Annotated in this window: 53 protein-coding genes (2 of these 53 cut by a window edge); 31 read left to right on the top strand and 22 right to left on the bottom strand. The window is 55.9% G+C overall.

Annotation, left to right across the window (positions count from 1 at the left end; genetic code table 11):
- Both moaE and FHW74_RS13085 read left to right on the top strand, forming a co-directional pair.
- Window positions 1–270 carry the 3' portion of a molybdopterin synthase catalytic subunit MoaE gene (gene moaE / locus FHW74_RS13090; protein ID WP_183170860.1) on the top strand. 183 nt of this gene lie to the left of the window's left edge, so only the last 270 of its 453 coding nucleotides appear in the window; the start codon falls outside the window, past its left edge; it ends in the stop codon at window positions 268–270.
- Window positions 271–338: 68 nt separating this feature from the next.
- Window positions 339–1,049 carry a Bax inhibitor-1/YccA family protein gene (locus FHW74_RS13085; RefSeq protein WP_183170859.1) on the top strand — a complete coding sequence of 237 codons (711 nt, stop codon included), beginning with the start codon at window positions 339–341 and terminating at the stop codon, window positions 1,047–1,049.
- Window positions 1,050–1,108: 59 nt separating this feature from the next.
- Here FHW74_RS13085 and FHW74_RS13080 read toward each other — a convergent pair whose 3' ends face one another.
- From FHW74_RS13080 to FHW74_RS13070, 3 genes are read right to left on the bottom strand one after another with little or no spacing between them, the layout of a single operon-like run.
- Window positions 1,109–2,074, bottom strand: a complete 966-nt coding sequence (locus FHW74_RS13080; protein WP_183170858.1) for a YbhN family protein — start codon at window positions 2,072–2,074, stop codon at window positions 1,109–1,111.
- A gap of 9 nt (window positions 2,075–2,083) precedes the next feature.
- Window positions 2,084–3,316 carry a cardiolipin synthase ClsB gene (clsB, locus tag FHW74_RS13075; protein ID WP_183170857.1) on the bottom strand — a complete coding sequence of 411 codons (1,233 nt, stop codon included), beginning with the start codon at window positions 3,314–3,316 and terminating at the stop codon, window positions 2,084–2,086.
- Window positions 3,313–4,074 (bottom strand): endonuclease/exonuclease/phosphatase family protein, encoded by a 762-nt coding sequence (locus FHW74_RS13070; RefSeq protein ID WP_183170856.1) that lies wholly within the window; start codon window positions 4,072–4,074, stop codon window positions 3,313–3,315. Before FHW74_RS13070 ends, clsB begins: the two co-directional genes overlap by 4 nt.
- Before the next feature lie 130 nt (window positions 4,075–4,204).
- Between FHW74_RS13070 and FHW74_RS13065 the strand changes: the two genes are divergently transcribed.
- Window positions 4,205–4,621, top strand: coding sequence for a YbhQ family protein (locus FHW74_RS13065; RefSeq protein WP_183170855.1), 417 nt, complete (start codon window positions 4,205–4,207; stop codon window positions 4,619–4,621).
- Here the strand turns inward: FHW74_RS13065 and FHW74_RS13060 are convergent.
- From FHW74_RS13060 to cecR, 5 genes are read right to left on the bottom strand one after another with little or no spacing between them, the layout of a single operon-like run.
- Window positions 4,583–5,689, bottom strand: a complete 1,107-nt coding sequence (locus FHW74_RS13060) for an ABC transporter permease (protein ID WP_183170854.1) — start codon at window positions 5,687–5,689, stop codon at window positions 4,583–4,585. The genes FHW74_RS13065 and FHW74_RS13060 overlap by 39 nt on opposite strands.
- 9 nt (window positions 5,690–5,698) lie before the next feature.
- Window positions 5,699–6,829, bottom strand: coding sequence for an ABC transporter permease (locus FHW74_RS13055; RefSeq protein WP_221192338.1), 1,131 nt, complete (start codon window positions 6,827–6,829; stop codon window positions 5,699–5,701).
- Window positions 6,826–8,565 carry an ATP-binding cassette domain-containing protein gene (locus FHW74_RS13050; RefSeq protein ID WP_183170853.1) on the bottom strand — a complete coding sequence of 580 codons (1,740 nt, stop codon included), beginning with the start codon at window positions 8,563–8,565 and terminating at the stop codon, window positions 6,826–6,828. The genes FHW74_RS13055 and FHW74_RS13050 overlap by 4 nt, the downstream gene beginning before the upstream one ends.
- On the bottom strand, window positions 8,555–9,559 hold the full coding sequence (hlyD, locus tag FHW74_RS13045; protein ID WP_183170852.1) for a secretion protein HlyD: 1,005 nt from the start codon (window positions 9,557–9,559) through the stop codon (window positions 8,555–8,557). The genes FHW74_RS13050 and hlyD overlap by 11 nt, the downstream gene beginning before the upstream one ends.
- Window positions 9,559–10,239, bottom strand: coding sequence for a transcriptional regulator CecR (gene cecR / locus FHW74_RS13040; RefSeq protein WP_221192337.1), 681 nt, complete (start codon window positions 10,237–10,239; stop codon window positions 9,559–9,561). Before cecR ends, hlyD begins: the two co-directional genes overlap by 1 nt.
- Before the next feature lie 229 nt (window positions 10,240–10,468).
- On the opposite strand from cecR, the gene rhlE reads away from it, so the two are divergent.
- The 3 genes from rhlE (at window position 10,469) to ybiB (ending at window position 15,248) form a co-directional block, all read left to right on the top strand.
- Complete coding sequence (gene rhlE / locus FHW74_RS13035) at window positions 10,469–11,878, top strand: ATP-dependent RNA helicase RhlE (RefSeq protein WP_183170851.1); 1,410 nt, start codon at window positions 10,469–10,471, stop codon at window positions 11,876–11,878.
- A gap of 133 nt (window positions 11,879–12,011) precedes the next feature.
- Complete coding sequence (dinG, locus tag FHW74_RS13030) at window positions 12,012–14,192, top strand: ATP-dependent DNA helicase DinG (protein ID WP_183170850.1); 2,181 nt, start codon at window positions 12,012–12,014, stop codon at window positions 14,190–14,192.
- Between the two features lie 87 nt (window positions 14,193–14,279).
- A complete protein-coding gene (gene ybiB / locus FHW74_RS13025; protein ID WP_183170849.1) occupies window positions 14,280–15,248 on the top strand; it encodes a DNA-binding protein YbiB in 969 nt (322 codons plus the stop codon).
- 32 nt (window positions 15,249–15,280) lie between these two features.
- Here ybiB and adeD read toward each other — a convergent pair whose 3' ends face one another.
- The 4 genes from adeD to mcbA all read right to left on the bottom strand — a co-directional run bounded on the left by adeD (window position 15,281) and on the right by mcbA (window position 18,234).
- A complete protein-coding gene (gene adeD, locus FHW74_RS13020; RefSeq protein WP_183170848.1) occupies window positions 15,281–17,047 on the bottom strand; it encodes an adenine deaminase in 1,767 nt (588 codons plus the stop codon).
- Window positions 17,048–17,346: 299 nt separating this feature from the next.
- Window positions 17,347–17,607, bottom strand: coding sequence for a DUF1471 family protein YbiJ (gene ybiJ / locus FHW74_RS13015; protein ID WP_183170847.1), 261 nt, complete (start codon window positions 17,605–17,607; stop codon window positions 17,347–17,349).
- 155 nt (window positions 17,608–17,762) lie between these two features.
- A complete protein-coding gene (locus FHW74_RS13010) occupies window positions 17,763–17,903 on the bottom strand; it encodes a hypothetical protein (protein WP_183170846.1) in 141 nt (46 codons plus the stop codon).
- Window positions 17,904–17,973: 70 nt separating this feature from the next.
- Window positions 17,974–18,234: a DUF1471 family periplasmic protein McbA gene (mcbA, locus tag FHW74_RS13005; RefSeq protein ID WP_183170845.1), complete on the bottom strand. Its 261-nt coding sequence runs from the start codon at window positions 18,232–18,234 to the stop codon at window positions 17,974–17,976.
- Between the two features lie 378 nt (window positions 18,235–18,612).
- Between mcbA and rlmF the strand changes: the two genes are divergently transcribed.
- Window positions 18,613–19,542 (top strand): 23S rRNA (adenine(1618)-N(6))-methyltransferase RlmF, encoded by a 930-nt coding sequence (rlmF, locus tag FHW74_RS13000; RefSeq protein WP_183170844.1) that lies wholly within the window; start codon window positions 18,613–18,615, stop codon window positions 19,540–19,542.
- On the opposite strand, the gene ybiO is transcribed toward rlmF, so the two are convergent.
- The 6 genes from ybiO to rhtA form a co-directional block, all read right to left on the bottom strand.
- A complete protein-coding gene (ybiO, locus tag FHW74_RS12995; RefSeq protein ID WP_183170843.1) occupies window positions 19,543–21,801 on the bottom strand; it encodes a mechanosensitive channel protein in 2,259 nt (752 codons plus the stop codon).
- Between the two features lie 121 nt (window positions 21,802–21,922).
- Window positions 21,923–22,645, bottom strand: a complete 723-nt coding sequence (glnQ, locus tag FHW74_RS12990) for a glutamine ABC transporter ATP-binding protein GlnQ (RefSeq protein WP_183170842.1) — start codon at window positions 22,643–22,645, stop codon at window positions 21,923–21,925.
- Entirely contained in the window at window positions 22,642–23,301 is a 660-nt protein-coding gene (glnP, locus tag FHW74_RS12985) for a glutamine ABC transporter permease GlnP (RefSeq protein ID WP_125292436.1), read from the bottom strand. Before glnP ends, glnQ begins: the two co-directional genes overlap by 4 nt.
- Window positions 23,302–23,401: 100 nt before the next feature.
- Entirely contained in the window at window positions 23,402–24,148 is a 747-nt protein-coding gene (gene glnH, locus FHW74_RS12980) for a glutamine ABC transporter substrate-binding protein GlnH (protein ID WP_183170841.1), read from the bottom strand.
- A 363-nt stretch (window positions 24,149–24,511) separates the two neighbouring features.
- Window positions 24,512–25,015 (bottom strand): DNA starvation/stationary phase protection protein Dps, encoded by a 504-nt coding sequence (dps, locus tag FHW74_RS12975; RefSeq protein ID WP_125292434.1) that lies wholly within the window; start codon window positions 25,013–25,015, stop codon window positions 24,512–24,514.
- A 301-nt stretch (window positions 25,016–25,316) separates the two neighbouring features.
- On the bottom strand, window positions 25,317–26,204 hold the full coding sequence (gene rhtA, locus FHW74_RS12970) for a threonine/homoserine exporter RhtA (RefSeq protein WP_183170840.1): 888 nt from the start codon (window positions 26,202–26,204) through the stop codon (window positions 25,317–25,319).
- 352 nt (window positions 26,205–26,556) lie between these two features.
- On the opposite strand from rhtA, the gene ompX reads away from it, so the two are divergent.
- Window positions 26,557–27,066, top strand: a complete 510-nt coding sequence (gene ompX / locus FHW74_RS12965; protein WP_183170839.1) for an outer membrane protein OmpX — start codon at window positions 26,557–26,559, stop codon at window positions 27,064–27,066.
- Window positions 27,067–27,128: 62 nt separating this feature from the next.
- On the opposite strand, the gene FHW74_RS12960 is transcribed toward ompX, so the two are convergent.
- Window positions 27,129–28,715 carry a phosphoethanolamine transferase gene (locus tag FHW74_RS12960; RefSeq protein WP_183170838.1) on the bottom strand — a complete coding sequence of 529 codons (1,587 nt, stop codon included), beginning with the start codon at window positions 28,713–28,715 and terminating at the stop codon, window positions 27,129–27,131.
- A gap of 316 nt (window positions 28,716–29,031) precedes the next feature.
- Entirely contained in the window at window positions 29,032–29,154 is a 123-nt protein-coding gene (mntS, locus tag FHW74_RS12955; RefSeq protein WP_183170837.1) for a manganase accumulation protein MntS, read from the bottom strand.
- Window positions 29,155–29,336: 182 nt separating this feature from the next.
- Between mntS and mntR the strand changes: the two genes are divergently transcribed.
- Together mntR and FHW74_RS12945 are read left to right on the top strand one after the other, a co-directional pair.
- Window positions 29,337–29,807 carry a manganese-binding transcriptional regulator MntR gene (mntR, locus tag FHW74_RS12950; protein WP_125292429.1) on the top strand — a complete coding sequence of 157 codons (471 nt, stop codon included), beginning with the start codon at window positions 29,337–29,339 and terminating at the stop codon, window positions 29,805–29,807.
- A complete protein-coding gene (locus FHW74_RS12945; protein WP_183170836.1) occupies window positions 29,808–30,920 on the top strand; it encodes an SLC13 family permease in 1,113 nt (370 codons plus the stop codon).
- 53 nt (window positions 30,921–30,973) lie between these two features.
- On the opposite strand, the gene ldtB is transcribed toward FHW74_RS12945, so the two are convergent.
- A complete protein-coding gene (gene ldtB / locus FHW74_RS12940) occupies window positions 30,974–31,894 on the bottom strand; it encodes a L,D-transpeptidase (protein WP_183170835.1) in 921 nt (306 codons plus the stop codon).
- A gap of 211 nt (window positions 31,895–32,105) precedes the next feature.
- Here ldtB and FHW74_RS12935 point away from each other — a divergent pair, with 211 nt between their 5' ends.
- Window positions 32,106–33,701, top strand: a complete 1,596-nt coding sequence (locus FHW74_RS12935) for an ABC-F family ATPase (protein WP_183170834.1) — start codon at window positions 32,106–32,108, stop codon at window positions 33,699–33,701.
- Between the two features lie 40 nt (window positions 33,702–33,741).
- On the opposite strand, the gene FHW74_RS12930 is transcribed toward FHW74_RS12935, so the two are convergent.
- Window positions 33,742–35,304 carry a TerC family protein gene (locus FHW74_RS12930; protein WP_183170833.1) on the bottom strand — a complete coding sequence of 521 codons (1,563 nt, stop codon included), beginning with the start codon at window positions 35,302–35,304 and terminating at the stop codon, window positions 33,742–33,744.
- A 744-nt stretch (window positions 35,305–36,048) separates the two neighbouring features.
- Between FHW74_RS12930 and FHW74_RS12925 the strand changes: the two genes are divergently transcribed.
- The 20 genes from FHW74_RS12925 to wcaM form a co-directional block, all read left to right on the top strand.
- Complete coding sequence (locus tag FHW74_RS12925) at window positions 36,049–37,188, top strand: polysaccharide export protein (RefSeq protein WP_183170832.1); 1,140 nt, start codon at window positions 36,049–36,051, stop codon at window positions 37,186–37,188.
- Between the two features lie 5 nt (window positions 37,189–37,193).
- Window positions 37,194–37,637, top strand: coding sequence for a low molecular weight protein-tyrosine-phosphatase Wzb (gene wzb / locus FHW74_RS12920; protein ID WP_183170831.1), 444 nt, complete (start codon window positions 37,194–37,196; stop codon window positions 37,635–37,637).
- Between the two features lie 2 nt (window positions 37,638–37,639).
- Window positions 37,640–39,799 carry a tyrosine-protein kinase Wzc gene (wzc, locus tag FHW74_RS12915; RefSeq protein WP_183170830.1) on the top strand — a complete coding sequence of 720 codons (2,160 nt, stop codon included), beginning with the start codon at window positions 37,640–37,642 and terminating at the stop codon, window positions 39,797–39,799.
- A 66-nt stretch (window positions 39,800–39,865) separates the two neighbouring features.
- Window positions 39,866–40,711 (top strand): colanic acid biosynthesis glycosyltransferase WcaA, encoded by an 846-nt coding sequence (wcaA, locus tag FHW74_RS12910; protein ID WP_183170829.1) that lies wholly within the window; start codon window positions 39,866–39,868, stop codon window positions 40,709–40,711.
- 2 nt (window positions 40,712–40,713) lie between these two features.
- Window positions 40,714–41,202 (top strand): colanic acid biosynthesis acetyltransferase WcaB, encoded by a 489-nt coding sequence (wcaB, locus tag FHW74_RS12905; RefSeq protein WP_183171015.1) that lies wholly within the window; start codon window positions 40,714–40,716, stop codon window positions 41,200–41,202.
- Window positions 41,199–42,416, top strand: coding sequence for a colanic acid biosynthesis glycosyltransferase WcaC (gene wcaC / locus FHW74_RS12900; protein ID WP_183170828.1), 1,218 nt, complete (start codon window positions 41,199–41,201; stop codon window positions 42,414–42,416). Before wcaB ends, wcaC begins: the two co-directional genes overlap by 4 nt.
- Window positions 42,391–43,620: a colanic acid polymerase WcaD gene (gene wcaD, locus FHW74_RS12895; RefSeq protein ID WP_183170827.1), complete on the top strand. Its 1,230-nt coding sequence runs from the start codon at window positions 42,391–42,393 to the stop codon at window positions 43,618–43,620. The genes wcaC and wcaD overlap by 26 nt, the downstream gene beginning before the upstream one ends.
- Window positions 43,621–43,622: 2 nt before the next feature.
- Entirely contained in the window at window positions 43,623–44,375 is a 753-nt protein-coding gene (gene wcaE / locus FHW74_RS12890) for a colanic acid biosynthesis glycosyltransferase WcaE (RefSeq protein ID WP_183170826.1), read from the top strand.
- A gap of 110 nt (window positions 44,376–44,485) precedes the next feature.
- Entirely contained in the window at window positions 44,486–45,073 is a 588-nt protein-coding gene (wcaF, locus tag FHW74_RS12885) for a colanic acid biosynthesis acetyltransferase WcaF (RefSeq protein WP_183170825.1), read from the top strand.
- Between the two features lie 12 nt (window positions 45,074–45,085).
- Window positions 45,086–46,207 carry a GDP-mannose 4,6-dehydratase gene (gene gmd, locus FHW74_RS12880; protein WP_183170823.1) on the top strand — a complete coding sequence of 374 codons (1,122 nt, stop codon included), beginning with the start codon at window positions 45,086–45,088 and terminating at the stop codon, window positions 46,205–46,207.
- A 2-nt stretch (window positions 46,208–46,209) separates the two neighbouring features.
- A complete protein-coding gene (locus FHW74_RS12875) occupies window positions 46,210–47,175 on the top strand; it encodes a GDP-L-fucose synthase (RefSeq protein ID WP_183171014.1) in 966 nt (321 codons plus the stop codon).
- A 2-nt stretch (window positions 47,176–47,177) separates the two neighbouring features.
- A complete protein-coding gene (locus FHW74_RS12870) occupies window positions 47,178–47,657 on the top strand; it encodes a GDP-mannose mannosyl hydrolase (RefSeq protein ID WP_183170821.1) in 480 nt (159 codons plus the stop codon).
- The gene (gene wcaI, locus FHW74_RS12865) at window positions 47,654–48,880 is read left to right on the top strand and encodes a colanic acid biosynthesis fucosyltransferase WcaI (protein ID WP_183170819.1); all 1,227 of its coding nucleotides are present in this window, start codon (window positions 47,654–47,656) and stop codon (window positions 48,878–48,880) included. Before FHW74_RS12870 ends, wcaI begins: the two co-directional genes overlap by 4 nt.
- Window positions 48,877–50,319 (top strand): mannose-1-phosphate guanyltransferase, encoded by a 1,443-nt coding sequence (gene cpsB / locus FHW74_RS12860; protein WP_183170818.1) that lies wholly within the window; start codon window positions 48,877–48,879, stop codon window positions 50,317–50,319. The genes wcaI and cpsB overlap by 4 nt, the downstream gene beginning before the upstream one ends.
- 73 nt (window positions 50,320–50,392) lie before the next feature.
- Window positions 50,393–51,769, top strand: coding sequence for a phosphomannomutase CpsG (gene cpsG, locus FHW74_RS12855; RefSeq protein ID WP_183170817.1), 1,377 nt, complete (start codon window positions 50,393–50,395; stop codon window positions 51,767–51,769).
- A 69-nt stretch (window positions 51,770–51,838) separates the two neighbouring features.
- Window positions 51,839–53,233, top strand: coding sequence for an undecaprenyl-phosphate glucose phosphotransferase (wcaJ, locus tag FHW74_RS12850; protein ID WP_183170816.1), 1,395 nt, complete (start codon window positions 51,839–51,841; stop codon window positions 53,231–53,233).
- 9 nt (window positions 53,234–53,242) lie between these two features.
- On the top strand, window positions 53,243–54,721 hold the full coding sequence (locus FHW74_RS12845; protein WP_183170815.1) for an MOP flippase family protein: 1,479 nt from the start codon (window positions 53,243–53,245) through the stop codon (window positions 54,719–54,721).
- Window positions 54,722–54,757: 36 nt separating this feature from the next.
- Entirely contained in the window at window positions 54,758–56,038 is a 1,281-nt protein-coding gene (gene wcaK, locus FHW74_RS12840) for a colanic acid biosynthesis pyruvyl transferase WcaK (protein WP_183170813.1), read from the top strand.
- Window positions 56,035–57,252, top strand: a complete 1,218-nt coding sequence (gene wcaL, locus FHW74_RS12835; RefSeq protein WP_183170812.1) for a colanic acid biosynthesis glycosyltransferase WcaL — start codon at window positions 56,035–56,037, stop codon at window positions 57,250–57,252. The genes wcaK and wcaL overlap by 4 nt, the downstream gene beginning before the upstream one ends.
- 15 nt (window positions 57,253–57,267) lie before the next feature.
- Window positions 57,268–57,671, top strand: the 5' portion of a protein-coding gene (gene wcaM / locus FHW74_RS12830) for a colanic acid biosynthesis protein WcaM (protein ID WP_183170810.1). Its footprint extends 1,003 nt past the window's final position; only the first 404 of its 1,407 coding nucleotides appear in the window; the start codon lies at window positions 57,268–57,270; its stop codon lies beyond the right edge, outside the window.

The following is a 57,671-nucleotide window of genomic DNA, read 5'->3' as shown; positions in this document are numbered from 1 at the left end:
GCGCTGGCGGAAATCGTCGCAGAAGCCCGTGAACGCTGGCCGCTACAGCGCGTGTCGGTTGTCCATCGCATCGGCGAACTGTGGCCCGGCGATGAAATTGTTTTTGTCGGCGTCACGGGCGCGCATCGCAGCCAGGCCTTTGAGGCGGCGCAATTTATTATGGATTATCTGAAAACGCGCGCGCCGTTCTGGAAGCGCGAAGCCACGCCGGAAGGCGACCGCTGGGTGGAATCCCGCGACAGCGACCATCAGGCGGCGCAGCGCTGGTAAGACGTTATTTCCAGGATCTGTTACCCTTTATCTAAGGTAATTTTTGTCCTTAGCGTAAAGGAGGCATCATGGATAGATTTGAACGTCCCGAACAAACCATCGTTCAACAGACTCGTAGCGGTCTACAAGCCTATATGGCGCAGGTATATGGCTGGATGACCTGCGGTCTGTTACTCACCGCGTTTATCGCCTGGTACGCCGCCAACACCCCGGCGGTGATGATGTTTGTGTTTCAAAGCCAAATCACCTTTTTTGGCTTGATCATCGCCCAGCTCGCGCTGGTATTTATCCTGTCGGGGTTAGTGCATAAAATGAGCGGCGCGCTGGCGACCACGCTATTTATGCTCTATTCGGCGCTCACCGGCCTGACCATGGCGAGTATTTTCCTGGTTTACACCTCCAGCTCCATTGCCAGCACTTTCGTGGTGGCAGGCGGGATGTTCGGCGTGATGAGCCTGTACGGTTACACCACCAAACGCGACCTCAGCGGCTTCGGCAACATGCTGTTTATGGCGCTAATCGGGATTATTATCGCCTCGCTGGTTAACTTCTGGCTGAAGAGTGAAGCGCTGATGTGGGTGGTCACGTACATCGGTGTGATCGTGTTTGTCGGGCTGACGGCGTATGACACCCAGAAGCTGAAAAACATTGGCCAGCAGATCGATGTATCGAACAGGGATAATCTGCGTAAGTACTCGATCCTTGGCGCACTGACGCTGTATCTGGACTTTATTAACCTGTTCCTGATGCTGTTGCGTATCTTCGGCAACCGCCGTTAACTCAATAAAAAACCGCATCGGCGCTCGCCTGATGCGGTTTTTTTTATTCGCTTATTGTGTCAACTGGTCCCCATTTTCCGCTCATTTTTGGCACGTAATTTCTTGGCCCGGCTTTCCAGCAGCACATAGCAAATTAGCGCCAGCAGCAGCGGGATAAAGAAATAGAGCACGCGATAGGCCAGCAGGGCAGCGATGATTTTCCCCTGGCTGGTGTGTTCGCCCGCCAGCAGCGCGATAAATACCGCTTCCAGCACGCCAATTCCCGCCGGGATATGGACGATTGCCCCGGCGATACTGCTTACCAGCAGCACGCCCAGCACGAAGAAGTAATTCACGTCCTGGCCGAGCAGGATCCAGATAATCGCGCCCATCGCCATCCAGTTCAGGCTGGAGACACCCATTTGCATCAACGCGAAACGCCAGCCGGGCAGCACCAGTTTCTGGCCTTTAATGGTGATATGACGGCGTTTAGCGAAAGCGCAGGCCCACAGGTACACCGCGCTCAGCACCAGTAATACCGCGCCAATAATGCGCAGGGTGCCGTCTTCGATATACCAGTGCGACGGCAGTTCCACCACGCCGATGCTGAAAATCACCCCGCCCAGCAGCACATAGCCCAGCCAGTTGGTGGTAATGCTCAGGGAAAAGATGCGCGTGATGGTGGCGCTGGGCAGCCCCAGCCGGGAGTAGAGCCGGTAACGCATCCCGATGCCGCCCACCCAGGTACTGAGCGTCAGGTTAAAGGCGTAGCAGATAAACGACACCAGCATCACCTGGCGCTTCGCCAGCTTATGGCCGCAGTAGAAGCGCCCGAGCAGATCGTAGCAGCCGTAAACCAGATAGCTGACAACCACCAACCCCAGCGCGGCGAGCAGCGCCGTATGGTTATAGTTGCGGATAACTTTCCAGACTTCCTCCCAGTCAACATTCCGCGCGTAAATGACCAGCAGTACCGCCACCGCAATAAAGAAGACCCAGGTGAGGATTTTTTTGGCTTTACGCCACTTCGGATGAGATTTCGCCATGTCGTTTCCTCACGCCTTATCCGTGGTTTCAACCCGATCCTGGGTTTCAATTTCGGGCTGCACGGGCGGCTTTACCTGGGAAAGCCTTGGAGTATGCGCGGGCAACCAGCCCACCAGCGCAGGGAAGTGACGCAGGAAGTGGAACGCCAGTACGCTTTTGGTCAGGTTCCACCAGGTGCGTTTCGGCACCATGGTTTCATCCACCTGGCGGCACTCTTCGGTGATCAGCCGGGTGAGGTTTTCATACAGTTTCTGGTTGAAGTTGCGGTCATGGATCAGCACATTGGCTTCCAGATTCAGCGACAGACTGAGCGGGTCGAGGTTACTGGAGCCCACCGTCGCCCAGTGATCGTCCATCACCGCCACTTTGCCGTGCAGCGGGCGCGTCAGGTATTCATACACCTCCACGCCGCCTTTCAGCAGATAGTTGTACAGGAGCCGCGCGCCAACGCGCACAATAGGCATATCCGGCTCGCCCTGCACAATCAAACGCACTTTAACGCCGCGCCGCGCCGCATTGCGCATCGCATGCAGCAGCCGGTAGCCGGGGAAAAAGTAGGCGTTGGCGATAATCACCTCCTGGCGCGCATTGGCCAGCATTTTCAGATAGTGACGTTCGATATCATCGCGGTGCTCTTCGTTATCGCGCCAGATAAACAGCACCTGGGCTTCACCTGGCGTGGCGTTCTCGCTGGCTTTGGTGCGCCGACGCCACCAGCGGCGCGGGGCTTCGTTTTCCGGCAGATTGGACAGCACAAACTGGCGGATATCTTCCACCACCGGCCCCTCGATACGCACCGAATAGTCCTGCTTGGCTTCCGGGCCGTAATCGATCATATGTTCGGCGGAGTAATTGATCCCGCCGACAAAAGCGATGCGATCGTCGATCAGCACGATCTTGCGGTGCATCCGGCGGAACAGGTTGGTACGCATACCGAAAATTTTCGGGCGCGGATCGTAATAGCGGAAAATCACCCCTGCGGTGGTCAGCTCATTAACAAACTCATCGCTGAGATCCGGCGAACCGTAACCATCAAGCAGCACTTCCACGCTGACGCCGCGCTTTGCCGCCGCCAGCACCGCCTTGTGCAGTTGGCGGCCCACGTTATCCTCAAACCAGATAAAGGTTTCGACATAAACTTTATGCTGCGCCTCTTCAATGGCGCTAAACACGGCGGGGAAAAACATATCGCCGTTTTCCAGTAATTCGATCTGATTGCCATCGCGCCAGTTGGTTTTCATAAATGGATCTCCACTGCCAAAGGGGCATGATCGGAAAGGTGTCGCCATTCACGCAGCGGCAGCGCCGTCGGGCTGCTGGCCGACGCATTTTTTACATAAATGCGGTCGAGACGCAGCAAAGGCAGTACCGCCGGAAATGTTCGCGCCGGGCGTCCCCTGGCGCGGGTAAACACCTCATCAAGCCCGGCTTTTGTTTTAAGTATGTGGTTGGCTTTTTGTCGCCAGTCGTTGAAATCACCCGCCACGACGATAGGTTCGCCGTCCGGCAGGGTGCTGATCAAATCACACAGCATTTGTAACTGGTCATGGCGATGCGCCTCCTGCAAACCCAGATGAACGCAAATCACGTGCAGCGTTTTATTCACTTGCGTGAGGTTGATCCGGCAGTGCAGCAGGCCGCGCTTTTCATGACCATTGTGCGAAACATCGAGATTTTCATACTCGGTGATGGGAAAGCGCGACAGCACTGCGTTGCCGTGATGCCCTTCGGGATAGACCGCGTTGCGCCCGTAGGCGTAGTCGCTCCACATGGTGTCGGCAATAAATTCGTAATGCGTGGTATCCGGCCAGTTTTCGAAGTGCAGCGGATGCACCTCATGGGCGCCCATCACCTCCTGAAGACAGACGATATCGGCAGAAACGGTGCGCACGGCATCGCGCAGCTCCGGCAAAATAAAGCGCCGATTCAACGCGGTAAAACCTTTGTGTGTATTGATTGTGAGCAGTTTGAATGAAAATGCAGCAGTCTTACTGGCCATGTTCCCCCTGCCTGTGTTTTTCCAATGAAAATAAAGTGTAGTCTTAGTCACAAAAAGGTGCGGGGTTACGGAATTTTCCGTAAAGTGCGGTACTCTCAGTTACAGCGAGAAATTCCGAAGGAGAGAATTCATGAAGTGGCAACAACGTATTCGTGTTGCAACCGGCCTGAGCTGCTGGCAGATCGTGCTGCATTTGGCCGTTATCGCGCTCCTGGTGATGGGATGGATGAGTGGCGCGCTGGTGAAGGTGGGCATCGGCTTATGCCTGTTATACGGCGCAACGGTGCTGATGATGTTCGCCCTGCAACGCGTCCATGAAGGGCGGCTGCGTGAACTGGGCGACTTCCTCGAAGAGCTCACCACCACCTGGTATTTTGGCAATGCTATTATCGCGCTGTGGTTGCTGTCGCGCATTGTGCACAACAACCTGATCCTGGCGGTTGCCGGGCTCGCTATTCTCGCAGGCCCGGCCTTAGTGTCGCTGCTGGCGAAAGAGCGCAAACCGCGTTTAGGCAATCTTGCGTCTAAACATAGCGTACGCCGCTGACCCTGTTGTGGCCGCTATCACCAGTAGCGGCCACAAACTTCCCCAGACAATATCGAAGCTGGCATCCTTTAAATAAATCTGCTTGGTGATATCGGTGAAATGCCGAATCGGATTCACCCAGGTCAGGTTTTGCAGCCACACCGGCATGTTCTCCACCGGCGACACATACCCCGATAGCAGTATCGCGGGCATCATAAACACGAACACGCCGATAAACGCCTGTTGCTGCGTTGAGCAGAGCGAGGAAATCAGCAATCCAAATCCGACCAGCGACAGGCCGTAAATCAGCATGGTGAAGTAGAACAGGCTGAGCGAGCCGGAAAACGGAATGTCGTAGCCCCAAATCCCCACCCCCAACACGATGCTGGCCTGAAAGGTGGCCACAATCAGCGCCGGCACCGCTTTACCGACAAATATCTGCCAGGTTGCCAGCGGCGACACTAACAGCTGATCCAGCGTGCCCTGTTCCCGCTCGCGCGCTACCGACAGCGAGGTCACGATCATCACGCCGATGGTAGTGATCATGGCGATCAGCGACGGCACTACGAACCACTTGTAATCCAGGTTCGGGTTATACCAGTTACGCACCACCAGCTCGCTGTTGTTGGGCTTAGGTTTGCCGTCCAGTAAATCCTGTTGGTACTCCTTCACAATCTGCTGGATATAGTTAGCGGCAATCTGGGCGCTGTTGGAGTTACGCCCGTCAAGAATCAGTTGCAGCGGCGCGGTTTCGAAGGTGTCCAGCTTGCGCGAGAAATCCGCCGAGAAGCGGATCAGCAGCAGTACCTTTTGGGTATCGATGGTGGGGCGGATCTCCGCCGAGCTCTTCAGCAGAGTGATATGGCTGAACGCGGTGGCCTTAGCGAAGCGCTGGGTCAGCTCCACCGAGTGTTTGCCGTTATCCTCGTTATAAATGGCGATGCTGGCGTTGGTTACTTCCAGGGTGGCGGCGAACGGGAACAGCAGCACCTGGATAACCACCGGTAAAATCAGGATGGCGCGGGTTTGCGGTTCGCGCAGTAGCGACTGTAGCTCTTTGCGGATTAGCGTCCAGAGACGGTTTAACATGGTTTCTCCCTAATCCAGCCGACGTTTGGTTTTCAGCCACGTCAGGCCGATAAACATCACGGCGGAAGCAATCAAAAACAGCACGTTAACGATCAGCACCGCCGGGATGGTGCCCGCCAGGAACAGGCTTTGCAGGGTGGTGACGAAATAGCGCGCCGGAATAATGTAAGTCACCGCGCGGATCACCGCCGGCATACTGTCAATCTGGAAGATAAATCCCGACAGCATTACCGACGGCAGAAACGCGGCGTTGAGCGCCACCTGGGCGGCGTTAAACTGGTTGCGGGTGATAGTGGAGATCAAAAGCCCCATGCCGAGGGTGCTGAGCAAAAACAGGCTGGTGATAAAAAACAGCAGCCACAGCGAACCGCGGTACGGCACGCCGAGAATAAACACCGACACCAGCATACACAGCAGCATCGCCAGCATCCCCAGGAAGTAATAGGGGATTAACTTGCACAGCAGCAGCTCGCTGCGCGTCACTTCGGTGGAGAGCAGCGCTTCCATGGTGCCGCGCTCCCATTCACGGGCCACCACCAGCGAGGTCAAAATCGCGCCGATCACCGTCATGATAATGGTCACCGCGCCGGGGATAATAAAGTGCTGGCTGATGGCGGCGGGGTTAAACCAGTAGCGCGTCTGCACGTCGATTAGCGGCTCGAAGCTTTCGCCGTTATCCTCCGCGCGCTGCATCTGCCAGATTTGCCAGATGCCTTCGATATACCCCTGTACGAAGTTGGCGGTGTTGGGTTCGCTGCCGTCAGTGATCACCTGAACCGGCGCAGTGTCGCCGCTGCGCGCCATCCGCTGGTCGAAATCCACCGGGATCACCACGATGCCGCGCACTTTCCCGGCCTGCATCCGCTGGATTAAATCCTGCCGGTTGGTGCTGATTTTCGGGTCGATAAACGGCGAGGCGCTGATGGTATGGGCAAAATCCAGCGCGTCGGCGCTCTGCTGCTCCAGCAAAATCCCTACCCGCAGGCGGCTGGAATCCAGGTTGATGCCGTAGCCGAAGATAAACAGCAGCAGCAGGGGGATCACCACGGCAATCAGCCAACTGCTGGGGTCGCGAATAATCTGCCGCGTCTCTTTGACGCACAGCGCCCGCACGCGCCGCCAGGAGAGGTGCGTACTCATGATTCATGCTCCTTATCCCATTGCTGGATCAGCGTGATAAACGCATGCTCCATGGTGGGGTCCGGGTTGTCATCGTCGGCGGTTTTTTGCTTCAGATCGTCCGGCGTGCCGCTGGCGATCAGCTTGCCGCGATACACCAGCCCGATACGGTCACAGTATTCGGCCTCATCCATAAAGTGGGTGGTGACCATCACCGTTACGCCTTTTTCCACCATGCTGTTGATATGCAGCCAGAATTCGCGTCGGGTCAGCGGGTCGACGCCGGACGTCGGTTCATCGAGGAACAAAATATCCGGCTCGTGCATTAACGCGCAGGCCAGCGCCAGCCGCTGCTTATAGCCCAGCGGCAGGGAATCGGTGGGCTGATTGAATATGGCCTTAAGGTTGAACGCCTCGCTCATGCGGTTGATTTTGTCGTTCTGCGCATTGCCGCGCAGCCCGTAAACGCCGGAGAAAAAGCGCAGGTTCTGCTCCACCGTCAAGTTGCCGTACAGCGAAAACTTCTGGGCCATATAGCCCAGATGCTGGCGCGCTTTGCCGGAGCCGGTTTTTAAATCCATATCCAGCACCAGCGCTTTACCGGAGGTCGGCACCAGCAGGCCGCACATCATTTTAAAGGTGGTGGATTTCCCTGCGCCGTTCGGGCCAAGCAGGCCGAAAATCTCCCCGCGCTGCACGGTAAAGTTCACATCGTCAGTGGCGGCGAAATCGCCAAATTTTTTGGTAAGTGACCGCGCTTCAATCACCGTTTCGCCGGGCGTGCCCTCTACGGTATGCAGGATCGCGCCCAGCGGCGATTCGTTGGTCGAGGCCCCGCCCAGCAGGTCGATAAAGGCATCTTCAAAGCGCGGCGCGGTTTCGTTAACCTCGATATCCGCCAGTTCCTGCTGTTGGCGCAGCGTTTCAACGCTGGCGTCTTTTTTGAGGATCAGGCGCACCGAACGGCCCTGAATCATCCCGTCGCTGACGGCCTGAGTTTTCAGCGCCTTTTGCAATAGCTGGCGGTTATTCAGCGACGGACTGGTCGCCAGTACGCTGCGCCCGGCCATTTGCTGGGTCAGCGCTTTGGGTTCGCCCTGATACAACAGTTCGCCTTCGTTCATTAATAACACTTCGCGGCACTGCTCGGCTTCATCCAGATAGGAGGTGCTCCAGAGGATCAACATCCCTTCGCCCGCCAGTTCGTGAACCATTTGCCACAGCTCGCGGCGAGAAATCGGGTCAACGCCGACGCCGGGTTCATCCAGCAACAGGACCTTCGGCTGGCCGACCAGGGTGCAGGCGAGGCCGAGCTTCTGTTTCATCCCCCCGGAGAGTTTCCCCGCCAGGCGATCGGTAAACGGCCCGAGGGCGGTGAATTCCAGCAGCCGCGCAAAGGTGCTGCGGCGTGTTTCCCCGGTGACGCTGCGCAAATCGGCGTAGAGGTTAAGGTTCTCCATCACGGTGAGATCTTCGTACAGGCCGAATTTTTGCGGCATATAGCCTAAGATGGCGTGCAGCGCCCGGTCATCATTCACCGGATCGAGACCATTAACCCGCGCCGCGCCGTCATCCGGGCGCAGCAATCCCGCCAGCATACGCATCAGGGTGGTTTTGCCCGCGCCGTCCGGCCCCACCAGGCCGGTTACCGCGCCCGCGCGGATTTCGCTATGCAGGCTGGCGACCGCCGGTTTATCCATGCCGGGGAAGCGTTTCATCAGCCCATCCAGGCGGATGATACCTTCCTCAGCGCTCATTGCTCGCCTCGTTATCGAACTGGACGGTGACCGGCATGCCCTGGCGCAGCGAAGCATCGGCATCAGTAACGATAATCCGCAAGCGATACACCAGGTCGGTACGCAGGTCCGGGGTTTCCACGGTTTTTGGGGTAAATTCCGCGGTAGGCGACACAAAGCCAATCTGCCCTTTATAAGGCCGATCCGGGCGGCCATCGGTATACAGCAGCACCTGCTGCCCCGGCTTCGCTTCACCGAGGTGGCTCTCATCAATATAGGCACGCACCCATACCGGATGGGTCAGGGACAGGGTAAACACGGTGCCGCCTGCGTTCAGCATGGTGCCTGGCTCCACGGCGCGGGTCAGAATAGTGCCGTCAGAGGGCGCCAGCAGGGTGGTATCCTGCAAATCGAGCGTCGACTGCGCCAACTGCGCCTGCGCCTGTTCCAGCGCGGCCTTCGCCTGGGCGATCTCCTGCGGACGGTTCCCGGCTTTGAACTGGCTGAGTTTATCCTGGGCGGCCTTCAGGTTCGCCACCGCCTGATCCCGGGACGAACGGGCGTTTTCCAGGTCGTTAGCGGAGATGGTGCGGCTTTTCCACAGCCCCTGCTGGCGGCTATAGAAGTTCTGCGCGTAGTCGGCGGCGGCCTGGGATTGTTTCACGGCCGCCGCGGCCTGGGCGATCTCTTCGGAACGATAGCCGTCCATCACTAAATCATATTTGGCCTCTGCCGCCGCCACGTTGGCTTCGGCCTGGCGCAGCGCGTTCTCGTAAGGCGCTTTATCAATCAGCCCCAGCGTCGCGCCCGCTTTAACCGCATCGCCTTCATCGACATTCAGGCTGGCAAGACGCCCGCCGACGCGAAAACTTAAATTCACGGTACGGATATCGACGTTACCGTACAGGGTCAGCGTCTGGTCCTGACGGCTCTGATACCACTTCCAGCCGCCGAAACAGGCCGCCAGCACCAGCACGACGATAACCACCAGCAGTACCGGTTTTTTATTCTTCATTAATCGCCACTCCTTACAGATAAGCCTTGCAAAATAAAATCGATATGGCTGGAAACCACCTGATGAATGCACTCGCTTTTTTGCGCATCGAAGGCTGTCCAGCCGGTGCGCACCAGAATGGTTTCCCGTCCCAGACGGAAGGCGAGGATTTCGCCGATCAGCGCATGGGTATGCAAAATGGTGGTGACATCCCCCGGATCGCGACCGGTGTAACGGGCAACCAGATGGGTGAGATGGGTGTGCAGCGGTTCGATCACCTTGTCATGGATCAACTGATAAGCCGGAGTGGGGGAGAGCTGTTCGCGGGAAATAAATTTGCTCAGGTTCAGCGTCTCATCGGCGGTCATCAGCGTGACCATATGGCGGCTGGCATCGTCGATCAGACGGCGGATCTCGGCTTTATCGGGCTGCGGCTGGGCTAAGATTAACTGGGCGGCCTCGGCATGGGCCTGAAACTGGCTACCGATAAAATCCGCCAGCGCCTGGGCGCAGGCCAGGTACAAATCCTCTTTTGAGCCAAAATAGTAAGTAATAGCGGCGATGTTTTGCCCGGCGGCGGCCGCGATGTCGCGGGTCGTGGCGTGCAAACCGTATTCACCGAACTGCGCCGTGGCGGCCTGGATCAACTGGTTTTTGGCGTGTTCGCCCCGGCTGGTCAACGGACTGGTGATGTTAATCATCACGGTCACCCTAAAAGTTAATCAATCGATTGATTGACTTTAGGGTCAAATTTTGAGCTTGTCCAGTGGATGCATGAAAATGAAATGGGCGGCAGGGCGACAATTTATGCGCCACGTCACAAAAACTGCTACACTCCGCCCCCTTATGACATTGTGGTTTTGTCCCTGATTAGTGATAACTCCCCCTGAAACTACACCTTAATCGGGTCGGGGCGAGTCTGGAGTTGTTATGTCTTTTGATTCGCTTGGTTTGAACCCTGATATTTTACGCGCCGTGACCGAACAGGGTTACAACGAACCTACCCCGATTCAACGCCAGGCTATCCCTGTAGTTCTGCAGGGGCGCGACCTGATGGCCAGCGCGCAAACCGGCACCGGCAAGACGGCGGGTTTTACCCTGCCGTTGCTGCAACTGCTGACCGATAAACCGCATCAGGCCAAAGGCAACCGCCCGGTGCGCGCGCTGATCCTCACCCCGACCCGCGAACTGGCGGCGCAGGTGGGCGAGAACGTTCGCGAATACAGTAAATACCTCAATATCCGTTCGCTGGTGGTGTTTGGCGGCGTGAGCATCAATCCGCAGATGATGAAACTGCGCGGCGGTGTGGACGTGCTGATTGCCACCCCAGGCCGTCTGCTCGATCTGGAGCATCAGAACGCCGTTAAGCTCGATAAAGTCGAGATTCTGGTGCTGGACGAAGCGGACCGTATGCTCGACATGGGCTTTATCCACGATATCCGCCGCGTGCTGGCGAAGCTGCCGCCGCGCCGCCAGAACCTGCTGTTCTCGGCGACCTTCTCTGACGACATCAAATCGCTGGCGGAAAAACTGCTGCATAACCCGGCGGAAGTGGAAGTGGCGCGCCGCAATACCGCATCCGAGCAGATCACCCAGTACGTGCACTTTGTGGATAAAAAGCGCAAGCGCGAACTGCTGTCGCTGATGATTGGCAAAGAAAACTGGCAGCAGGTGCTGGTGTTTACCCGCACCAAGCACGGGGCTAACCATCTGGCGGAGCAACTCAACAAAGACGGCATCCGCAGCGCCGCCATCCACGGCAACAAAAGCCAGGGCGCGCGCACCCGTGCGTTAGCCGATTTTAAATCCGGCGATCTGCGCGTGCTGGTGGCGACCGATATCGCCGCGCGCGGTCTGGATATCGAAGAGCTGCCGCACGTGGTGAACTATGAACTGCCGAACGTGCCGGAAGATTACGTACACCGCATTGGCCGTACTGGCCGCGCCGCCGCAACCGGCCAGGCGCTGTCGCTGGTGTGCGTGGACGAGCATAAGCTGCTGCGCGACATCGAGCGTTTGCTCAAGCGCGAAGTACCGCGCATGGTGATCCCGGGTTTTGAGCCGGACCCGACTATTCCGGCAGAGCCGATCCAGAACGGTCGAGACAGCCGCGGCGGCGGCCGTGGACGCGGCCAGGCCCCGCGCGGTGGCCAGTCCTCCGGTCGCGGTCAGCCGCAGGGCCAGCGCCGTAGCGAAGGCGGCGCGCCGAAGGGCGAGCGTCGTGGCGGCGGCGATGCCGCAAAAGGCGAAAAACCGTCACGCCGTCTCGGCGATGCGGCAAAACCCGCAGGCGACCGCCCGCGTCGTCCGCGCCCGAGAAAACCGGCCAGCGCGCAGTAACATCAACAGGGAGCCCACGCGGCTCCCTGGTTATTTCTGCGCGACGTCTCGCGTAACGGCAGGCTTTTGCTTTGCGGCGGCGGGATGAAGATGTCACAATAGTGGCTGTTTATACAGTATTTATGGTTCTGCTATGGCGTTATCCAGCGCACAAAAAACGCAAATCGCGGCGTGGTACAAGGCGCTGCAACTGCAAATCCCCGACTTTATCCCCCGCGCCCCGCAGCGGCAGATGATTGCGGAAGTCGCTAAGACGCTGGCGGGTGATGAAGGGCGGCATCTGGCGATTGAAGCGCCCACCGGCGTGGGTAAGACGCTGTCATACCTGATCCCCGGCATCGCCATTGCCCGCGACGAGCAAAAAACGCTGGTGGTGAGCACTGCCAACGTCGCGCTACAGGACCAGATTTTCAGCAAAGATTTACCGCTGCTGAAAAAGATCATTCCCGACCTGCGTTTTACCGCCGCCTTCGGCCGTGGGCGCTACGTCTGTCCGCGCAATCTCGCCGCGCTGGCCAGCACCGAGCCTTCCCAGCAGGATTTACTGGCGTTTCTTGATGACGAGCTGACGCCTAACAGCCAGGAGGAGCAAAAGTTTTGCGCCACGCTGAAAACCGAGCTCGACAGCTATAAATGGGATGGCCTGCGCGATCATAGCCATAAGGCGATTGACGACGACCTGTGGCGACGGTTAAGCACCGATAAAGCCAGCTGCCTGAACCGCAACTGCCACTACTATCGCGAATGCCCGTTTTTTGTCGCGCGGCGCGAAATTCAGGAGGCGGAAGTCGTCGTGGCTAACCATGCGCTGGTGATGGCGGCGCTGGAGAGTGAATCGGTGCTGCCGGAGCCGAAAAACCTGCTGCTGGTGCTGGATGAAGGCCACCATTTGCCGGACGTGGCGCGCGACGCGCTGGAGATGAGCGCCGAGATCACCGCGCCCTGGTACCGGCTCCAGCTCGATCTGTTCTGCAAGCTAATCGCCACCTGTCTGGAACAGTTCCGCCCGAAAACCACGCCGCCGCTGGCGACGCCGGAGCGGCTGAACGCCCATTGCGAAGAGCTGTATGAGCATATCGCCTCGCTGAATAACATCCTCAATCTCTATTTGCCGCCCGCCCAGGAGGCGGAGCACCGCTTCGCCATGGGCGAATTGCCCGCAGAGATTATGGAAATCTGCCAACGGCTGGCGAAACTTACCGAGCAGTTGCGCGGTCTGGCGGAGCTGTTTTTAAACGATCTCAGCGAGAAAACCGCCAGCCATGATGTGGTGCGCCTGCATCGCGTACTGCTGCAAATGAACCGCGCGCTGGGCATGTTCGAGAGCCAGAGCAAACTGTGGCGGCTGTCGGCGATGGCGCAGGCCTCCGGCGCGCCGGTGACCAAATGGGCAACCCGTGAGGTGCGCGAAGGCCAGTTGCATCTGTTCTTCCACTGCGTGGGGATCCGCGTCAGCGATCAGCTGGAAAAACTGCTGTGGCGCAGCGTGCCGCATATTGTGGTGACCTCTGCCACGCTGCGTTCGCTAAACAGCTTCTCTCGTTTACAGGAAATGAGCGGGTTAAAAGACAACGCGGGCGACCGCTTTGTGGCGCTGGATTCGCCGTTTAATCATGTCGAGCAGGGCAAAATCGTCATTCCGCAAATGCAGTATGAACCGCTTATCGACAACGAAGAGCAGCATCTGGCGGAAATGGCGGCGTTTTTCCGCCAGCAAGTGGAGAGTAAAAAGCACCTCGGGATGCTGGTGCTGTTCGCCAGTGGGCGCGCCATGCTGCGTTTTCTTGACCACGTTGCCGACCTGCGGCTGTTGCTGCTGGTACAGGGCGATAAACCGCGCTCCCGGCTGATCCAACTGCACCGCCAGCGGGTGGAAAACGGCGAGCGCAGCGTGCTGATTGGCCTGCAATCCTTCGCCGAAGGGCTGGATTTAAAAGGCGATCTGCTGACGCAGGTGCACATTCATAAAATTGCCTTTCCGCCTATCGATAGCCCGGTGGTGATCACCGAAGGGGAGTGGCTGAAAAGCCTCAACCGCTATCCGTTTGAAGTGCAAAGCCTGCCGAGCGCGTCGTTTAACCTGATCCAGCAGGTAGGACGCTTAATCCGCAGCCATGAATGCCGGGGCGAAGTGATCATTTACGATAAGCGGCTGCTGACTAAAAATTACGGCAAACGCCTGCTGGACGCGCTGCCGGTGTTCCCGATTGAGCGGCCCGATGTGCCGGAAGTGAAGCCGCTGAAACCTGCCGGGGACAAAGCACGCCGTACCAAAGGCGGCGCTTACAGCCGACGGCGACGCGCCGGGAAATAGGTCCGCAACGATAACAGGCTGAAAACAGTAACTGTTATCTATTCACAGCAGCTATAGTGTCCTCATTATGTAGCGAGGAGAAATGTCGTGGACTACCGCAAAATCATTAAAGAAGTCGGACGGGGTAAAAATCACGCCCGGGATCTGGATCGCGAGACCGCCCGCGAGCTGTATACCGCGATGCTGAACGGCGAAGTGCCGGACCTGGAACTGGGCGGCATCCTGATCGCGCTACGCATTAAAGGTGAAGGCGAGGCGGAAATGCCTGGCTTCTATGAGGCGATGCAGCAGCAGACCATCAGGTTGACGCCGCCGGTCGCTAAACCGATGCCGATTGTTATCCCCAGCTACAACGGCGCGCGTAAACAGGCCAACCTGACGCCGCTTTTGGCGGTTTTGTTGAATAAACTCGGATTCCCGGTGGTGGTGCACGGTGTCAGCGAAGACCCGACGCGGGTACTGACCCAGACCATTTTCGAGCTGATGGGCATTGAGCCGACGCTGCATGCCGGGCAGGCGCAGGCCAAACTGGAAGGCCATCAGCCGGTGTTTATTCCGGTGAGCGCCCTGTGCCCGCCGCTGGAAAAACAGCTGAATATGCGCTGGCGGATGGGCGTGCGCAACAGCGCCCACACGCTGGCGAAGCTGGCGACGCCGTTTGCCGAAGACGCGGCGCTGCGTCTGTCGAGCGTGTCGCACCCGGAGTACATTACCCGGGTGGCAAACTTTTTCAGCGATATCGGCGGTCGCGGTCTGTTGATGCACGGCACTGAAGGGGAAGTGTATGCCAATCCGCAGGGCTGCCCGCAAATCAATCTGATTGACGCCCAGGGCGTGCGGGTATTGACCGAACGCCAGAGCGCGCCGGAAGCGCCGCCGCTTTCGCTGCCATCGGCGAAAGATCCGGAGACCACCGCGCGCTGGATTGAGCGCTGCATCGCCGGAAGCGAGCCGGTCCCGACGGCGATCAAACGCCAACTCGCCTGCTGCCTGGTGGCGACCGGGGAAGCGCAGACGCTGGAAGACGCGCTGGCGCGCGTCGCGCAAAGTTATTAATTTTTTCCAGGCCCGCCCGGATGGCGGGCGGGTTACTCCTCTACCGCCAGCCGGGTAAAACAGAAACGCTCGCCGTCAAACAACCCCTGGCTGGTAAGCTTCAGTGCCGGGATCACCGGCAGCGATAAAAATCCCATCTGGATGAAAGGTTCATCGAGCATCACGCCACACGCCCGGCAGGCGGCTTTTAAGTTATCGATCTGCTGCGCCAGTTCATCCGCCGTTTGGCTACTCATCAGCCCGGCGATGGGCAACGGCAGATGGCTAACCACTGCGCCCTGTTGCGCCACGCACAGCCCGCCGCCGTCGGCAATGACCTGATTCACCGCGCAGGCCATATCCACCGGGTTACGGCCAATCACCACCAGATTATGGCTGTCATGGCTGACGGTCGAGGCCAGCGCCCCGTCGCGCAAGCCAAAGCCCATCAGCAGGCCCAGCGCGGCGGGCGTCTGGTGCCCGTAGCGCTCCAGTACCGCGATAAAGCAGATATCATCCTCATCAAACGCGTTATCCGACCACGAATACTCCCGGGCGCGGGTAATCAACGCATTGGGAATAACCTCAATCGCCCGATAGCGCGCGCCGGATGTCAGGCGCAGTGTGAGTTCTTCAGGCGTGACCCTCGCGCGTTGCACCGTATTGCCCAGCGGCGGCCGGGATTGATTTAGCCGCGCCGCTTCGTTCGCCTGCAACAGCGGCCCGCAAACCGGTTTGCCTTTGACCCACACACTCTGCACGTCGACCTGATGGGCATCCTTGAGCAACACGATATCTGCCTGCTTGCCGGGCGCGATCAGACCCAGATGTTTAAAACCAAAATGGCGCGCGGGCGACCAGGTCGCCACGCGGTAGGCCACGTGCAGCGGCACGTCATGCTGATTAATCAGCCGGCGGATCAGCGCGTCAATATGGCCTTCATGGGCGATTTCCCACGGGTTGCGATCGTCGGTACACAACATGCATTGCGGGCTACTGAACTCAGAAATTAACGGTGCCAGCGCGTTGAGATTGCGGGCCGCGGAACCTTCGCGGATCATCAGCGCCATCCCGGCGGCCAGCTTTTCGCGTCCTTCCGCCAGCGTGTGGCTTTCATGGCAGTTTTCGATACCCGCCGCGATATAGCCGTTAAGCGCTTTTCCCGAAACGCCGGGGCAATGACCGTCTAAAGTGAGATGACGGAACGCATCCAGCTTAGCGAGGATAGCGTCGTCTCCCTGGATCACGCCGGGGTAGTCCATCATTTCGCCCAGCCCGCTAATCAACGGATGCGCGCGCCATTTTTCCATCGCGCTGAGGGGAAATGCCGCGCCGTTAATATCGCTGCCCGCCAGCGCCGGGACGCAGGAGCTGACCTGGATGTACTGGTTCTGTTGGGCCTTTTCCGCACAGCGTACAAACCATTCGAAACCCGCTTCGCCCATCACATTGACGATTTCATGGGGATCGCACACCAGCGTAGTGAGCCCGCGCGGCAGGGTGGCGGATTCAAAGGTGACGGGCGACATCATGCTGGATTCAATATGCAGATGGGCGTCGATAAAACCGGGAACCGCCACGGCGTTCTCGGCATCGATGCGGCGCACGGCGGGCGCATCGCGATATTCAGGCCCAATGCCAGCAATCATTTTGCCTTTAATCACAATCGGCCCGGGAAACGTGCCGCCGTTGATTAAATCGAGAATGACGACATTATCAATAATATAATCCGCCGCACATTCACCGCGCGCCACGGCTAATACTTCCTTGAGTGCATCCCGTTTAATTCCATGTGAGGTGGAAATTAAATTTGCAGGCATTTATTTTCTCACTTTGATTTTATTAAATTGATAAATTTATTATCGTTTTTATTTTTCAGTTGATTTTAGTTTAGCGAGACAATAGCGGTGCGGATGTGATTACAATCACTGAATAAACAGCGGCGAGGGGGAGGGTAAATAAGCGCATGGGGTTAAAGAATATTTTTTCTTTTTCTGCAATTAATCTTTTTGCTTCACAGCAAGCTAAATGGGCAAAAAAAAGCCCGTCCAGGGCCGGACGGGCAAACAAGGGTAACAGCAGAGTCAAAGGTTGAGGGTAATTCGTTGGCGGATCTGAATTATTTATAGATAGTCGCAGTGCCGCTGATTTTATTGTTGGTGTTTGCAGAGGTGATTGCGTAGCTGGTGGCGCCCGCGGCTTCTGCTTTAGCCGCCAGTTTTGCTTCCAGACCATCCAGCGTAGTCGCGCCGTCAGCGGAAACCACGCCGATTTTATTTAAACCGCTGGTATCAGCCGGGTTGATGGATTGCGCAGCGAAAGCGCCGAAAGATAAGGTTGAAAGAATCAGTGCTGCGGCAGCATATTTAGTGGTTTTCATCAGGTATTCCTCGTGAGTTATTCTGTAAATATGACGTTGTTCCGTCGATGTGATAAGTATCACGGTTTTTTGCGAGAGATAAAATCTAAACAAATTGACGGCGTCATTCTAAAAATTTGAACATTAATTAATTTATTGATTTTTAATGGTTATTTTCAGATAACGACGGTTTTTGCCGGTGTGTTTGTGCAGGCGGCGCCATGAGGGCATTTATTGCCAACATAAGTTGAAATATTGGTGGGCTGAATAGCAATCGCTTGCATTGCAGGATAAAAAAAGCCCACTGCTTCGCTCATTTTTCAGCGTCACGATTAGCCGAACGTCTTAATCTCTGATAAGCGAGCGAGGTAGTAGGCTGACAGGCGGTTATTTATAAATGGTGGCGGTGCCGTACATAGAGTCATCGCCACCCGCTGAATTGACGATATACCATTTTGCGCCTTCCCGACGGGCTTTTTCCGCCAGTTTATCTTCGAGATCGCTAAGGTCACGCGCGCCGCTCACCGACACGGTGCCGGAGGGACGAAGTTGACTGGAGTTATCATCCAGCATGACGGGCGCTGCGTGCGTCACAAAGGCGAAAGAAGAAAGAGCAAGGGCAGTACTTAACGCGAGCAATTTTTTCATAATCACATCCTCGGGGTGTCACAACGCTGATTTTATGATTCAGCTTTTTAAGTGTAGGAGGCGAATTATGTGATTCAACGCAAAAAATTGACGGTGTTGTGCTTATTTTTTGAACAACATAACTTGACGAAGCATGACACAACGATGAAATTTAACCCTTTGAAATTTGGCTGTTATTTTTACTTTACCCGGCATAAACAGTAAGATGCACCGCTATTGTGCAATTACGCTGCGCGAACTTTGCATTTTCTGCACATTGCTGCGGCGGTTATGGCGTAATTCCACGCTTTTTCGCTCTCCGGAGCGGGAAAATTTGGCGGTGATGTTTACCCTGCGTCAGTGAGCGGGTATTGTACGCGCCCACCAGGGAGAAAATCGATGACTACCAAACCCGGCCTGCACCCGCGCAACCGCCACCAGAACCGCTATGACTTTACTGCTTTGCAACAGGCCAGCCCTGAGCTGACGGCATTTGTGCGCCGTTCGCCTGCCGGGGAGCCGACAATCGATTTTGCCGATCCCCTGGCAGTAAAAGCCCTTAACCGGGCGTTGCTGGCCCACCATTATCAGGTTAAAAACTGGGACATTCCGGACGGTTTCCTGTGCCCGCCTGTGCCGGGGCGTGCCGATTATATCCATCATCTGGCGGATCTGTTGGCTCAAAGCAACGAGGGCGAAATCCCGCGTAACGCCACGGTGCTCGACATCGGCGTCGGGGCAAACTGCATCTATCCGCTGATTGGTCACCATGAATACGGCTGGCGTTTTACCGGCAGCGAAGTCAACGACGAGGCGTTAAAAAGCGCCAATGCGATCATTCTTGCTAATCCGGGGCTTAACCAAGCGATTCGCCTGCGCCGCCAGAAAACGCCAGGGGCGATCCTCAATGGCATTATCCATAAAAATGAGTTTTACGACGCCACGATCTGTAATCCGCCGTTCCATGATTCGCAGGCGACCGCCGCAGCCAGCAGCGAGCGTAAACGCCGCAACCTGGGGCTGAATGACAACGCGCAGCTTAACTTCGGCGGCCAGCAGCAGGAGCTGTGGTGCGAGGGCGGGGAAGTGGCGTTTATCACCACGCTGATTCAGGAAAGTAAGGCCTTTGCCCGTCAGGTGATGTGGTTTACCACACTGGTTTCAAAAGGGGACAATCTCCCTGGGCTGTATCGCGTGCTGCAACAGACGGGCGTCGAAAAAGTAGTGAAGGTGGAAATGGCGCAGGGTCAAAAGCAGAGCCGCTTTATCGCCTGGACTTTCCACAACGATGCCCAGCGTTCCCGCCGGGCATCGTCCGCCGCTCGCTGATTACACCGTGGGATTAGCAGGCGGCAATGCGCTGCCTGCCGCCGCTTCGCTGTTAATGACCGCCGCGTCCGGCCCCGGCTGCATCACCTGTACGGTTTGCACCGGCGGCCTGATGCCCGCTTTATCAAAGTGTTTTTTCACCATGCTGTCGAGCGCAAACCGCACCGTCCACTGCTTCAGCGGCTGGGTGGTGAAGGTGACGCGAATGGTAAAGGCGGTATTAGTCAGGCCGACAATCCCGGCAAACGAGGGCTGGCCAATCACCAGCGGACGGATATCATCGTTTTGCAGCACCTCATCCACCGCATCGCGCAGAGCGCGGTTAGCTTTTTCAGCATCCTCCCCACGATCGACATCATAGTTGGCGACAAACGAGCCAATACCGCGCACAAAGTTAGCGAAGGTGGTGATCGATGACCACGGGATAATATGGTACGCGCCGGTATCCTGGCGCACCCCCACTGAACGAATCGACATCCGTTCAACGGTGCCGGTAATCGGCCCGATGGTCACTAAATCGCCGGTATTCATCCCGTTCTCAAACTGGATAAAAATCCCGGTGATAATATCCTTCACCAGTGTCTGCGAGCCAAATGACACCGCCAGCCCCAGCGCGCCTGCGCCCGCCAGCAGCGGGGCAATATTCACGCCGATTTCCGACAGCACAATCATAATGGTAATGGTGCTGATCACCACCGCCAGCGCGTTACGGAACAGCGTCAGCAGTGTGCGGGTACGGGCGCTGGGCATCGGGCGGCCATGTATATCCGACGACAGACGGTTTTCGATCAGGCTGGCCAGAATGGTCCAGCCCACGGCGGAGAAAAAGACAATCAGGAAGATGCGGATCAGGATATCGACGGTTTTCTCGCCCGCTCCCTGCGTCAGCCACGCCCAGACATCAAACAGCCCCCAGGCATCCAGCAACAGCAGAAGCGCCACGACCACCGTCAGAATACGCGCCACTTTCAGGGAGGCGGAAAGCCAACTGTTGATGCGTTTTTGCAATTCCGGATAGTTGCGCTGCACTTCAGGCGACAGGGTGATGCGTTTGGCGATCCAGCGCGACAGCATCCCGGAAATAAACGCCGCCACGCTGATGATCGCCAGGCTTTTTAGCGTCGCGCCCATCATAAACTTCAGGCTGTTGCCCGGATCGAACAGCGAGAAGAACATTAGCACGATAAAGTAGGCGCTGGCGACCCAGTGCCACACCAGCGCGAAGGCGCGGATAAACAGGCTAAAAAACGCCAGTGAGCGATCGGCGAGATGAATCAAATCCTGCTGGATCAGGCGTTTATTTTTGAAAATTAGCGCCAGCGCCCAGAGGGTGATGGTCAGCATGATGGCCACATTCGCCAGCGCCCCCGCCTGGACGTTGATCTGGTTAGAGATAATCGGTACAGCGACCAGCAAACCGTAGCCAATCAGACTACTCAGGGCGCTGAGGCGCAAATTCCAGTAACTGGCGCTTTCGTCGTTGATATTGAACGGGCGCAGTTGAGGAAAGCGTGGGCAGAAAATCAGCCGCAGAATGGCCTTAAAGAATTCAATCAGCGCGAAGGCATTGAGAAACAAGCCCTGCTGGCGCGCGATGGTGCGGTTACCGGCGTTCATCATATCGCTAAGAATTTGTCCGACGAACAGGGTAAGCGAGAGTAACGCCAGGTCGATAATCAAGGCGCCGATAATCATCAGCGGTAGATGGAACCAACTGCTGCGGTCGCGATTTCTGCGCCGACCCCATTCGCCCATTTTGCGGTATAGCGGGCTCACCGCCATCCGTACCAGCCAGTAAAACGCGAATACCGCCATCGCCAGCCCAATAAAGTGGGTAAAGGCGTTAATAAACGTTTGCTGGTTAAAGGCCTTATGCGGCGCGCCGGTGATATTGCGATGCAGTTGCGCGAAACGCGACGCCAGTTCACCGCCGTAATGGCGGGTGATGTCGGTGACGTTTTCGAGAACGGTTTTTTCTTCTTCAATTGGCGGCGGCGTGAGGGTGGGAACCGGCTCCGGCGGCGGCGTGGCGGCTACCTGACGTAACTGGTCGATAAGCTCGGTACGCGACTGTTCGTTATCCAGCACGTCGGCCAACGCGCCGTAAGCGGCTTTCTTTTCAGCCAGATCGGGTTCTGGAGGCGGCGCGTCGGTTTTGTTTTCGGTGGTCGTTGCCGCGCCGACCGCCGCCGCGGGTAGCGAGACGACCTGCAAGGGGGCGCACACTAACATCAGCATCAGCAAAAGAATTCGCGACACAGGCTCCTCCGGATTGAGAAAGTGACACAAAAAACCTAAGTATAGTGTCCGGTACGGGCCTGGCGGGAAATGGGGATTAATCCGGGGCAATAAAAAACCCCCTCGCATGAGGGGGTTAGTATCAGGAGACGTGCTGCAAAAATTCCTGCAAACGTTGGCTGGGCGGGTTCTCGATCAGCGTTTGCGGATTGCCGTCTTCGGCTATCCGGCCTTTGTCGATAAAGATCAGCCGGGACGCCACTTTTTCGGCAAAGCCGATTTCGTGGGTCACGATCACCATTGTCATGCCTTCCTCCGCCAGATCCTGCATCACTTTTAATACTTCGTGGCGCAGTTCCGGGTCGAGGGCCGAGGTCGGCTCATCGAACAGCATCATTTTCGGTTTGACCGCCAGCGCGCGGGCAATCGCCACGCGCTGCTGCTGGCCGCCGGACAGCTCGGAAGGATAGTGATGGGCGCGTTCCGCCAGCCCCACTTTCGCCAGCAGCGACTGGGCCAGTTTTTCCGCTTCCGCTTTCGACGCGCCGCGCACCCGCAGTGGGCCGAACATCACGTTCTCAAGGGCAGTCAGGTGCGGGAACAGATAAAACTGCTGGAACACCATGCCCGCTTCCTGGCGGATCAGGCGCTCGTCGACTTTCGGATCGTTGACCTTCAGCCCGTCGACTATCAGATCGCCGCTGGTGATCTCTTCCAGTTTGTTAATGCAGCGCAGCAGCGTGGATTTACCGGAGCCGGACGGGCCGATAATCACCACCACTTCGCCCTGGGTAATGTGCAAATCGATATTGTGCAGCACCTGGGTTGCGCCAAAGTGCTTGGAAACGTTTTTAAATTCAATCACAGGATTTTCATCCTTCTTTCAAGACGACGCAGTACGAAACTCAACACCAGGGTGATGATCAGATAGAACACCGCAACGGCGCTCCAGATTTCCAGCGCGCGGAAGTTGCCGGCGATGATTTCCTGGCCCTGGCGGGTTAACTCGGCGACGCCGATCACAATAAACAGCGAGGTATCTTTAATGCTGATAATCCACTGGTTGCCCAGCGGCGGCAGCATACGGCGCAGCGCCAGCGGTAAAATCACGTGGCGAATGGTTTCGCGACGCGACAGCCCCAGCGCCAGGCCTGCTTCCTTAAAGCCTTTATGGATAGACAGCACCGCGCCGCGGGTGATTTCCGCGATATACGCGCCGGAGTTGATCATGATGGTCACCACCGCCGCGCTGAACGGGTCGATGCGCAGGTCGGTAAACGCCATGGGCAGGGCGAAGTAAATAAACATCACCTGCACCACAATCGGCGTACCGCGAATCACTTCAATAAACACCAGGGCGATGTGGTTGGCGATCCAGCCGCCGTACGTGCGGGCGAAGCCTGCAACCAGGCCGATAATCAGGCCGCCGACCAGACCGAGGATCGAAATCCACAGGGTCATTTTGGCGCCTTCAATCAGGAGGGGAATGGCGGGCCAGATGGCGCTCCAGTCAAACTGCATGATGATATCCTGTTGTACCGTGGTTCAAAATGAGAGGGGCGAATGGCCGCCCCTCAGAGTCGCGCCGACGGATCGGCGCTGTTATTAAGTCTGCGTATTATTATTTTGGTTCAGTACCGAACCATTTTTTATAAATTTCGTTATAGGTGCCGTTGTCGCGCAGGGTTTTCAGCGCGCCGTTCACTTTCTCACGCAGTTCGTCGCTGCCTTTCGGGAAGGCGATGCCGTACTGCTGTGCTTCCAGTGAATCACCTACCGCTTTGAACTGGCCGTTGCCCGCGGTTTTGATGAAGTACAGAATGTTTGGTGTATCGTGCAGCACCGCGTCAGCGCGGTTGGTGCCGAGTTCCATGTACGCGTTGTCGATGTTCGGGAACTGGCGCAGGTCTTTGGTTTTGATGTTTGCTTTCGCGTAATCAACAGAACCAGTACCGCTCTTCACGGCAACCACTTTACCGTCCAGATCTTTCACGCTTTTCACGTCGTTGTTGTTGGCTTTCACCATCACCAGCAGGCCGCTTTTGTAGTAGCCGTCGGAGAAATCGATCGCTTTTTTACGCTCGTCAGTAATGGTGATACCCGCCAGCGCCAGGTCGACGTTTTTGGTTTGCAGAGCCGGGATGATGCCGCTGAAATCCATCGGCTTCAGTTCGTAATCCAGCTTCAGTTCTTTCGCAACGGCAGCCCACAGATCCACGTCAAAGCCCACATACTTATCGCCTTGCTTGAATTCAAAGGGAACGAATGCGGTATCGGTCGCCACGACCAATTTTTTATCAGCAGCCTGAGAAGAGACGGCGAAAGCCAGGGTAAGTGCAGCAAGTGACACTTTCAAAATCGACTTCATAGCTTTTCCTTTTTTAAATCCACGGGACGATCCCCAGCGAGACAGCCTTAGTATGAAAAATTCGTGCCAACATTACAACCTGCTGATTTCAATGGAGTTGAAAAAGACGCTTTGCACGGCTTACGGAGCAAAGTAGCCTCAATGCACCATTTTAGAGCACCAATTTGGTGCATCAGTGGAATGGAATGTTGATAAGCCCTATTAAGCGGTCAAACAGGCCAGAAAACAATCTTTCATTAACGATTGTGTGAGGTGATTATTACAAAAAAATAACGTTTCGCGGGAAGGGAAGGAAATGCAGTGCGCCAAAAGAGTGCAAAACCCCCTCGCGAAGGAGGGGGCACAATAAGAAAAATGTCTGGCTTACTCGATGTTGGATTCAATGAACCAGAGGAATTTATCCAGGTCGCGGGAGGCGGCAGTGAAGATGTCGGCGGTATCTTCGTCTTTCGCTTCCTCGATGGCTTTACGCACATCGTTTGCGACTACAGCGTAACGATCGGCCAGTTCTTTCAGGTGATCCTGCACGCTGTGGATGTCCAGGGGATAGCTTTTCAGCGCCGTTTTGCTATTGATAACCTGCGTGGTGCCCAGCGCAACGCCGCCGAGCTGAACTGCACGTTCTGCAATGGTATCAAGGTGATCGGTAAGCGCTGTGCGGAAGCCATCAAGCATTTCATGAACGCCGATAAAGTTTGCGCCGCGCATGTTCCAGTGGGCCTGTTTGGTGATTAAAGACAGGTCGATGAACTGGACTAACTGGCGGTTCAGCAACTCAATCGTCGCTTTCTTATCGCTATCTGCCACATCGTTGCGGGTATATAGCAGATTAGAAGTTTTTGTTTTAACCAATTTAGCGGTACTCATAATCTCATATCCTCTTGATGTTATGTCCCAATTGAATTACCGGAAATAAGTATAGCACCGGGTTTTGAGTCTGCTGTTTTGGATATACCTATCGGTTAAATAGCGAGAGATGCCTTGCACCACTTTAAACCATTAAAATCAATAAGTTGGTTTTGAGCGATCGGTTTTAAAATTAGACGTAAATAAATATGTCCCTGACAGGTAATTATTCTCAATCGCAACCCTAACTGCTGCTGCAATAATCCTGGATGAAAACTAAGATTATTCCGCATCCTATTTTAACGATGCGGAATAAGAGCCATTAATTTATATCGACGCTTTTTATTTGCGGCTCACGCTTGATGGTAAGCGTGGAGCCAATCGAGGCGATCACGATCGAAACCAGCGCCAGAAGCTGCGTGCCGGTCAGGGTTTCGCCGAGGAAAATCATCCCGGAAAACGCCGCCAACGCGGGCTCCATACTCATTAATGTCCCGAAAGTGCGGGTGGGCAGCCGGGTCAGCGCCACCATCTCCAGGGAGTAGGGAAGGGCCGTAGACAGAATCGCGACCCCAATCCCTAATGGCAGCAGCGACCAGTGCCAGAGCGCATCGCCCGCTTGCCAGGCGCCAATGGGCACAAACACCATCGCGGCGATAAGTGAACCGAGCGCGACCGTCGCCGGACCGTGATCGGCCCCGGCGCGCTGGCCAGTGACGATATATAACGCCCAGCAGGCCCCCGCGCCTAACGCGCAGGCCGCGCCGAGCGGATCGACATGCGTGACGTCTTGGCCGAGGGGCAATAAAAACCACATTCCCAGCACCGCCAGGATCACCCAAATGAAATCCACGGCGCGGCGTGAGGAAAACAGCGCCAGCGCCAACGGGCCCGTGAATTCCAGCGCAACGGCGATACCCAGCGGAACAGTGCGAATGGACAAATAAAACAGGTAATTCATACCGCCCAGCGCCAGGCCGTACATCAGTAGCGGAAGACGTTGTTCCCGGGTAAAGCGTAGCCGCCAGGGTTTAAAGATAATGACCAAAATCAGCGTTCCCAGCGCCAGGCGCAGCGCGGTTACGCCCGGCGCCCCGACCAGCGGAAACAGCGTTTTAGCCAGGGATGCGCCACTCTGAATGGAAATCATGGCGATAAGGAGAGTGACTACCGGAACCCAGATGGGCGTTTTACGGGACAACGTTGGCATCCTGCACCTGTCAATTTGTGTCAGCGATCGGTAAAGCTGGCAGTGTAATGTAAATAATGCGTAATGGTTGAGCGTTTGTTGAAAAAAATCCGCCCGCTCAGCCCTAGAATGTAGGGATGTTGGCGGAAAAAGCTACAGAATCTTTTAAGAATTATCTGGATGTCTGGCAGATTCGTTGGGCCCCATAATGAACCGGTTACGTTAACTAATTGTTTTATTAGTGAGATACAGGGTGTTGGAAACGTTCTGTTACATGACGGCCCCTTTAGACAGCCTGAATCGCAAAGAGTTTCCCATAAATTTTTGGTATATTTAGTACTTTAGTTTTACTTGAAGCACATTTGAGGTGGTTATGAAAAAAATTGCATGTCTTTCAGCACTGGCTTGTGTTCTGGCCGTTTCCGTTGGTACAGCTAGCGCCGCAACCAGCACCGTGACCGGTGGTTATGCTCAGAGCGATTATCAGGGCGTAATGAACAAAGCTAACGGCTTCAACCTGAAATATCGTTATGAAAATGACACCCCGCTGGGCTACATCGGTTCCTTCACCTACACCGAAAAAGACCGTTCCGACAGCGATGCATACCGTAAAGGTCAGTACTACGGCATCACCGCAGGTCCGGCTTACCGTCTGAACGACTGGGCGAGCATCTATGGCGTTGTGGGTGTTGGCTACGGCAAATACCAGGATCGTAACTACACCACCGCTGACCACAACACCAGCGACTACGGTTTCTCTTACGGCGCGGGTATGCAGTTCAACCCGATGGAAAACGTTGCACTGGACGTTTCCTACGAGCAGAGCCGCATCCGTAACGTTGACGTTGGCACCTGGATCGCTGGCGTGGGTTACCGCTTCTAATCACTTCGGTGCTAATAAAAAATCCGCCTGATGGGCGGATTTTTTTTGCCTGCGGTTATCGGTTAGCGGGTGTGAGTTTCAAACACATCGCTGCCCAGGTGATCGTAATCGACCTTATTGAGCTTGAAGTTGGTGATGTAAACCGGACCGGCTTTCTGCTCTGATATGAACTTATAGCGGCTGGAAATTTCTTTGGTCTTTATCCCCGTCCACTGGGAGAAAAACGTCAGGAAATCGTTAGCGCTGCGGCGCGCTTTGATCACCCGGTGCGCTTTATCATCGCTGGACAGCACCATAAATGGCACCTGGAAATTTTGCTGGAACTGGTCGTCATGGGCCAGATACTGCACCTCTTTGCCGCGCTCCTTAAATGCCAACCCGTGATCGGAGAAATAGACCATCGAGAAGCTCTGACCGCTGTTCTGAAGCTGGCCATAGAGCTGTTTGAGCAATTCATCAGTTTGAGTGACGGAGTAGAGATAGCACGACGTCTCCTTCGACTGCACGAAATCAACGTATTTCCCCTGGGTCCGGTCACAGGCCTGCGGATGTGAGCCCATCAAATGCAGCACGATCAGCTGCGGCTGCGTGCGTTCGGTTTCCAGAACCTGGGCAGTCATCTTCAGCAGCGCTTCATCGCGGGTGTTTTTATCCGCTTCAAAATCGCCTTTTTTCAGGAACTGCACTTCGTCGGCGCGTTTAGCGATGCTGGCGATAGCGGTATCGTATTCGCCGATTTGCCCCTGATTAGAAAACCACCAGGTCTGAAAGCCGGCGCGGTTAGCCAGGGTAACAAAGTTATCCTGATACTGCGGTTTACCGTCCACCACGCGGTTTAGCGTCAGCCCGAGGGATTTCTGGGTAGAGCCGCTGGCGGCGATGTAGTCGGTGAACAGGGCGCCATTTACCGAGCTGGCGAACGGGCTGTTGTTCCAGTGGCCGCCGAATGCGCCCACCGCGTCGCGGCGCACGCTCTCGCCAATCACCACCACATAGGTGTGATACTTCGGCTTAACAGCCAGCACATTCCAGGAATCTTTAATCTGCGACAGCTGCGCCATGCGCTGCTGCTCGTCGATCACTTCCTGATTGTTGACGACCACATCTTTAACGAAGCGAAACACCGGGTAGCCGGTGTCTTTTAATTTGAATACGCCGCCCCAGGCGAGGTTCTGCAACGGCGCGACAAACACCGCCGCCACGCTGACGGCCAGGCACAGGCTGTCAAAATGCCGCCAGGGCGGATTTTTGACGATGGCTTTACGACGCAGCGCCATCACGCCCAGCGCGAAAATAAATACCGATACCAGATAGCTGTACCACGGGAAGATGGTCAGGATCTCGGTGGACTCTTCCATATTGGTAGAGTGCATCGCCAGCAGCGTATTGAAATTCGGCGCGCCGTAGGCCTGGCCGAAGGGGTAATACATCGCCGCCACCAGCGAACAGGTGCCGAGCAGGACTTTTTGCCCAACCGGCATTGCGCGCCACAGCAGTAATAAAACGCAGGTAAACGCCACCGCATACAGCAGGCTGAACGGATAACCCAGCGCGTAATTAATCAGTAAGGATTGCAGGAAATAGAAAGCCATCCACGGGTCGGGCATGAATCCATGGGCGGTTAAGGATTTTTTCAGCGTTACATTCATATCGCAACTTCAACAGAACGCCATGCGTGAACCCTGGCGTTAAGGGTATTGAGAGCCTGCCTGGGAGCTGGATAGAAGAGGGCGTGACCGCATTCTGCGAGCCGCTTTGATTGCAGGGCTGCAAGAAGATAGAGCCTTGTCATAAGAAGATCAACAGGCGCTAACAGTTTGTTTTGAGAGACGGATTACAAAATAGTTAACTGGCAGGGCGCAAGCCACATGCGGCAACAAAAGGAGAAATATTACAGACAAAAAAATTTACAAAATGATGACAGATTCATCACGAGGGACGCTGCCAAACAACAGCCTGACGCCGTTATTTGGCAGGGGCTTTTGGTTCCGGGCGCTTGAAATAATCACACAGTAAATCAATCAGCAGCAAGCGAACCTGGAAAGGGGAGTGACTAAACACGGATATGCACCTCCTGAATTCGTTCATGGCTACCTCCTCGGTTCCGACATCGGTAAATCCATCACTGATGCGAATACATACAGATATAGCACAGGCTATATTGTATAGCTATGGCTAATTCGTTAATTTTTTGTGCTGGCGAGGCTGTGGTTTACAATGAGCGTTACGATCGAGAAAACCGTATCGCGCCACAGTAACGAGGAAGCACAATGAGTCGTCGCGCAGGTAAGCAAAACAGTAAAAAAGTGACGCAATTGGTCAATGTCGAAGAGCATGTTGAAGGGTTTCGCCAGGTTCGCGAAGCCCACCGCCGTGAACTTATTGATGATTATGTCGAATTGATCTCGGATCTTATCCGGGAAGTGGGGGAAGCCCGCCAGGTAGATATGGCGGCGCGGTTAGGGGTTTCGCAGCCGACGGTGGCGAAAATGCTCAAACGGCTGGCGACAGTCGGGTTGATCGAGCAAATCCCCTGGCGCGGCGTATTTTTAACGCCGGAAGGGGAAAAACTCGCCCAGGCGAGCCGCGAACGGCATCACATCGTCGAGCAGTTTTTGCTGAATATCGGCGTCAGCCCGGACACGGCGCGGCGCGATGCCGAAGGCATGGAACATCACGTCAGTGAAGAGACCCTCGGGGTATTCCAGCGTTTCAATGAACAACACGGTCAGGGACACTAAATGCTGCGGCAATTTCTCCGTCCCTTTTTACGCGACCGTTTCTTACACCTCTTATTACTGATTGGCCTGATTGTTAGCTTTTTTGTTCCCTTTGCCCCCGCGCGTTGGCCTGAGGCGATCGACTGGCACACCATTATTACGCTGAGCGGATTGATGATGCTGACCAAAGGCGTAGAACTCAGCGGCTATTTTGATGTGTTGGGGCGCCGCATGGTGAAAGGTTTTGCCAGCGAGCGTCAGTTGGCGATGTTTATGGTTTTCGGCGCGGCGCTGCTGTCCACCTTTTTAACCAATGACGTGGCGCTGTTTATCGTGGTGCCGCTCACCATTACGTTGAAAAAGCTGTGCGGCATTCCGATCACCCGGCTGATCATTTTCGAGGCGCTGGCGGTGAACGCCGGTTCGCTGCTAACCCCGATCGGCAATCCGCAAAATATTTTGCTGTGGGGGCGCTCGGGGATCTCCTTCGCGGCGTTTATCTGGCAGATGCTGCCGCTCGCGGCGGTTCTGGTGCTCAGCTTGCTGGTGCTGTGCTGGTTCTTTTTCCCGGCAAAAGCGCTGCGTTACCAGGCGCGTGAACAGCAGCATCAGTGGAAGCCGCGCCTGGTGTGGAGCTGCCTGGTGCTGTACCTGGTGTTTCTGGCGTCGCTGGAATTTCACCTCGAACGCTGGGGATTGCTGATCGTCGCGGCGGGCTTTGTGATCATGGCGCGCAACGTGCTGGTGAACATCGACTGGAGCCTGCTGCTGGTGTTTATCGTAATGTTTATCGATGTGCACCTGCTGATCCAACTGCCGGTGCTGCGCGATAATCTGCCCGGCGTGACCCAGCTCTCTTCTGGCGGGTTATTTTTGCTGGGCGTTGGGCTGTCGCAGTTTATCAGCAACGTACCGTCCACCATTCTGCTGCTGAACTATGTACCGCCGTCAGTGCTGCTGGCCTGGGCGGTGAATATTGGCGGGTTCGGTCTGTTGCCGGGATCGCTGGCGAACTTGATCGCCCTGCGGATGGCGGGAGACCGTCGCATCTGGTGGCGCTTCCATCTCTGGTCGCTGCCGCTGCTGGTGTGGGGAATGTTAGTAGGGTGGGGGTTACTGACGCTGCTGCGCTAGCGAGGGGCAAAAAAAGAGCGGCTAATCAGCCGCTCTTTTTCGTTAAACAACAATCAGTTCAAACGTACCGGCATACCGGAACGGTTTTGCAGCGCCTGTTCAACGATGCTCTGATCGGAATCCGGCTGAGTGGTCACTGTCTGAACCGCCTGGGTCAGCGTGATCGGCACCACTTCGTTGTTTTCAATCTGAGATTCGCTGGTGGAAAGCGGGTTGTGAACCTCGATATAACGGCTGCCGTCCGGCTCAACGGTGGCTTTCACCGGCTCGTTGATAAACTGCACGCGGGTGCCGACCGGCACGTTCTCGAACAGGAATTTGATATCGTCATTACGCAGACGCACACAGCCGTGGCTCACGCGCAGGCCGATACCGAAGTTGGCGTTGGTACCGTGGATAGCGTACAGGCGACCGATGTACAGGGCATACAGACCCATCGGGTTATCCGGGCCAGCCGGCACCACAGCCGGCAGCGGCTCGCCCGCCGCCGCGTATTCGGCGTGCATCTTGGCGGTCGGTGTCCAGGTCGGGCCTGCTTTCTTACGCTCAACTTTGGTGATCCAGTTGATTGGGGTGTCTTTACCCAACTGACCGATACCGATCGGCAGCACGATCACGGTATTAGAGCCTTTCGGGTAGTAGTAGAGGCGCATTTCGGCGCTGTTGATGACAATCCCTTCATGCGGGGTATCCGGCAGGATCAGCTGCTGCGGGATATTTAAAATGGTGCCGCCTTTAGGCAGGTAAGGGTCCACGCCCGGGTTAGCTTCCGTCATATTGGAAAAACCCATCTGGTACTGCGCGGCAAAATATTCCAGCGGTTCGGTGTTGCCTTCCGGAATGGTGATGACCTGGTTTTGCCCGACAACACGGCTTCCGTCGGTCGGCAGAGGGTAGGTCACAGCATTGGCGGTTTTGCAAAAACCGATCACAGCGAAAGCTGCTACTAAAAGCGTGCGTAATTTCATGTTCATCTTGTGCAGTGTAGTCGAGCCTGTCTCGGCGTTAAATGAGCGATTTCGGGGCGCATTATAGGTGGATTATTGCGCGCTGGGAAATCGGATGTGGATGATATCACATTTTTTTACTTACCCTGCTAAGCATAGCAGGGGCGCTGCGGGGCGATTTAAATTCAGACTTATGGCATAATGCGGCGTTTATCACAATTTCTTGCAGGATATCGTCGTGTTAGTTACCAGCAACGTCACTATGCAGTTTGGCAGTAAGCCGCTGTTTGAAAATATTTCCGTCAAATTTGGCGGCGGCAACCGTTACGGCCTGATTGGCGCCAACGGTAGCGGAAAATCCACGTTTATGAAGATCCTCGGCGGGGATCTGGAACCGTCACTTGGCAATGTGTCGCTCGATCCCAATGAGCGCATCGGTAAGCTGCGCCAGGACCAGTTTGCTTTTGAAGAATTCACGGTGCTCGATACGGTGATCATGGGGCACGGCGAGCTGTGGGAAGTGAAGCAGGAGCGTGACCGCATCTATTCCCTGCCGGAAATGAGCGAAGAGGACGGCTATAAAGTGGCCGATCTGGAAGTGCTGTATGGCGAGATGGACGGCTACTCCGCCGAAGCGCGCGCCGGCGAACTGCTGCTGGGCGTCGGTATCCCGGTTGAACAGCACTATGGCCCGATGAGCGAAGTCGCGCCGGGCTGGAAACTGCGTGTATTGCTGGCCCAGGCGCTGTTTGCCGATCCGGATATTCTGCTGCTCGACGAACCGACCAACAACCTGGACATCGATACCATTCGCTGGCTGGAGCAGGTGCTGAACGAGCGTAACAGCACCATGATCATTATTTCGCACGACCGTCACTTCCTGAATATGGTCTGCACCCATATGGCGGATCTGGATTACGGCGAACTGCGCGTGTATCCGGGCAACTATGACGAATACATGACGGCGGCGACCCAGGCCCGCGAACGCCTGCTGGCGGATAACGCCAAGAAGAAGGCCCAGATCGCCGATCTGCAATCCTTCGTCAGCCGCTTTAGCGCCAACGCTTCTAAATCACGTCAGGCGACTTCGCGCGCGCGTCAGATTGACAAAATCAAGCTGGAAGAAGTGAAGGCCTCCAGCCGCCAGAACCCGTTTATCCGTTTTGAACAGGACAAGAAATTGTTCCGCAACGCGCTGGAAGTGGAAGCCCTTACCAAAGGCTTCGACCAAGGCCCGCTGTTTAAAAATTTCAACCTGCTGATGGAAGTGGGGGAAAAGCTGGCGGTGCTGGGCACTAACGGTGTGGGTAAATCAACCCTGCTGAAAACGCTGGTGGGTGAACTGGAGCCGGAGCACGGCACCGTGAAATGGTCGGAAAACGCGCGCATTGGTTATTACGCGCAGGACCATGAGTATGAATTCGACAACGACCTGACGGTATTCGACTGGATGAGCCAGTGGAAGCAGGAAGGCGATGACGAGCAGGCAGTACGCAGTATTCTGGGCCGTTTGCTGTTCAGCCAGGACGACATCAAGAAGCCTGCTAAGGTGCTGTCCGGTGGTGAAAAGGGCCGTATGCTGTTCGGCAAGCTGATGATGGAAAAACCGAACATCCTGGTTATGGACGAGCCGACCAACCACCTGGATATGGAATCCATCGAATCACTGAACGCCGCGCTGGAAATGTATCAGGGCACGCTGATTTTCGTTTCTCACGACCGTGAGTTCGTCAGCTCGCTGGCGACGCGGGTGGTGGAGATCACGCCTGAGAAAGTGATCGACTTCTCTGGCGGTTACGAAGAGTACCTGCGCAGTAAAGGGATCGAGAGCTAATCTGATGGCTGGCCTGCCCGCGCAGGCCAGCACATCCCGGTCATAACGCCTCGGCAGGCTGCCGGGCGTAAATCATCACTTTCTGGACGCGATGATTGTCCACTTCCAGCGTCTTAATTACATAATCCCCCACCCCGACTTCTTCCCCCTCGGCGGGCACCCTTTGCAGGTACTCCATCAACAGCCCGGCGATAGTGTGGTATTCCCGCTTATCGTCCAGCGGCAGCGGCACAAATTGCACCAGATCCTCCAGCGGCATATGGCCATTGGCAGTCCAGGTACCGTCCTGGTTGCGCTGGATATCGTGGCGGGCGTCGATCTCTTCCACCTCGTTAGGCAGATTCCCGGCGATGGTTTCCATCACATCGCTGAGCGTCACCAGCCCTTCGATAGAGCCAAACTCATCCACCACAAAGGCAAAGTGGGTGCGGGCGTTGCGGAACTGCTCTAGCGCGTGCAGCAGTTGTAGCGTTTCCGGGAACACCAGCGGCTGTTTCACCAGCGCGCCCAGATCGAGCGGTTTACCTGCCAGAGATTGCTGGAGCAGGTCGAGGATATGCACCACACCGAGGATTTCATCGTTTTCGGTGACCACCACCCGGGTGTGCTGATTGCGGTCCAGCAGCAGGCGGATCTGCTCTTCAGGAGCGTTAATGTCGATATGCTCGATATCATGCCGCGAGGTCATAATGCTGCTGACGCTGCGCTGGTTCAGGTTCAGCACCCGGCCAATCATCAGCCGCTCCTGGCGGTTAAATACCGGCACATTGGCGGCATCGGCCACCAGCGAGGCGGTTTGCGCGTCCAGCTCGGCTTTCTCATGTTTACCGCTGATCAGATGCATGACCGCTTCGGCGGTGCGCTGGCGCAGCGACATATTGGCCGACAGGAACCGACGGCGGTTAAACATCGCCAGCTGATTCAGGCATTCAATCATGATGGAGAAACCAATCGCCGCGTAAAGGTAACCCTTGGGAATGGCAAAGCCGAAACCGTCGGCAATCAGGCTGAAGCCAATCATCAACAGGAAGCTCAGGCACAGGATCACTATCGTCGGATGGTTATTCACAAAACGCGTCAGCGCCTTGCTGGCTAACAGCATCAGCGAGATGGCAATCACCACGGCGGCCATCATCACGGCTAAATGGTCGACCATCCCCACGGCGGTAATCACCGAATCCAGCGAGAAAATGGCGTCCAGAATAACGATTTGCGCCACCACCGCCCAGAATTTCGCCCCGCGCCGCTGGGTGGGGTTCTCATGGTCTTTGCCTTCCAGCCGCTCGTTAAGCTCCACCGTGGCTTTGAACAGCAGGAACAGCCCGCCAAACAGCATAATCAGGTCCCGGGCGCTGAAGCCGTGGCCGTACAGCACCACCAGCGGTCGGGTGAGCGTCACCAGCCAGGAGATTGATGCCAGCAGGCCCAAGCGCATCACCATCGCGAGGACAAGACCGGTGATGCGCGCTCTGTCGCGCAGTCCCGGCGGCAGCTTCTCCGCGAGAATAGCGATAAACACCAGGTTATCGATACCCAGCACCAGTTCAAGCACCACCAGGGTGGTTAACCCCGCCCAGATCGATGGATCGGCAATCCATTCCATAGAAAAATTATTACCTGTAGTGAAACAATGAAAGATAACCCGATCATGGTTAATGACGGCGAAAAATGCAATGCGCAGCCTGATGATGAATGGCGCACAGACGCCAGTCGCTGGCTGAACCGAAGAAAAAACGACGATTCGTCACCCACGTGATACCCCCGTAATTAGTCTCTTTATTACTAGGGGTTATTATTTTTCCACGGCCATTATTTTACATTCTTCGATGAAATAAGCCTGAGGATATTCCTAATAATAAATAACGCCAACTTGAAATAATTGTCGTGTCAATGTGAGGCTAATCCTAAAACCTAATATTTGTGGTGCTTCATATTAATCTTAAAAAGCTTGCAGGCGGGTTTACAGGCTTGCCTGACATAATTTTAGCTGCAACAATCTTTGCGGTTATCAGGAGTGATGGGACCTTTTATTAATTGTCATTACGCCTTTTAATCAAACTGCAATAAATAACTTTCGCCAATTCGGATAATTCCAGTTAGCGCAGGGTTCTTCATTAACATTCTGTTTTTACAGTGAGTTGGTAGCTGAAAGCCAGGGGCGGTAGCGTGCCTGAAGGTCATCGGTAAGCATTAATTACGCTGTCGAAATACTTCGTTTAATTAAGTCCGTTTTTAGGAATGATTCCAATTATTTTTATTGCGAAATCCGCGCATGGTTTATCGGCGTGTTGGGAAGCGACTTATTTATCCGACCGGAATTATTACTCTGCCATAGTGAAAATAATCAATGACGAAATCGAGATTAAAATTGATGCCATTATTGGCGTCGGTCGCCTTAATGAGCGGGTGTACGGTGTTACCCGGCAGTAATATGTCGACAATGGGCAAAGATGTGATTCGTCAGCAGGACGCCGATTTTGACCTGGATAAAATGGTCAACGTTTACCCGCTGACGCCGAGACTGGTTGAGCAATTGCGCCCGCGCCCCAATGTCGCGCAGCCGAATATGTCCCTTGACCAGGAAATCGCCCAGTATCAATACCGCGTCGGCCCAGGGGATGTGCTGAACGTCACCGTATGGGACCACCCGGAACTCACCACGCCCGCCGGCCAGTATCGCAGTTCCAGCGACGCCGGCAACTGGGTTCAGCCGGATGGCACCATGTTTTATCCCTATATCGGCAAGGTGCATGTCGCGGGGAAATCCCTGTCTGAAATCCGTAGTGATATTACCGGCCGTTTAGCGCAGTACATCGCTGACCCGCAGGTGGACGTTAATATCGCCGCGTTCCGCTCGCAAAAAGCGTATATCTCCGGGCAGGTGAATAAATCGGGCCAGCAGCCCATCACTAACGTGCCGCTGACGGTGCTGGACGCCATCAACGCCGCAGGCGGCCTGACCGAAAACGCCGACTGGCGCAACGTGGTGCTGACCCATAACGGTAAAGAGCAGCGCCTCTCCTTGCAGGCGCTGATGCAAAACGGCGACCTCAGCCAGAACCATCTGCTGTATCCCGGCGATATTTTGTTCGTGCCGCGTAATGACGATCTCAAAGTGTTCGTGATGGGCGAAGTGAAGAAACAGTCCACGCTCAAAATGGACTTCAGCGGCATGACGCTGACCGAAGCGCTTGGCCAGGCGGAAGGCATCGACCTCACCACCTCCAACGCCAGCGGCATCTTTGTGATCCGTCCGCTGAAAGGCAAGGGCAGCGCCAACGGTAAGATCGCCAATATCTATCAGCTTGATATGTCCGATGCCACCTCTCTGGTGATGGCGACGGAATTCCGCCTCCAGCCGTATGACGTGGTGTACGTGACCACCGCGCCGGTCGCACGCTGGAACCGCCTGATCAATCAATTGCTGCCGACCATCAGTGGCGTTCGTTATATGACGGACACGGCCAGCGATATCCACAACTGGTAACCGTTATGTTCAACAAAATTCTTGTGGTGTGTGTGGGGAACATTTGCCGTTCCCCCACGGCAGAGCGGCTACTGAAACACTATCTGCCCGGGTTTACCGTCGCTTCCGCCGGGCTTGGCGCGCTGGTGGGTAAAGGCGCGGATGAGCGTGCCATCAGCGTCGCGTCAGCCCACGCGCTGTCGCTGGAGGGCCACTGCGCCCGCCAGGTCACCGGGGCGATGTGCCGCGATTACGATCTGATCCTCGCCATGGAAAAGCGCCATATCGCACGGCTGTGCGATATGGCGCCAGAGATGCGCGGCAAAGTGATGCTGTTTGGTCACTGGGATGAAGAGCGCGAAATCCCCGATCCGTATCGTAAAAGCGCCGAGGCATTCGAGGCGGTTTATACGATGCTGGATGATTCCGCCCAACGTTGGGCGCAGGCACTGAAACCTCAGCAGGGATAACCATGACAGCAAAAATCAATGCGACCTCCGCCACCGAAGGCAACGATGAAATTGATATCGGGCGCTTGATCGGCACCGTGATCGAAGCCCGCTGGTGGGTGCTGGGCATCACCGCCGTGTTCGCGCTGCTGGCGACGGTATACGTGATGTTCGCCACGCCAATCTACAGCGCGGACGCGCTGGTGCAAATCGAACAAAACACCGGCAACTCCATTGTGCAGAACATTAACAGCGCGTTATCGGACAAACCGCCCGCCTCAGACGCCGAAATCCAGCTGATTCAGTCGCGGCTGGTGCTGGGGAAAACCGTTGATGATCTCAATTTGGATATCGCCGTCGAGAAAAACAGTTTCCCGCTGTTTGGCGCGGGCTGGGATCGTCTGATGGGCCGCCAGAACGATACGGTAATGGTCGATACCTTTACGCTGCCCGCCGGGATGGCCAAAGCCACCTTTACGCTGGAAGTGCTGGGGCCGCAGCAATACCAGTTGACCAGCGATGAAGGGTTTAGCGCCCAGGGGAAAGTTGGCGAGCCGCTGAATAAGCAGGGCGTGACCCTGCTGGTTAAGGCGATTAAGGCGCAAACCGGCAGCGAGTTTACCGTCACCAAATACTCCCCCCTCGGCATGATCAATCAGCTCAAGAACAACCTGACGGTCACCGAAAACGGCAAAGACACGGGGGTACTGAGCCTGACCTTTACCGGCGAAGACCGGGATCAAATCCGCGCGATTTTAAACAGCATCACCCGCAATTATCTTGAGCAGAACGTCGAGCGCAAATCTGAAGAAGCATCAAAAAGCCTGGCGTTCCTGGCGAAGCAGTTGCCGGAAGTGCGCGCGCGGCTGGACGAGGCGGAAAATAAACTCAACGCCTATCGCCAGAAAAAAGATTCCGTCGACCTGCCGCTGGAAGCCAAAGCGGTGCTGGATTCGATGGTCAATATTGACGCCCAGCTCAACGAGTTGACCTTTAAAGAGGCGGAAATTTCCAAGCTGTACACCAAAGCGCACCCGGCTTACCGCACGCTGCTGGAAAAACGCCGCGCGCTGGAGGACGAAAAAGGGCGTCTGAACAACCGCGTTACCGCAATGCCGGAAACCCAGCAGGAAATCGTGCGCCTGACCCGCGATGTGGAATCAGGCCAACAGGTGTATATGCAGCTGCTGAATAAACAGCAGGAGCTGAAAATCACCGAGGCCAGCACCGTGGGTGACGTGCGCATTGTCGATGCGGCCATCGCCCAGCCCGGGGTTCTGAAACCGAAGAAGGGCTTAATCATTCTTGGCAGCATTTTGCTGGGTCTGATGCTGTCGATTGTCGGCGTGCTGCTGCGCTCGCTGTTTAATCGCGGCATTGAGAGCCCGCAGGTGCTGGAAGAGTCGGGCATCAGCGTGTACGCCAGCATTCCGTTGTCGGAATGGCAGAAAGCGCGCGATAGCGTCAAAACCATCAAAGGCGTCAAGCGCTTTAAGCAGAGCCAACTGCTGGCGGTGGGCAACCCGACGGATCTGGCTATCGAGGCCATCCGCAGCCTGCGTACCAGTCTGCACTTCGCCATGATGCAGGCCAATAACAATGTGTTGATGCTCACCGGGGTCAGCCCGTCTATCGGTAAAACCTTTGTCTGCGCCAACCTGGCGGCGGTGATCAGCCAGACCAATAAGCGGGTACTGCTGATCGACTGCGATATGCGTAAGGGCTACACCCACGAACTGCTGGGCACCAACAACGTTAACGGCCTGTCGGACGTGCTGGCGGGGCAGGGGGATATCGCCGCCTGCGCGCGCCCCACCTCGATTGCCGGTTTCGACCTGGTGCCGCGCGGCCAGATCCCGCCCAACCCGTCGGAACTCCTGATGAGCGAGCGCTTCGCGGCGCTGATTGCCTGGGCCAGTAAAAATTACGACATGGTGCTCATCGATACGCCGCCGATCCTGGCGGTGACCGATGCCGCGATTGCCGGACGCCATGCCGGCACCACCCTGATGGTGGCACGTTACGCCGTTAACACCCTGAAAGAGGTGGAAACCAGCCTGAGCCGCTTCGAACAGAACGGCATTGCGGTGAAGGGCGTGATCCTCAACTCCATCTTCCGCCGCGCGACGGGCTATCAGGACTACGGCTACTACGAGTACGAATACCAGTCGGACAGTAAATAACCCGCGCCCGGCTCGCGCCGGGGGCATTTCGTCATCAACCACTTTTTGACGCCAGGGGAAAGGAACATGGCACATGCGCAACGGCCTTTAATTTCAATCTATATGCCGACATGGAACCGCCAGCAGCTGGCGATCCGCGCCATCAAATCGGTGCTGCGCCAGGATTACGACCATTGGGAAATGATCGTGGTGGACGACTGCTCCGCTTCCTGGCAGCAGCTCAGCGAGTTTGTCGCGCAGCTTAACGATCCGCGCGTCACCTATGTACGCAATGAGGTTAACAGCGGCGCCTGTGCGGTGCGCAATCAGGCGATCCAGCAGGCGCGTGGTGAGTTTATTACCGGGATCGACGATGACGATGAATGGACGCCGGAGCGCCTGTCGGTATTTTTACGCGACGCCCATCGTCTGAACGATCACGCGTTTCTCTACGCCAACGACTATGTCTGCGAAGGAGAGATTTATACCCAGCCGGCCAGCCTGCCGCTGTACCCAAAATCGCCGTGGTCAAGAAAGCTGTTTTACAAGCGCAACATCATCGGCAATCAAGTATTCAGCTGGGCCTGGCGGTTTAAAGCGTCGCTGTTCGATACGTCACTGGCGGCGGCCCAGGATTACGACATCTTTCTGCGCATGGTATTGCGCTACGGCGAGCCGTGGAAAGTCGAGGCCGCGACCCAAATTCTGCATATCAACCATGGTGAAATGCAGATCACCAAATCGGCAAAGCAGTTTTCCGGCTACTTCCAGTTTTACCGCAAGCACAAAGGCATTTTCGATCGGGCCAGCAAAAAGTATCAGCTGTTTACCCTGTACCAGATCCGCAATAAGCGCATGAACTGGCGCACCTGTCTGACGCTGCTGTCACTGCGCAATACCAAACGGCTGGCCTACAGCCTGCGGGGGAAATAATGCTGCTGGAAGACTGCCGCGCTAACAGCTGGAGCCTGCGCCCGTGCTGCATGGTTCTGGCTTACCGCATTGCGCATTTTTGCTCGGTGTGGCGCAAAAAAAACGTTATCAACAATCTTTGGGCCGCGCCGGTACTGGTGCTGTACCGGATCGTCACCGAATGCCTGTTCGGCTATGAAATCCAGGCGGCGGCCACCATTGGCCGACGCTTCACCATTCATCACGGCTACGCGGTGGTGATCAATAAAAACGTGGTGGCGGGGGATGACTTTGTGATCCGCCACGGCGTCACCATCGGCAATCGCGGCGGCGACAGCCTGGCCTGCCCGGTGATTGGCAACGGCGTGGAGCTGGGCGCGAACGCCATTTTGATCGGCGATATCACCATTGGTCATCACGCCACCATCGGCGCGGGTAGCGTGGTGATGGACAGCGTACCGGATAACGCGCTGGTAACGGGTGAGAAGGCCCGCGTGAAGGTAATCAAATGAACATTGTGCAATTTAACGTGCGCCTTGCCGAAGGGGGCGCGGCGGGTGTGGCGCTGGATCTGCATCAGCGCGCCTTACAGCAGGGGTTAGCATCCCGTTTTGTCTATGGCTACGGCAAAGGCGGCAAGAAAAGCGTGAGCCATCAGCAGTTCGCCCAGGTGGAAAAGCACACACCGCGCCTGACATCGGTGGCTAACATCGCGCTGTTCCGGTTTGTGAATCGCGATCTGTTCGGCAACCTGAATGGGTTATACCGCAAGGTCACGCGTACCGCGGGGCCGGTGGTGCTGCATTTCCACGTGCTGCACAGCTACTGGCTGAATCTGGAACAGGTGGTGGCGTTTGCCGAGCGGGTCACAGCCCACAAGCCGGATGTCCGGCTGGTCTGGACGCTGCATGACCACTGGAGCGTCACCGGGCGCTGCGCCTTTCTGGACGGCTGTGACGGCTGGACCCGGGGGTGCGGTAAATGCCCGACGCTCACCAACTATCCGCCGGTTAAAATCGATCGCGCGCATCAGCAAATCGCCGCCAAGCGCTTTCTGTTCCGCAAAATGCTGGCGCTCGGCTGCCTGTTTATCTCCCCCAGCCAGCACGTTGCCCAGGCGTTCAACCAGATTTACGGCGCGGGCCGATGCCAGATCATTAATAACGGCATCGACGTCGCCACCGAATCGATCCTCGCCGAACTGCCGCCGCCGTTGCCGTCCAGCGGCGCGCCGAAAATTGCCGTGGTGGCCCACGACCTGCGCTACGACGGGAAAACCCGCCAGCAACTGGTGCGCGATATCGTCGCGCTGGGGGATAAGGTGGAAGTCCATACCTTTGGTAAATTCTCTCCGTTTGAAGGCCGCAACGTGGTGAACCACGGTTTTCTCACCGATAAACGGCAACTGATGAACGAACTAAACCAGATGGATGCGCTGCTGTTTAGCTCCCGGGTGGATAACTATCCGCTGATCCTGTGCGAAGCCTTGTCCATCGGCGTGCCGGTGATTGCCACCCATAGCGATGCGGCGCGGGAAGTGCTGGAAAAATCCGGCGGTCGCACGGTGGATGAGCAGGAGGTTATCGCGCTGGCGCAGCAAAATCGCGCGCAGATCGCGCAATCTATTTTCGGGATGTCTCTCGAGGCGTTTAAAACCGTAAGTCGCGAGGCCTACAGCGGCAAACAGATGCTGGAGGAGTATGTCTCGTTCTATCAGAGTCTGTAGCTATCTGTTGCTGCCGCTGATTTATCTGCTGGTTAACGTCAAGCTGCTGCAACTGGGTGAGAGCTTTCCCATTACGGTGGTGACGTTTTTGCCGGTGTTGCTGTTGCTGTATGTCGAGCGCATCAACCTGAAGAAGTTGATGATCGCGCTGGGGCTGGGGGCAGGGCTAACGCTATTCAACTATCTGTTTGGTCAGTCGCTGGACGCCTCGAAATACGTCACCTCGACCATGCTGTTCGTTTACATCGTGATCATTATCGGGATGACCTGGAGCATTCGCTTTAAGACGCTGTCACCGCGCAATTACCCTAAGGTGCTGCGGTTGTTTTATCTGGTGACGGCAATTATTGTCGCCATCGCCTGCGTGGAAATGGCGCAGATTATTTTGAGCGGCGGCAGTTCGTTAATGGAGACCATTTCAAAATATCTGATCTACAGCAACAGCTACGTGATGAATTTTATTAAGTTTGGCGGCAAGCGAACCACGGCGCTCTATTTTGAACCGGCATTTTTTGCGCTGGCGTTAATCTCAATCTGGCTATGCATCAAACAGTTTGGCCTCAAAACGCCAAAAGCCGATGCGATGATCCTGTTGGGTATCATTTTTTCCGGTTCGTTTTCCGGCGTAATGACCTTTATCCTGTTTTATTTGCTGGAGTGGGCGTTTAACTACCTCAACAAAAACGCGCTGCGTAAAAAACTGCCGTTGGCAATTATTTCCCTTGCCGTGTTTATGGTGGGGGTGATTTTTGCTTTTCCCTATATCGCAACGCGTATTGGCGATTTAGGGACGGAAGGTTCGTCATCTTATTATCGCATTATCGGCCCGCTGGTGATGGTCGGGTATTCTTTAACCCATATTGATGGGGTGGTGCGTTTCGGTTCGCTTTACGAATATGTGGCCTCATTCGGAATATTTAACGGTGCGGATGTCGGTAAAACCATAGACAATGGTCTGTATCTGTTAATTATTTATTTTTCATGGCTGGCGGTTATTTTAACGGGCTGGTATTTGTGGAAGGTAGGCAAAATGATAACCCGTGCCTTTGGCGATAATCCTAATTTCCGGGTGCAGTTGTGGTTATTTACCCCGATTTCCCTGTTCTTTACCGGTTCGATATTTAGCCCTGAATATGCTTTTTTAATTGTCTGCCCGTTTATTCTGCGTAAGGCTATCGGGCAACCCCACGTGCAGGAGAGATAACAATGCGATTAAGCGTCATCACGGTGGCCTGGAAAAATCTTGCCGGGGTAGAAAAAACATGGCGATCGCTGGATTATCTGGCGGCCGATCCCACTATCGATTTTGAATGGATTGTGGTGGATGGCGGCTCCGCAGACGGCACTGAGGAATTTCTGAAAAACCTCCACGGGCAATATCAGTTACGCTACGTCAGCGAAAAAGATCGCGGTATATATGATGCCATGAATAAAGGTATTCAGCTCGCCAGCGGCGATTATGCGCTGTTTTTAAACTCCGGGGATGTGTTTCACCGCGATGTGGCGCAGTTCGTACGTCGTCTGGCAGCCATCCCCTCGCATAAACCGGCGATGGTGATTGGCGATGCGCTACTGGATTTTGGCAACGGTCATAAAACCCGCCGCAGCGCCAAAAAGGGCTGGTATATCTATCACAGCTTACCGGCCAGCCATCAGGCGATATTTTTCCCCATGCAGGGATTAAAATCTCACCCTTACGATCTGCAATATAAAGTTTCGTCCGATTATGCGCTGGCGGCAAAACTGTATAAAGCGGGCTATCCCTTTAAACGTCTTGAGGGTTTAGTGTCGGAGTTTTCAATGGGCGGCGTTTCCACCTCCAATAATCTGGAGTTATGCCGGGACGCGAAAAACGTTCAGCGCACTATTTTAGGCGTCCCCGGTTTTTGGGCTGAGCTTTCTTACTGGTTAAGAGTACGTACCACCGGTAAAACCAAAGCGCTTTATCAAAAAAGTTAATTTTATTTAAGCGGTGATAATTAAATTTACGCTCTTTTTGGGGCGGAGGTATGTGCATCCTGAATTTAAAAGTTTCCGCGCGTTATTGAAATAAAATATAAGGAGATCCGATGCAAGAATTAAGAGGATTCTCGGTTCCAAAAAATTTCCGCGGCGGGCATCCTGTTAAAGTTCAATTATGGTGGGCGGTACAGAAAACATTATTTTGCTGGTCGCCGCAAATAGCCTATCGCTGGCGCGCTTTTTTATTACGACTGTTTGGCGCGCAAGTGGGTAAAGGGGTAGTGATTCGCCCGACGGTAAAAATTACCTATCCGTGGAAATTAACGCTGGGTGATTATGCATGGATAGGCGACGATGCCGTGTTATATACCCTGGGCGATATTACCATCGGCGCGAATGCGGTTATTTCCCAGCGAAGTTATTTATGTACCGGCAGCCATGATTATTTGAGCGCGCATTTCGATATTTATGCCAAACCGATTGTGATCGGCGAGAAATGCTGGCTGGCAACCGATGTGTTTGTCGCACCCGGCGTGTCGATTGGCGAGGGCACCGTGGTCGGTGCGCGGAGCAGCGTATTTAAATCGTTACCCGGCAACGTCATTTGCCGCGGTAATCCGGCGGAAATTATTCGTCAGCGTGTAGAAACCGAAAATAGCAGTCTGGCAAGCCAGACAACGCCTGATTCAAACTGAGGAAAATCAATTATGAGTAAAGTGGCTCTCATTACCGGTGTGACCGGGCAAGATGGTTCCTATCTGGCCGAGCTGTTGCTGGAAAAGGGTTACGAAGTTCACGGCATCAAGCGCCGCGCTTCTTCTTTCAATACCGAACGCGTGGACCACATTTATCAGGATCCGCACGCCAGCAACCCAAAATTCCATTTGCACTACGGCGATCTGACGGATACCTCCAACCTGACGCGAATTCTGCAGGAAGTGCAGCCGGATGAAGTCTACAACCTGGGGGCGATGAGCCACGTGGCGGTCTCTTTTGAATCGCCGGAATACACCGCCGATGTGGATGCCATTGGCACGCTGCGCCTGTTAGAAGCGATCCGTTTTTTGGGGCTGGAAAAGAAAACGCGCTTCTACCAGGCATCGACCTCTGAGCTGTATGGCCTGGTGCAGGAGATCCCACAGAAAGAGACCACGCCGTTCTATCCGCGCTCGCCGTATGCGGTCGCTAAACTGTACGCCTACTGGATCACCGTCAACTACCGCGAATCCTACGGCATGTACGCCTGCAACGGCATTCTCTTTAACCACGAATCCCCGCGCCGCGGCGAAACCTTCGTGACCCGTAAAATCACCCGCGCCATCGCCAACATCGCCCAGGGCCTCGATTCCTGCCTGTATCTCGGCAACATGGACTCCCTGCGCGACTGGGGCCACGCCAAAGACTACGTGAAAATGCAGTGGATGATGCTGCAACAGGAGCAGCCGGAAGATTTCGTGATCGCCACCGGCGTGCAGTATTCGGTGCGCGAATTCGTAGAGATGGCCGCCGCGCAGCTCGGCATCAAACTGCGTTTTGAAGGTAAGGGCGTGGAGGAGAAAGGCATTGTGGTCTCGGTAACCGGCCATGATGCCCCAGGCGTGAAGCCGGGCGATGTGATTATTGCCGTCGATCCGCGCTATTTCCGTCCTGCGGAAGTGGAAACCCTGCTGGGCGACCCGACCAAAGCCCACGAGAAGCTGGGCTGGAAGCCGGAAACTACCTTGCAGGAGATGGTCTCCGAGATGGTGGCGAAAGATCTGGAAGCCGCCAGGAAGCACTCGTTGCTGAAATCCCATGGCTATGAGGTCGCCATCGCGCTGGAGTCCTGATGATGAAAAAACAGCGTATTTTTGTGGCGGGCCATCAGGGGATGGTGGGCTCCGCCCTGGTTCGCCAGCTCAGCCAGCGTAACGACGTGGAACTGGTGCTGCGCACTCGCCAGCAGCTCGATTTACTCGACAGCCGCGCCGTGGACGCGTTCTTTGCAGACGCATCCATTGACCAGGTCTACCTTGCCGCCGCCAAAGTGGGCGGCATTGAGGCCAACAATCGTTATCCGGCGGACTTCATTTATCAAAATATGATGATGGAGAGCAACGTGATCCACGCGGCGCACACCCACGGCGTAAATAAGCTGCTGTTCCTCGGTTCGTCCTGCATCTATCCGAAGCTGGCTAATCAACCGATGAAGGAAAGCGAGCTGTTACAGGGAACGCTGGAGCCCACCAATGAGCCGTACGCCATCGCCAAAATCGCGGGGATCAAACTGTGCGAATCCTATAACCGCCAGTATGGCCGTGGTTACCGCTCGGTGATGCCGACCAATCTGTATGGGCCGAACGATAACTTCCATCCCAGTAATTCTCATGTGATCCCGGCGTTGCTGCGCCGTTTCCATGAAGCCACCGTCGGCAACGCGCCGGACGTGGTGGTGTGGGGCAGCGGCACGCCGATGCGCGAGTTCCTGCACGTGGATGATATGGCCGCCGCCAGCATTCATGTGATGGAACTGGCGAAAGAGGTGTGGGAAGAGAATACCGAACCGATGCTGTCGCATATTAACGTCGGCACTGGGGTGGACTGCACCATCCGCGAGCTGGCGCAGACGCTGGCGCAGGTCACGGGCTATCGCGGACGGGTGGTGTTCGACGCCACCAAACCCGACGGCACGCCGCGCAAACTGCTGGATGTCACCCGTCTGCACAGCCTCGGCTGGTTCCATGAGGTGTCGCTGGAGCAGGGCCTGGCCAGCACCTATCAGTGGTTCCTTGAAAACCAGCAGCGGTTCCGGGGGTAGGCATGTATCTCAGCCATCAAGATTTTGCCACGGTGGTGCGTTCAACTCCGTTAATTTCGCTGGATTTAATCGTGGAAAACGAAAACGGCGAGTTTTTAGTGGGTAAACGCACCAATCGCCCGGCACAGGGCTACTGGTTTGTGCCGGGCGGGCGCGTTCAGAAGGATGAAACGCTCGACCAGGCCTTTACGCGCCTGACACTGGCGGAGCTGGGGCAGGGTTTTCGCCGTAGCGACGCGCAGTTTTACGGCGTCTGGCAGCATTTCTACCAGGACAGCTTTGCGGGCGAGGGGTTTTCGACCCATTACGTGGTGCTGGGGTTCCGTCTGCGGGTTCAGGCGAACCAGTTAGTGCTGCCGGACGATCAGCACAACGCTTATTGCTGGCTGAAACCCGCCACACTGGTTGCCGATGAGCAGGTGCATCACAACACCCGCGCTTACTTCGACGCCACCCTTCAGGCCGGAGTACCCGGATTATGAAAATTCTGGTGTACGGCATCAATTACTCCCCGGAATTAACCGGCATCGGTAAATACACCGGCGAGATGGTGGAGTGGATGACGCGTCAGGGGCATGACGTGCGCGTCATTACCGCGCCGCCGTACTACCCGGCCTGGCAGGTGGGAGAAAATTACTCCGCCTGGCGCTGGCGCAAAGAAACCGGCGCGGCCACGGTGTGGCGCTGCCCGCTGTATGTGCCGAAACAGCCCTCCACGGTGAAGCGGCTGGTGCATCTCGGCAGTTTTGCGCTCAGCTCGCTGTTCCCGCTGCTGTCCCAGCGCCGCTGGAAGCCCGACCGCATCATCGGCGTGGTGCCGACGCTGTTTTGCACGCCGGGTATGCGGCTGCTGGCAAAACTCTCCGGGGCGAAAACCCTGTTGCATATTCAGGATTATGAAGTCGACGCCATGCTGGGGCTCGGCATGGCGGGAGGTAAACGCGGCGCGGTGGCGAAGCTGGCGGCGGCGTTTGAGCGCAGCGGCCTGCTGGGTGTGGATAACGTCTCGACCATTTCCCGCTCGATGATCAACAAAGCGACGGAGAAAGGCGTGCCACCCGAGCGCACCATTTTTTTCCCTAACTGGTCAGAAGTGGCGCGCTTTCGCGATGTACCTGGCGCTGACGTGGCGGCGCTGCGCGCACGGCTGGGCCTGCCGGCGGATAAAAAAATAGTCCTTTACTCCGGCAACATCGGCGAGAAGCAGGGGCTGGAGAACCTGATTGAGGTGGCGGATCGCGCCCGCACGCAGCCGTGGCTGTTTTTAATTGTCGGGCAGGGCGGCGGTAAGGCCCGGCTGGAGGCGCTGGCCGCCCAGCGCGGGCTCACTAACGTGCAGTTTTTGCCGCTACAGCCGTATGAGGATTTGCCGGCGCTGCTGGCGCTAGCCGACTGCCATCTGGTGATCCAACGGCGCGGCGCGGCGGATGCGGTATTGCCCTCGAAGTTAACCAACATTCTGGCGGTGGGCGGCAATGCGGTGATCACCGCCGAACCGAATACCGAACTGGGCCAGCTTTGCCAGACCACGCCTGGCATTGCCGTTTGCGTGGAGCCGGAATCGGTGGATGCGCTGGAGCAGGGCATCGCAAGCGCATTACAGATGCCGGAAAACAACACGGTGGCACGTGAATATGCCGAACGCACGCTCGAAAAGGAGAACGTGCTAAGCCAGTTTATTGCCGATATTGGAGTTAACCCATGAGTCATTCCACGCTCTTTCCCGTCATTATGGCGGGTGGTTCCGGCAGCCGCCTGTGGCCACTTTCCCGCGTGCTGTACCCGAAACAGTTCCTGTGCCTGAAAGGGGAACTTACCATGTTACAGGCGACAATTTGCCGGCTCGATGGCGTGCAGTGCGAAAGCCCGGTGGTGATCTGCAACGAGCAGCACCGTTTTATCGTCGCCGAGCAGTTGCGCAAGCTGAACAAGCTCACCGAAAACATCATTCTTGAACCTGCCGGACGCAATACCGCGCCCGCCATCGCCCTTGCGGCACTGGCGGCGAAACGGCGTAATCCGGATAACGATCCGCTGATGCTGGTGCTGGCCGCCGACCATGTGATCGAAGACGAAGAGGCGTTTCGTGGCGCGGTGCGCGCGGCGATGCCATTTGCTTTGCAGGGCAAACTGGTGACTTTCGGCATCGTGCCGGATCAGCCGGAAACCGGCTACGGCTACATTCGCCGCGGCGAGGTCATCAACCCTGGCGCAGCGGCCGATGCGGTGGCGTTTACCGTTGCCGAATTTGTCGAAAAACCAGACCTCGACACGGCGCAGCGTTATGTGTCCAGCGCGGAGTATTACTGGAACAGCGGCATGTTTTTATTCCGCGCAGGCCGCTATCTGGAAGAGTTAGCCAAATTCCGTCCAGATATCCTCGATGCCTGCGAAAACGCCATGAACGTTATGGATCCGGATCTCGATTTTATTCGCGTGGATGAAGCGGCGTTTCTGGCCTGCCCGGAAGAGTCCATTGACTACGCGGTGATGGAGCGCACCGCCGATGCGGTCGTAGTGCCGATGGATGCCGGATGGAGCGACGTCGGCTCCTGGTCATCTCTGTGGGAGATCAGCAACCGTACCCCGGAAGGCAATGTCCATCACGGCGATGTGATCAGCCACCAGACCGAGAACAGTTATGTGTACGCCGAGTCCGGGTTGGTTACCACGGTAGGCGTTAAAGATCTGGTGGTGGTGCAGACCAAAGACGCGGTACTGATTGCCGACCGCAATCAGGTTCAGGATGTAAAAAAAGTGGTGGAGCAGATTAAAGCCGAAGGCCGCCATGAACACCATATTCACCGCGAAGTTTACCGCCCGTGGGGCAAATATGACTCCATCGACGAGGGCGAACGTTACCAGGTGAAGCGCATCAGCGTGAAGCCCGGCGAGGGCCTGTCATTACAGATGCATCACCATCGCGCCGAGCACTGGATCGTGGTGGCGGGTACCGCCAAAGTCACCATCAATGACGAGATCAAACTGCTCGGCGAAAACGAGTCAATTTACATTCCCCTTGGCGCGACCCACTGCCTGGAGAACCCGGGAAAAATTCCTCTCGACCTGATTGAGGTACGTTCAGGGTCGTATCTTGCCGAGGACGATGTGGTGCGTTTCGAGGATCGCTACGGGCGCGTCTAAGCCCTGATTCACAGAGAAAAATTTATGGCTGTTTCCCGGCCAGGGCTGACTGTTGCCTGAAAACGAGGTCATCATGGAAAAATTAACCTGTTTTAAAGCCTACGATATTCGCGGAAAACTGGATGTTGAGCTGAATGAAGCGATAGCGGCCCGTATTGGCCGCGCCTTTGGCGAGTATCTGAAACCCAAAACCGTGGTAGTGGGCGGCGATGCGCGCCTGACCAGCGAGCCGCTTAAGCTGGCGCTGGCAAGCGGTTTGCAGGACGCGGGCGTCGACGTGCTGGATATCGGCATGGCGGGCACGGAAGAGATCTATTTCGCCACCTTCCATCTTAACGTGGGCGGCGGGATCGAAATTACCGCCAGCCACAACCCGATCGATTACAACGGCATGAAACTGGTGCGTGAAGGTGCGCGCCCGGTCAGCGGCGACAGCGGGTTGCGCGATATTCAGCGCCTTGCCGAAGCGAACGACTTTCCGCCGGTCAATCCCGAGGCGCGCGGCAACTATCAGAAAATCGATATTCGCGCGGCCTATCTCGATCACCTGTTGACCTATGTCGACGTTAAAAACTTCCAGCCGCGCACCCTGGTGATTAATTCCGGCAACGGGGCGGCGGGGCCAGTGATTGACGCGCTGGAAGCGCGTCTTCAGGCGCTGAATATTCCGCTGCGCTTTGTCAAAGTGCATAACACCCCGGACGGTCACTTTCCCAATGGCATTCCGAACCCTTTACTCCCCGAGTGCCGCGCCGATACCCGCGATGCGGTGATGCACCACGGCGCGGATATGGGCATTGCCTTCGACGGCGATTTTGACCGCTGCTTTTTATTCGATGAAAACGGGCAGTTTATCGAGGGTTATTACATTGTCGGCCTGTTGGCCCAGGCGTTTCTGGAAAAACACCCTGGCGCTAAGGTGATCCACGATCCGCGCCTGTCATGGAATACGGTGGATGTGGTCACCGAAGCGGGCGGCACCCCGGTGATGTCGAAAACCGGCCACGCGTTTATCAAAGAGCGGATGCGCGCCGAAGACGCTATCTACGGCGGTGAAATGAGCGCCCATCACTATTTCCGCGATTTTGCCTATTGCGACAGTGGAATGATCCCCTGGCTGCTGGTGACCGAGTTGCTGTGCACCAGCGGTAAAACGCTTTCCCAACTGGTCAGCGACCGTATGGCGGCGTTCCCGGCCAGCGGAGAAATCAATAACACCCTCGCTGAACCGGCCAGCGCCATCGCGCGCGTGAAAGATCATTTCGCGCCGCGCGCGCTGGAAGTCGACCACACCGATGGGATCAGCATGTCGTTCGCCGACTGGCGCTTTAACCTGCGCAGCTCCAACACCGAGCCGGTGGTACGCCTGAACGTAGAGTCGCGTGGCGATGCGGCGCTGATGCAGGCGCGAACGCGGGATATTCTGGCCTTGTTGAAGGCGGAAGGCTGAGAGCAGGGACGCAGGTCTGCCTGCGTCCCACTTTATTCCAGCGCGTAAGCGCGACTAACAGGACCAACGATGACAACTCTAAAAAAGCGCGAGCGAGCCAAAACAAATGCATCGTTAATCTCAATGGTGCAGCGGTTTTCTGATATCGCCATTATGTTTGGCGGCTTATGGATAATCTGCAAACTGAACGGCTTGCCCTTTTTATACATGTATTTATTGATTGCGCTGTTGACGCTGGTGGTGTTCCAGATGATCGGCGGGATCACGGACTTTTACCGCTCCTGGCGCGGCGTAAAAATCACCACCGAGCTGACGCTGCTGTTACAAAACTGGACGTTAAGCCTGGTATTCAGTGCCGGGCTGCTGGCCTTTAACGATGATTTTAATACCCGGTTCGCGGTGTGGTTCGCCTGGTATTTGCTGTCGAGCGTGGGGCTGCTGGTCTGCCGCTCCTGCATCCGCTTCGGCGCAGGTTGGCTGCGCAATCGCGGCTACAACACCCGTCGGGTCGCCATCGCCGGGACGCTACCGGTCGGTTTGGAACTGGTGCAAAGCTTCCAGAACGAGCCGTGGCTCGGTTTTGACGTGTCCGGTGTGTACCACGACCCGCAGCCGGGCGGCGTCTCGCAATACTGGGCCGGAAATCTGGAACAGCTGGTAGAGGACGCTAAAGCCGGCAAAATTCACAATATCTATATCGCCATGGCGATGAGCGATGAAGCGCGCATCAGGCAACTGGTGCGCCAGCTTTCCGACACGACCTGCTCGGTAATGCTGATCCCTGACGTGTTCACGTTCAATATCCTTCATTCGCGTACCGATGAGGTCAACGGCGTGCCGGTGGTGCCGCTGTTTGATACGCCGCTCAACGGCATTAACCGCCTGCTGAAGCGGGTAGAGGATATCGTGCTCGCTTCGCTGATCCTGCTGCTGATCTCGCCAGTGCTGTGCTGTATCGCCCTGGCGGTGAAAATGACCTCCAAAGGCCCGGTGATTTTCCGCCAGACCCGCTACGGCATGGACGGGAAGCCGATTATGGTGTGGAAGTTCCGCTCGATGAAGGTGATGGAGAACGCCGCAGTGGTCACTCAGGCCACCCAGAACGATCCGCGCGTAACCCCGGTGGGTAACTTCCTGCGCCGCACCTCGCTGGACGAGCTTCCGCAGTTTATCAATGTGCTGACCGGCAGTATGTCCATCGTCGGGCCGCGCCCGCACGCCGTGGCCCATAACGAACAGTATCGTGAACTGATTGAAGGCTACATGCTGCGCCATAAAGTAAAACCGGGCATCACCGGCTGGGCGCAAATCAACGGCTGGCGCGGCGAAACAGACACGCTGGAGAAAATGGAAAAGCGTATTGAGTTCGACCTGGAATACATCCGCGAATGGAGCCTGTGGTTCGATATCCGCATTGTTTTTCTCACAGTTTTTAAAGGCTTTGTGAATAAAGCCGCGTACTAAGGAAAGTCCATGAGCCTGAGAGAAAAAACCATTAGCGGGGCCAAGTGGTCGGCGATGTCCACCGTGGCGATTATTGCCCTGGGGCTGATCCAGATGACGCTGCTGGCGCGGCTGATGAATGAGCATCAGTTTGGTTTGCTGACTATTTCACTGGTGATTATCGCGCTGGCGGACACGCTGTCGGATTTTGGCATCGCCAATTCCATTATTCAGCGTAAAAACATCACCCGGCTGGAGCTGTCCACTCTCTACTGGCTGAATGTTGGCCTCGGATGGGCCGTGTGCGCGGGCGTGTTCCTGCTCAGCGACACCCTGGCCGTTGTGCTGCGCAACCCTGATCTGGCGCCGCTGATTAAAACGCTGTCGCTGGCGTTTATCGTCATCCCCCACGGTTTACAGTACCGCGCGCTGATGCAGAAAGAGCTGGAGTTCAACAAAATTGGCCTGATCGAAACCTGCTCGGTGCTGGCCGGTTTTGGCGTCACCACTCTCGGCGCCTGGTTCTGGCCCAACGCCATGATGGCGATTATCGGTTACCTGGTGAACTCGTTGGTCCGCACGACGCTGTTTGGTTTTGTTGGCCGCAACATTTACCGTCCAGGCTTCCAGTTCTCTCTGCGCGCCGTGGCGCCTAACCTGAAATTCGGCGCATGGCTTACCGCTGATAGCCTGATTAATTATCTCAACACCAATCTGTCGACCCTGGTGCTGGCGCGGATTTTAGGCGCAGCGGCGGCAGGGGGCTTTAACCTGGCCTGGAATCTGGCGGTAGTGCCTCCCGCCAAGTTAAACCCCATTATTACCCGGGTGCTGTTTCCCGCCTTCGCCAAAATGCAGGAGGACACCGTTCGGCTGCGGGTCAATTTTTATAAGCTGATCTCGCTGGTGGGGATTATCAATTTCCCGGCTCTGCTGGGGCTGTTAGTGGTTTCCGAACGCGTGGTGCCGCTGCTGTTTGGCGAAAAATGGCTTGAAGTCGTGCCGGTGTTGCAACTGCTGTGCGTGGTGGGACTGTTGCGCGCCGTGGGCAACCCGGTCGGCTCACTGCTGATGGCGACGTCGCGCGTGGATCTCAGTTTTAAATTCAACGTGTTTAAAACCTTTCTGTTTATTCCGGCGATCATTGTCGGAGGCAAAATGAACGGCGTTATCGGCGTGACGCTGGGCTTTTTGATCATCCAGAGCATTAACGTTTTCCTGACCTATTTTGTGCTGCTCAAACCGGTACTGGGCCCCAGCTACCGGGAGTATTTATCCAGCCTGTGGCTGCCGTTGCGTTTGGTCATTCCCACCGTTGCGGCAAGCTACTTTACCGGGATTTTGCTTGCGCCCCACTGGCCGCCCGTGATGGTGCTCGCCGCGCAAATCATGGCGGGCGTTGTGGTCTATGCGTTGACCATCGCGCTGTCCCGCCATCCGCTGGTTGTTGAAGTAAAACGCCCTTTTTGTCGCAACAAAACACTCAAAGTGCTGCTGCGTGCAGGCTGACGTCTGGCCTGCATACAACCCCATTAAGAGGTCTTTATGAAGTTATTAATTCTTGGCAATCATACTTGTGGAAACCGTGGCGACAGCGCAATTCTGCGCGGCCTCGTGGATGCCATTACCCGGCTCGCGCCGGACGCGGATGTAGACGTGATGAGCCGCTACCCGGTGAGTTCCGCCTGGCTGTTGGACCGCCCGGTGCTGAGCGATCCGCTGCATCAGCAGATGAAGCGCCATAACAGAGCGACGGGGTTGATGGGGAAAGTAAAAAAGGTACTGCGTCGTCGCTATCAGCACCAGGTATTACTGTCCAAAGCCTCCGGGGACGGGCAACTGCGCAATATCGCGATTCCGCAGGGGTTTTTAAATTTTGTCAAACAGTTGGCGCAGTACGACGCGATTATTCAGGTTGGCGGGTCGTTCTTCGTCGATTTGTACGGAACGCCGCAGTTTGAACACGCGCTGTGTACGTTTATGGCCAACAAGCCGTTGTTTATTGTCGGCCACAGCGTAGGACCTTTTCACGATCCGCAGTTTAATCAGCTCGCCAACTATGTGTTTGGCCAGTGCGACGCGCTCATCTTGCGTGAAAAGGTGTCGTTGGATCTGATGACACAAAGCCAAATCAACAGCCAAAAAGTCGAACAGGGCGTGGATACCGCCTGGCTGGTCGCACCGCACGAAGAGGATTTTGTCCCCAGCTATGCGGTCAAGCACTGGCTGGGCGTGGCGGCGCAGCAAAAAACGGTCGCTATTACGCTGCGCGACTTAGCACCCTTTGATAAGCGGCTTGGCACCACGCAACAAGCTTATGAACAGGCGTTTGCCGGGGTCGTGAATCGGCTGATCGACGCCGGGTATCAGGTGCTGGCGCTGTCAACCTGTACCGGTATCGACAGCTACAACAAAGACGACCGGATGGTGGCGCTGAAATTGCGGGCATTGATTAAGGACGCCTCGCGCTATCACGTGGTGATGGATGAACTGAACGACCTTGAGATGGGCAAACTGCTTGCGGCCTGCGAGCTCACCGTCGGTACCCGCCTGCATTCGGCGATTATCTCCATGAATTTCGGCACGCCCGCCATCGCCGTCAATTACGAGCATAAATCAGCAGGCATTATGCAGCAGTTGGGTATGCCAGAAATGGCGGTGGATATCCGTCAGTTGCTGGATGGCTCGCTGGAAGGGCTGGTGGCCGATACCTTAGGCCAGTTGCCGGCAATTAATGAGCGGCTTAACAATGCGGTGGCCGCGGAACGCGCCAGGGGGATCAGTATGGTGCAATCGGTGCTGGCGCGTATTGAGGAGAAAGCATGAAGGTCGGCTTCTTTTTACTGAAATTCCCGGTGGCCTCGGAAACCTTTGTCCTTAACCAGATTGTCGGTTTTATCCGGATGGGCTATGAGGTAGAGATCGTGGCTATCCATAAAGGGGATTTGCAACACACCCATGCGGCATTTGAACAGTATCAGCTGGCGAACAAAACCACCTGGCTGCTGGATGAGCCAGAAGGTAAGGTCAATAAGCTGAAGTATCGCGCTTTCCGGACGGCCAAAGGATTGCATCGTCCGTCGGTATGGCGTGCCATGAATATAGCGCGCTATGGCGATGAAGCCCGCAACCTGATCTTGTCCGCCATCTGCGCAGGTGCGCGACGCCATCAGGCGGATGTGTTTATCGCCCATTTTGGGCCGGCAGGCGTCACCGCCGCGAAGCTACGCGAACTGGGGCTGCTGGAAGGAAAAATCGCCACCGTGTTTCACGGGATCGACGTTTCACATCGCCAGGTGCTTGAGCATTACACCCCGGAATATCAAAAGCTCTTTAAACGCGGCGACATGATGCTGCCCATTAGCGAACTTTGGGCAAAACGACTGGCGGCGATGGGGTGCCCGCAGGAGAAACTGGCCGTGTCGCGTATGGGCGTGGATATGGATAATTTCACGCTGCGCCCGGCTAAAACGCCGGGCTCGCCGCTACAGATCGTGTCCGTCGCGCGGTTAACAGAAAAGAAAGGGCTGCATGTGGCGATTGAAGCCTGCCGCCAGTTGAAAGCGCGCGGCGTAGCTTTTCGCTATCACATTCTGGGGATTGGCCCGTGGGAGCGCAGACTGCGCACCCTGATCGAGCAGTATCAGCTTGAAAACGAGATCGTGATGCCGGGATTTAAGCCCAGCCATGAGGTCAAAGCGATGTTGAATGACGCCGATCTCTTTTTACTGCCCTCCGTGACCGGCGCTGACGGCGATATGGAAGGGATCCCGGTGGCGTTAATGGAGGCGATGGCGGTAGGCATACCCGTTATTTCGACTTTACACAGCGGCATCCCGGAACTGATTGAGAGCGAACACTCCGGCTGGCTGGTGCCGGAAAACGACGCCCAGGCGCTGGCAGACAGGCTCGAACATGTCTCCCGTCTGAATGAAGCGCAACTCGAACCGTTGCGTCAGCGCGCGCGGCAAAAAGTTGAAAGCACCTTCAATCAGCAGGTTATTGATCAAAGACTGGCGAGCTTGCTTCAGGCGCTGTAACCACGTTGAGGATCTATGGGCAACGACAACACCTTTTCACGACGCACCTTCCTGAAAGCCACAAGCACTGTGGCGCTTCTTCCCCTTCTGAATCATCCTGCCGCCCGGGCGCTTGAACAACGCAGCGCCGTAAACGTTAAGCAATTCTTTAAAACCGACTGGCCTGACGCGTTTAATCGTGCCTTTAAGGCTGCGCCCGTGGTGGAAGTGCCACAGCAATTGGTCTGCGATAACGTAAACAGCGCTATTTTTATGCCGCCGGGCAGCAAGCTGTTAATCAAAGGACGTATTGAGGGCAATGGGAAAGGGCGATTTGTTGTGGGCGAACAGTGCCAGGTATCAGGCGAAGGCGGCGGGACCCTTCACAACATCATGCTTGATATTCGCGGCTCCGACTGCAAGCTCGATAATCTCGATAT

Source organism: Atlantibacter sp. RC6, from assembly GCF_014193285.1.
GTDB lineage: Bacteria > Pseudomonadota > Gammaproteobacteria > Enterobacterales > Enterobacteriaceae > Atlantibacter.
Note: the sequence above shows the minus strand (reverse complement) of the source record. Positions and strands in the feature narration are given on the sequence as shown.

What these genes read in the sequence shown, in the direction of transcription:
- wzb (WP_183170831.1), top strand. Translation starts at nt 37,194, where the DNA reads ATGTTCAACAAAATTCTTGTGGTGTGTGTGGGGAACATTTGCCGTTCC.
- FHW74_RS13060 (WP_183170854.1), bottom strand. Translation starts at nt 5,689, where the DNA reads ATGTTAAACCGTCTCTGGACGCTAATCCGCAAAGAGCTACAGTCGCTA.
- mntS (WP_183170837.1), bottom strand. Translation starts at nt 29,154, where the DNA reads ATGAACGAATTCAGGAGGTGCATATCCGTGTTTAGTCACTCCCCTTTC.
- FHW74_RS13085 (WP_183170859.1), top strand. Translation starts at nt 339, where the DNA reads ATGGATAGATTTGAACGTCCCGAACAAACCATCGTTCAACAGACTCGT.
- wcaD (WP_183170827.1), top strand. Translation starts at nt 42,391, where the DNA reads ATGTCTCGTTCTATCAGAGTCTGTAGCTATCTGTTGCTGCCGCTGATT.
- FHW74_RS12875 (WP_183171014.1), top strand. Translation starts at nt 46,210, where the DNA reads ATGAAAAAACAGCGTATTTTTGTGGCGGGCCATCAGGGGATGGTGGGC.
- rhlE (WP_183170851.1), top strand. Translation starts at nt 10,469, where the DNA reads ATGTCTTTTGATTCGCTTGGTTTGAACCCTGATATTTTACGCGCCGTG.
- cpsB (WP_183170818.1), top strand. Translation starts at nt 48,877, where the DNA reads ATGAGTCATTCCACGCTCTTTCCCGTCATTATGGCGGGTGGTTCCGGC.
- glnP (WP_125292436.1), bottom strand. Translation starts at nt 23,301, where the DNA reads ATGCAGTTTGACTGGAGCGCCATCTGGCCCGCCATTCCCCTCCTGATT.
- cecR (WP_221192337.1), bottom strand. Translation starts at nt 10,239, where the DNA reads ATGATTAACATCACCAGTCCGTTGACCAGCCGGGGCGAACACGCCAAA.
- FHW74_RS12930 (WP_183170833.1), bottom strand. Translation starts at nt 35,304, where the DNA reads ATGGAATGGATTGCCGATCCATCGATCTGGGCGGGGTTAACCACCCTG.
- wcaE (WP_183170826.1), top strand. Translation starts at nt 43,623, where the DNA reads ATGCGATTAAGCGTCATCACGGTGGCCTGGAAAAATCTTGCCGGGGTA.
- cpsG (WP_183170817.1), top strand. Translation starts at nt 50,393, where the DNA reads ATGGAAAAATTAACCTGTTTTAAAGCCTACGATATTCGCGGAAAACTG.
- glnH (WP_183170841.1), bottom strand. Translation starts at nt 24,148, where the DNA reads ATGAAGTCGATTTTGAAAGTGTCACTTGCTGCACTTACCCTGGCTTTC.
- FHW74_RS12945 (WP_183170836.1), top strand. Translation starts at nt 29,808, where the DNA reads ATGCTGCGGCAATTTCTCCGTCCCTTTTTACGCGACCGTTTCTTACAC.
- wcaJ (WP_183170816.1), top strand. Translation starts at nt 51,839, where the DNA reads ATGACAACTCTAAAAAAGCGCGAGCGAGCCAAAACAAATGCATCGTTA.
- wcaL (WP_183170812.1), top strand. Translation starts at nt 56,035, where the DNA reads ATGAAGGTCGGCTTCTTTTTACTGAAATTCCCGGTGGCCTCGGAAACC.
- gmd (WP_183170823.1), top strand. Translation starts at nt 45,086, where the DNA reads ATGAGTAAAGTGGCTCTCATTACCGGTGTGACCGGGCAAGATGGTTCC.
- FHW74_RS13080 (WP_183170858.1), bottom strand. Translation starts at nt 2,074, where the DNA reads ATGGCGAAATCTCATCCGAAGTGGCGTAAAGCCAAAAAAATCCTCACC.
- wzc (WP_183170830.1), top strand. Translation starts at nt 37,640, where the DNA reads ATGACAGCAAAAATCAATGCGACCTCCGCCACCGAAGGCAACGATGAA.
- clsB (WP_183170857.1), bottom strand. Translation starts at nt 3,316, where the DNA reads ATGAAAACCAACTGGCGCGATGGCAATCAGATCGAATTACTGGAAAAC.
- mntR (WP_125292429.1), top strand. Translation starts at nt 29,337, where the DNA reads ATGAGTCGTCGCGCAGGTAAGCAAAACAGTAAAAAAGTGACGCAATTG.
- FHW74_RS13055 (WP_221192338.1), bottom strand. Translation starts at nt 6,829, where the DNA reads ATGAGTACGCACCTCTCCTGGCGGCGCGTGCGGGCGCTGTGCGTCAAA.
- mcbA (WP_183170845.1), bottom strand. Translation starts at nt 18,234, where the DNA reads ATGAAAAAATTGCTCGCGTTAAGTACTGCCCTTGCTCTTTCTTCTTTC.
- wcaK (WP_183170813.1), top strand. Translation starts at nt 54,758, where the DNA reads ATGAAGTTATTAATTCTTGGCAATCATACTTGTGGAAACCGTGGCGAC.
- ompX (WP_183170839.1), top strand. Translation starts at nt 26,557, where the DNA reads ATGAAAAAAATTGCATGTCTTTCAGCACTGGCTTGTGTTCTGGCCGTT.
- wcaC (WP_183170828.1), top strand. Translation starts at nt 41,199, where the DNA reads ATGAACATTGTGCAATTTAACGTGCGCCTTGCCGAAGGGGGCGCGGCG.
- wcaI (WP_183170819.1), top strand. Translation starts at nt 47,654, where the DNA reads ATGAAAATTCTGGTGTACGGCATCAATTACTCCCCGGAATTAACCGGC.
- wcaA (WP_183170829.1), top strand. Translation starts at nt 39,866, where the DNA reads ATGGCACATGCGCAACGGCCTTTAATTTCAATCTATATGCCGACATGG.
- hlyD (WP_183170852.1), bottom strand. Translation starts at nt 9,559, where the DNA reads ATGAAGAATAAAAAACCGGTACTGCTGGTGGTTATCGTCGTGCTGGTG.
- FHW74_RS13050 (WP_183170853.1), bottom strand. Translation starts at nt 8,565, where the DNA reads ATGAGCGCTGAGGAAGGTATCATCCGCCTGGATGGGCTGATGAAACGC.
- rhtA (WP_183170840.1), bottom strand. Translation starts at nt 26,204, where the DNA reads ATGCCAACGTTGTCCCGTAAAACGCCCATCTGGGTTCCGGTAGTCACT.
- adeD (WP_183170848.1), bottom strand. Translation starts at nt 17,047, where the DNA reads ATGCCTGCAAATTTAATTTCCACCTCACATGGAATTAAACGGGATGCA.
- FHW74_RS12960 (WP_183170838.1), bottom strand. Translation starts at nt 28,715, where the DNA reads ATGAATGTAACGCTGAAAAAATCCTTAACCGCCCATGGATTCATGCCC.
- dps (WP_125292434.1), bottom strand. Translation starts at nt 25,015, where the DNA reads ATGAGTACCGCTAAATTGGTTAAAACAAAAACTTCTAATCTGCTATAT.
- dinG (WP_183170850.1), top strand. Translation starts at nt 12,012, where the DNA reads ATGGCGTTATCCAGCGCACAAAAAACGCAAATCGCGGCGTGGTACAAG.
- FHW74_RS13065 (WP_183170855.1), top strand. Translation starts at nt 4,205, where the DNA reads ATGAAGTGGCAACAACGTATTCGTGTTGCAACCGGCCTGAGCTGCTGG.
- FHW74_RS13070 (WP_183170856.1), bottom strand. Translation starts at nt 4,074, where the DNA reads ATGGCCAGTAAGACTGCTGCATTTTCATTCAAACTGCTCACAATCAAT.
- rlmF (WP_183170844.1), top strand. Translation starts at nt 18,613, where the DNA reads ATGACTACCAAACCCGGCCTGCACCCGCGCAACCGCCACCAGAACCGC.
- FHW74_RS12870 (WP_183170821.1), top strand. Translation starts at nt 47,178, where the DNA reads ATGTATCTCAGCCATCAAGATTTTGCCACGGTGGTGCGTTCAACTCCG.
- wcaF (WP_183170825.1), top strand. Translation starts at nt 44,486, where the DNA reads ATGCAAGAATTAAGAGGATTCTCGGTTCCAAAAAATTTCCGCGGCGGG.
- ldtB (WP_183170835.1), bottom strand. Translation starts at nt 31,894, where the DNA reads ATGAACATGAAATTACGCACGCTTTTAGTAGCAGCTTTCGCTGTGATC.
- FHW74_RS12925 (WP_183170832.1), top strand. Translation starts at nt 36,049, where the DNA reads ATGACGAAATCGAGATTAAAATTGATGCCATTATTGGCGTCGGTCGCC.
- FHW74_RS13010 (WP_183170846.1), bottom strand. Translation starts at nt 17,903, where the DNA reads ATGAGCGAAGCAGTGGGCTTTTTTTATCCTGCAATGCAAGCGATTGCT.
- ybiJ (WP_183170847.1), bottom strand. Translation starts at nt 17,607, where the DNA reads ATGAAAACCACTAAATATGCTGCCGCAGCACTGATTCTTTCAACCTTA.
- FHW74_RS12845 (WP_183170815.1), top strand. Translation starts at nt 53,243, where the DNA reads ATGAGCCTGAGAGAAAAAACCATTAGCGGGGCCAAGTGGTCGGCGATG.